The organism is Methanobrevibacter sp. (assembly GCF_017468685.1).
Lineage (GTDB): Archaea > Methanobacteriota > Methanobacteria > Methanobacteriales > Methanobacteriaceae > Methanocatella.
Window position 1 is genome coordinate 1 of record NZ_JAFUHT010000020.1, and the last position, 42,038, is coordinate 42,038.

33 protein-coding genes are annotated in these 42,038 nt (G+C 34.7%); 22 read left to right on the forward strand and 11 right to left on the reverse strand.

Annotated elements, in window-relative coordinates; all coding sequences use genetic code 11:
• The first annotated feature begins 328 nt into the window (after window positions 1-328).
• Complete coding sequence (locus tag IJ258_RS02775; RefSeq protein WP_292802552.1) at window positions 329-919, forward strand: hypothetical protein; 591 nt, start codon at window positions 329-331, stop codon at window positions 917-919.
• A 39-nt stretch (window positions 920-958) separates the two neighbouring features.
• The gene (locus tag IJ258_RS02780; protein ID WP_292802555.1) at window positions 959-1,084 is read left to right on the forward strand and encodes a hypothetical protein; all 126 of its coding nucleotides are present in this window, start codon (window positions 959-961) and stop codon (window positions 1,082-1,084) included.
• Window positions 1,085-1,163: 79 nt separating this feature from the next.
• Here IJ258_RS02780 and IJ258_RS02785 read toward each other — a convergent pair whose 3' ends face one another.
• From IJ258_RS02785 to IJ258_RS02795, 3 genes are read right to left on the reverse strand one after another with little or no spacing between them, the layout of a single operon-like run.
• Window positions 1,164-1,697, reverse strand: a complete 534-nt coding sequence (locus IJ258_RS02785; RefSeq protein ID WP_292802558.1) for a nitroreductase — start codon at window positions 1,695-1,697, stop codon at window positions 1,164-1,166.
• The gene (locus IJ258_RS02790; protein ID WP_292802561.1) at window positions 1,694-2,113 is read right to left on the reverse strand and encodes a MarR family winged helix-turn-helix transcriptional regulator; all 420 of its coding nucleotides are present in this window, start codon (window positions 2,111-2,113) and stop codon (window positions 1,694-1,696) included. The genes IJ258_RS02785 and IJ258_RS02790 overlap by 4 nt, the downstream gene beginning before the upstream one ends.
• Window positions 2,103-3,473 (reverse strand): MATE family efflux transporter, encoded by a 1,371-nt coding sequence (locus tag IJ258_RS02795; protein WP_292802564.1) that lies wholly within the window; start codon window positions 3,471-3,473, stop codon window positions 2,103-2,105. The genes IJ258_RS02790 and IJ258_RS02795 overlap by 11 nt, the downstream gene beginning before the upstream one ends.
• A gap of 113 nt (window positions 3,474-3,586) precedes the next feature.
• Here IJ258_RS02795 and purD point away from each other — a divergent pair, with 113 nt between their 5' ends.
• From purD to argF, 3 genes are all read left to right on the forward strand, one after another.
• Entirely contained in the window at window positions 3,587-4,897 is a 1,311-nt protein-coding gene (gene purD / locus IJ258_RS02800; protein WP_292802567.1) for a phosphoribosylamine--glycine ligase, read from the forward strand.
• A gap of 64 nt (window positions 4,898-4,961) precedes the next feature.
• Complete coding sequence (locus tag IJ258_RS02805; protein WP_292802570.1) at window positions 4,962-5,747, forward strand: TMEM175 family protein; 786 nt, start codon at window positions 4,962-4,964, stop codon at window positions 5,745-5,747.
• 63 nt (window positions 5,748-5,810) lie between these two features.
• Complete coding sequence (gene argF / locus IJ258_RS02810) at window positions 5,811-6,719, forward strand: ornithine carbamoyltransferase (RefSeq protein WP_292802573.1); 909 nt, start codon at window positions 5,811-5,813, stop codon at window positions 6,717-6,719.
• Here the strand turns inward: argF and IJ258_RS02815 are convergent.
• Window positions 6,716-6,973 carry a zinc-ribbon domain-containing protein gene (locus IJ258_RS02815; protein ID WP_292802576.1) on the reverse strand — a complete coding sequence of 86 codons (258 nt, stop codon included), beginning with the start codon at window positions 6,971-6,973 and terminating at the stop codon, window positions 6,716-6,718. The genes argF and IJ258_RS02815 overlap by 4 nt on opposite strands.
• Window positions 6,963-7,295: a DUF2085 domain-containing protein gene (locus tag IJ258_RS02820; RefSeq protein ID WP_292802579.1), complete on the reverse strand. Its 333-nt coding sequence runs from the start codon at window positions 7,293-7,295 to the stop codon at window positions 6,963-6,965. The genes IJ258_RS02815 and IJ258_RS02820 overlap by 11 nt, the downstream gene beginning before the upstream one ends.
• A gap of 100 nt (window positions 7,296-7,395) precedes the next feature.
• Here IJ258_RS02820 and IJ258_RS02825 point away from each other — a divergent pair, with 100 nt between their 5' ends.
• From IJ258_RS02825 to IJ258_RS02845, 5 genes are all read left to right on the forward strand, one after another.
• The gene (locus tag IJ258_RS02825; protein ID WP_292802582.1) at window positions 7,396-9,090 is read left to right on the forward strand and encodes an acetolactate synthase large subunit; all 1,695 of its coding nucleotides are present in this window, start codon (window positions 7,396-7,398) and stop codon (window positions 9,088-9,090) included.
• Window positions 9,091-9,576 (forward strand): acetolactate synthase small subunit, encoded by a 486-nt coding sequence (ilvN, locus tag IJ258_RS02830; RefSeq protein ID WP_292802585.1) that lies wholly within the window; start codon window positions 9,091-9,093, stop codon window positions 9,574-9,576.
• 1 nt (window position 9,577) lies between these two features.
• Window positions 9,578-10,105 (forward strand): carbonic anhydrase, encoded by a 528-nt coding sequence (locus IJ258_RS02835; protein WP_292802588.1) that lies wholly within the window; start codon window positions 9,578-9,580, stop codon window positions 10,103-10,105.
• Between the two features lie 114 nt (window positions 10,106-10,219).
• Window positions 10,220-11,212, forward strand: coding sequence for a ketol-acid reductoisomerase (ilvC, locus tag IJ258_RS02840; RefSeq protein ID WP_292802591.1), 993 nt, complete (start codon window positions 10,220-10,222; stop codon window positions 11,210-11,212).
• Window positions 11,213-11,292: 80 nt separating this feature from the next.
• The gene (locus tag IJ258_RS02845) at window positions 11,293-12,297 is read left to right on the forward strand and encodes a methanogenesis marker 12 protein (protein WP_292802595.1); all 1,005 of its coding nucleotides are present in this window, start codon (window positions 11,293-11,295) and stop codon (window positions 12,295-12,297) included.
• Here IJ258_RS02845 and IJ258_RS02850 read toward each other — a convergent pair.
• Window positions 12,294-12,491, reverse strand: coding sequence for an LSM domain-containing protein (locus tag IJ258_RS02850; protein WP_292802598.1), 198 nt, complete (start codon window positions 12,489-12,491; stop codon window positions 12,294-12,296). The genes IJ258_RS02845 and IJ258_RS02850 overlap by 4 nt on opposite strands.
• A 76-nt stretch (window positions 12,492-12,567) precedes the next feature.
• Between IJ258_RS02850 and IJ258_RS02855 the strand changes: the two genes are divergently transcribed.
• A complete protein-coding gene (locus tag IJ258_RS02855; RefSeq protein ID WP_292802601.1) occupies window positions 12,568-12,711 on the forward strand; it encodes a hypothetical protein in 144 nt (47 codons plus the stop codon).
• 5 nt (window positions 12,712-12,716) lie between these two features.
• Here the strand turns inward: IJ258_RS02855 and surE are convergent, their stop codons facing one another.
• Window positions 12,717-13,493 (reverse strand): 5'/3'-nucleotidase SurE, encoded by a 777-nt coding sequence (gene surE, locus IJ258_RS02860; protein WP_292802604.1) that lies wholly within the window; start codon window positions 13,491-13,493, stop codon window positions 12,717-12,719.
• A gap of 39 nt (window positions 13,494-13,532) precedes the next feature.
• The gene (locus tag IJ258_RS02865) at window positions 13,533-14,732 is read right to left on the reverse strand and encodes a P-loop NTPase fold protein (protein WP_292802607.1); all 1,200 of its coding nucleotides are present in this window, start codon (window positions 14,730-14,732) and stop codon (window positions 13,533-13,535) included.
• Window positions 14,733-14,986: 254 nt separating this feature from the next.
• Between IJ258_RS02865 and IJ258_RS02870 the strand changes: the two genes are divergently transcribed.
• The gene (locus IJ258_RS02870; protein WP_292802610.1) at window positions 14,987-15,901 is read left to right on the forward strand and encodes a restriction endonuclease; all 915 of its coding nucleotides are present in this window, start codon (window positions 14,987-14,989) and stop codon (window positions 15,899-15,901) included.
• 54 nt (window positions 15,902-15,955) lie between these two features.
• On the opposite strand, the gene IJ258_RS02875 is transcribed toward IJ258_RS02870, so the two are convergent.
• Together IJ258_RS02875 and cfbB are read right to left on the reverse strand one after the other, a co-directional pair.
• Window positions 15,956-16,996, reverse strand: a complete 1,041-nt coding sequence (locus IJ258_RS02875) for an oligosaccharide repeat unit polymerase family protein (RefSeq protein ID WP_292802613.1) — start codon at window positions 16,994-16,996, stop codon at window positions 15,956-15,958.
• 1 nt (window position 16,997) lies between these two features.
• On the reverse strand, window positions 16,998-18,347 hold the full coding sequence (cfbB, locus tag IJ258_RS02880) for a Ni-sirohydrochlorin a,c-diamide synthase (RefSeq protein ID WP_292802616.1): 1,350 nt from the start codon (window positions 18,345-18,347) through the stop codon (window positions 16,998-17,000).
• A 454-nt stretch (window positions 18,348-18,801) separates the two neighbouring features.
• Here cfbB and IJ258_RS02885 point away from each other — a divergent pair, with 454 nt between their 5' ends.
• The 5 genes from IJ258_RS02885 (at window position 18,802) to IJ258_RS02905 (ending at window position 33,014) form a co-directional block, all read left to right on the forward strand.
• Window positions 18,802-28,161 carry an S-layer family protein gene (locus IJ258_RS02885; RefSeq protein ID WP_292802619.1) on the forward strand — a complete coding sequence of 3,120 codons (9,360 nt, stop codon included), beginning with the start codon at window positions 18,802-18,804 and terminating at the stop codon, window positions 28,159-28,161.
• A 364-nt stretch (window positions 28,162-28,525) separates the two neighbouring features.
• A complete protein-coding gene (locus IJ258_RS02890) occupies window positions 28,526-29,389 on the forward strand; it encodes a hypothetical protein (RefSeq protein WP_292802622.1) in 864 nt (287 codons plus the stop codon).
• Between the two features lie 174 nt (window positions 29,390-29,563).
• On the forward strand, window positions 29,564-31,387 hold the full coding sequence (locus tag IJ258_RS02895) for a threonine--tRNA ligase (RefSeq protein ID WP_292802625.1): 1,824 nt from the start codon (window positions 29,564-29,566) through the stop codon (window positions 31,385-31,387).
• A 53-nt stretch (window positions 31,388-31,440) separates the two neighbouring features.
• Window positions 31,441-32,679: a bifunctional 5,6,7,8-tetrahydromethanopterin hydro-lyase/3-hexulose-6-phosphate synthase gene (locus tag IJ258_RS02900; RefSeq protein ID WP_292802647.1), complete on the forward strand. Its 1,239-nt coding sequence runs from the start codon at window positions 31,441-31,443 to the stop codon at window positions 32,677-32,679.
• A 53-nt stretch (window positions 32,680-32,732) separates the two neighbouring features.
• Entirely contained in the window at window positions 32,733-33,014 is a 282-nt protein-coding gene (locus tag IJ258_RS02905; RefSeq protein WP_292802628.1) for a zinc ribbon domain-containing protein, read from the forward strand.
• Here IJ258_RS02905 and IJ258_RS02910 read toward each other — a convergent pair.
• Window positions 33,011-33,862, reverse strand: coding sequence for a phosphoserine phosphatase (locus tag IJ258_RS02910; protein WP_292802631.1), 852 nt, complete (start codon window positions 33,860-33,862; stop codon window positions 33,011-33,013). The genes IJ258_RS02905 and IJ258_RS02910 overlap by 4 nt on opposite strands.
• A gap of 178 nt (window positions 33,863-34,040) precedes the next feature.
• Between IJ258_RS02910 and IJ258_RS02915 the strand changes: the two genes are divergently transcribed.
• The 5 genes from IJ258_RS02915 to IJ258_RS02935 form a co-directional block, all read left to right on the forward strand.
• Entirely contained in the window at window positions 34,041-39,176 is a 5,136-nt protein-coding gene (locus tag IJ258_RS02915; protein WP_292802634.1) for a cobaltochelatase subunit CobN, read from the forward strand.
• Window positions 39,177-39,185: 9 nt separating this feature from the next.
• On the forward strand, window positions 39,186-39,893 hold the full coding sequence (locus IJ258_RS02920; protein WP_292802637.1) for a DUF2162 domain-containing protein: 708 nt from the start codon (window positions 39,186-39,188) through the stop codon (window positions 39,891-39,893).
• 8 nt (window positions 39,894-39,901) lie between these two features.
• Window positions 39,902-40,546: a MotA/TolQ/ExbB proton channel family protein gene (locus IJ258_RS02925; RefSeq protein ID WP_292802640.1), complete on the forward strand. Its 645-nt coding sequence runs from the start codon at window positions 39,902-39,904 to the stop codon at window positions 40,544-40,546.
• Window positions 40,547-40,555: 9 nt separating this feature from the next.
• On the forward strand, window positions 40,556-40,888 hold the full coding sequence (locus IJ258_RS02930) for a DUF2149 domain-containing protein (RefSeq protein ID WP_292802643.1): 333 nt from the start codon (window positions 40,556-40,558) through the stop codon (window positions 40,886-40,888).
• A 213-nt stretch (window positions 40,889-41,101) separates the two neighbouring features.
• The coding region (locus IJ258_RS02935; RefSeq protein ID WP_292802645.1) for a DUF1565 domain-containing protein at window positions 41,102-42,038 on the forward strand (937 nt) is incomplete at its 3' end.

The window sequence follows — 42,038 nt, forward strand, 5'->3', positions numbered from 1 at the left end:
ACAATCTACAAAACAACTTATAATTCCACAAAAGAATTAATAAACTTGTTTGAAGAAAAATTCTATGACATTATCGAATCAAAATCATTTTATGAAAATTGGCTTGAACTAAATGGTATAAACTTTTAGAGAAAAACTATAAACAAGATTTAATATTTGATATTAACGAGAACGGATTTGAAAATGTTATTAATCAAAGGCAGCGAAAAAAATTTGTCCTTTCATTAAAAAATACTCCAAATATTCAAATGAATTTAATGATGTCCTACCAGAGAAAATTGATAAAAATTTATATAATGAAATATTATGGGAAATATTTTCATTTGAGTTGCAATTTGAAGTAACTGGGATTGTCATTGTTGGATATAATTATCAAAGTCATTATCCATCATTTTTTGAAATTGAACTTTACTATAATGAAAATGGTAAAATTATTCATGAAGTGATTGATTCTGTTATTGATTCAAAAGAACCAATTGTAAAAGTTTTTGCCATTAATGAAGAAGCATATGCTTTCATAACTGGTGTTAATGAAGATTTTAATGAGTTTATTTTGAGATATATTCTTGATGCAAACGAAGCAATAGTGAATAATTTAAAATTTGATTTAGAAAAAGAGAAGATTGAAAATATTGATAAAATTATTGAGTTTCTCAAAATTGAACAAGAAAATGAGTTTTCAAAAATTCCAAAATATATTGAAAACTTTAGATTAGATGCACTAGAAAATACTTCATACTCTATAGAAAATCTTCCTAAATGGCTACTTTGTCTTTTTGCAGATATTTTAATTAGGTTAACTGCAATTAAACAAAGAACAAGTTCTGAAATTGAGTCTGTTAGTGTAGATACTGATATTTTAGTCATGACAAAAATAAATGGACTTGAATGGTTAAAAAACTATGAAGAAATACTTTAAATATTATAAAAATCAAATTATTGATAGTAGGCGATTAATATGAATTTTGTACCAAAGGAAAAATCAAAAGCAACTATAAATAAACTTCTTGAAAAGCGTCGAATGGAACGTGAAGAGGAAATGGATAAAAAACGTAAAAATAGTAGTTTAATAAATGATGAATGATATTTCTCAAAATAGATGGTGAGGGTTTTTCTCAAGAATTAAAATTAAATAACATCACTTAGAAATAATGTAAAAAGATTTAATCCACATAGTGGATGTAATCTTCTTTTCTAGGAAGTGGCTTTGGCGCTTCCATATCAGGATATCCTAAAACAACATGTCCGATTCCATCATATCTTTCAGGAATTCCCCATTCTTTTAAAAGTTCCTTTCCTTTTTCGCTACTGAATTCATCATATGCCCGGTGAATCCAGCATGACCCGACACCAACTGCATGAGCTGCATTTACTAAAACTGCTAAAACGCTTGCACCATCTTCCTTCCATGTTGGCATTTCAGAATCGGCCAATACAATTAAAAGGGTTTTTGCACCATAGAACGGATCCATATCATCAGGTACAGGAACCGGGAAAAAGCTTCTGTTCCATGCGGAAAATTCCTTAATCTTTTCTGGATTTTGAATCACGACTATTTTTGGAGATTGTTTTCCCTGTCCGGTTGGCGCATATGTTCCTGCTTCCAGGATTGTTTTTAAATCCTCGTCTGCGATTTGTTTGTCTTTGAATTTTCTGATGCTTCTTCTTGTTTTAAGGTTTTTAATTGTTTCGTTCATAGTATAATCTCCTCTGATATTTTTCTAAGAGTTTTTAAATAATCATCATATTTATCTTTGCCGATTATCCCTTTTATCTTTTCATCCCATTCTTCATCATAATCCATCACTTTTTGTGCAGTTTCTGCACCTTTTCTGGTTACTTTAATGATTTTTGTCCTCTTATCAGGTATTCTTTCAATGAATCCCTTATCTTCAAGTTTTTTAAGGTTTCTTGTTATGGTGCTTTCGTTTAAATGAAAGCTTTGTGCCAGCTGCTCCTGTATGATTCCTTCATTGTTGTAGATTTTAATCAGCAATGGGTAAAGGCCGAAACTTAAGTTTTCAGCTTTTACCTTTTCGTTCAGGTATTTTGCATGCTCTCTGTAGATTATGGAGATGAATGGTACTGTTGGAAGGTTGCTATCAAGAGGCATTGTCCCGACTCCTTATGAGCTTGTTTATGTATAGTTCAATACATGCATAACATATAAGTGATCCAATTCCTCCTCCCAAAAGCATTCCGTAGTAGATTCCGGTTTCACCCATGTTGAATATGAATCCCAGCACATATGCAAATATCAGCACTAGGACGAATTCCCTGAAGGTTGTAAGAATAAAGGATATTGTTCCTTTTCCAACTCCCTGGAAAACATTACCTGCACTTGCTCCAAATGGTACATAAAGGATGAACAGACACATTATTTGAATAAAACTTGCAATTAATGGTTCAAGCTGTGCGCTGCTTTCAGAGTATGAAAATACGAATGCAATTTGGTTTGCAAATATATTTAAAATGATTGCAACAATTATGGAAGCTATCAGTGCTACTTTAACAGCATATCTTGCGGTCACTCTCAGGTTTTCATATTTTCTTGCACCATATGCCACTCCTGCAACGGATATTGATGCAGTTCCGACTCCTATTGCAGGCAACATTCCGATGTTTATTATTCTCCATCCTGCAGTATAAACCGCTACTGCCACTGGGCCTGAAACGAGTGTGAGCATGAAATTGACCACTATGGTTAATGCAGATAATATTAATTGCTCAAGACTTGCAGGAATTCCTACAACTAAAATGTCCTTATACATTGACAGGTTATTGTGGAAGTATTTTTTTCCGTATTTAAGGTATGTGTCTTTTTTGATTAGCATCCAATAAAGCATAGCTATTATTGAAAGTATATGTGCTAGAACGGTTGCCCATGCTGCACCGGCCACTCCAAGATTGAGGGTGTATATGAAAATAGGGTCTATGCACATGTTAATTACTGCTGTTATGGCTATTGGTATTGTTGCCCTTTTGACATCTCCTTCAGCTCTGAATGCTCCTCCGAATATTGGTGGAAGAAGCATTGCAAATGAAAATGAGAATATGATGATTCCATATTCCATTGCATAATTTAAAACACTGCTTGCACCCATTATGTTAAGTAATGGCTCTAAAAATACCAATAATATTATTGAAACTATTATTGATAGAATTATTCCCAAAATCAGGTTGTGTATTGCGGCATTGTTTGCGGAAGCCGTATCTTCAGCTCCAATGTAACGTGAAATCAGTGAGTTACCACCTGCTCCGATTCCGTTTCCGATTCCTACTAAAACCATGAATAGTGGGGTGATGTATCCCAGTGCTGCTAATGGTTCTGCTCCAAGTCCTGCAACCCATATACTGTCAATAATATTGTTTGCAAAGATTAAAAACATGCTGGCTATAATTGGTAGTGATAATTTGTTTATAGCTTTTTTTGGATCTCCTGTTATCATTTCTATATTTTCATTTTTTTCCATAATTTACCTCTCTTGCATATGCAACTATACTCTTGTATATGCAAGTGTTAGTATTTAAAGTTAATGTTAAATATTTTTAAAAATATACTTTAACTTAATAGGAGATTCATATCATGAAAGTTTTAGTTGTTGGGACTGGTGCCCGTGAACATGCAATCGCTGATGCCCTAAAGGATGATGTTGAATTATATGTTTACATGAGTAAGATTAACCCTGGAATGAGCAAAATTGCTGAATTCAAGCAAGGTGATGAAGGTGAAGTTGAAAAAGTAGCTGAATATGCAGTTGAAAATGACATTGACATTGCATTCATCGGCCCTGAAGCACCGCTCGGAAAAGGAATTGTTGATGAACTTCAGAAAAATGGAATTAAATGTGTTGGACCAACCCAAAGCGCAGCACGTATCGAAACCGATAAGTCATTTATGAGAAAGCTCTTTGAAGACTACAAAATCGAGGGGTCATTGATTTATAAAGTATTTGACAACTCTGAAGATGTATCAGCATTTTTGGATGAGTTTGAACCTCAGGTAGTAGTAAAACCTGTTGGATTGACAGGCGGTAAAGGTGTAAAGATTGTCGGTGACCATTTAAAAGACAATGAGGAAGCTAAAGAATATTCATGTGAAGTAATTGACAATGTAATGGGCGGATTTGCTCAGGTAATCATTGAAGAAAGATTAATTGGTGAAGAATTTACAATCCAGGCATTCTGTGATGGTGAACACTTGGCTCCAATGCCTGCAGCACAGGATCATCCTCATGCATTTGAAGGAGATGTCGGAGCAATCACTGGTGGGATGGGTTCATACTCTGATGTCGGAGGATTATTGCCATTCCTGACTCAGGATGATTATGATAAGGCAGTTAAAATCATGCAAGATACCATTAAAGCTATTGCTGAGGAAGCTGAACCATACAAAGGAATCTTATATGGTCAGTTCATGCTCACTGCTGACGGACCTAAATTAATCGAGTATAACGCAAGATTTGGTGATCCTGAAGCAATGAACGTATTGCCTTTACTTAAAACACCATTGGCTGAAGTTTGTCAGGCAATCGTTGACGGAACCTTGGATAAAGTGGAATTTGAAGACAAAGCAAGTGTGTGCAAATACATAGTACCTGACGGATATCCTGAAACAGAGTATGCCGGTGAATTGATTGAAGTTGACGAGGAAGCTATTGAGGAACTTGGCGCAAAAGTATTCTATGCAGCTGTAAGTCAGGAAGGTGATGGAATTCACTTGTCCGGTTCAAGAGCATTAGGTATAGTGGCTAGCGGTGAATCAATTGAAGAAGCTGAAAAGATAGCTGAAAAGGCATGTGAATTTGTTAAAGGTAACGTTTACCACAGAAGAGATGTCGGTACTGCTGACCTTGTAAACAAACGTGTCGAACACATGAAAGAAATTTTAAACTAAATTTCTTTTCTCTTTTTTTTAAGGTGATATTATCAAAAGGCAAGATTTTGAGATACCTCCAGATTTGAGAAATTACATCAATTCTGAACTTACAGACATGGCCGATGAGATGGATGATGAAGATATTCAAAAAATCAAAAATCTTACAAATGAGCTGAAGGAGAAATACTCAAAAAATCAGGCTGTAGAAGACAAAGTTGATAATATCAAAACCAGTTTTTATGAAAGATTCAAGCAATCTTTTGAAAGGGATGTTGATATAGATCCAGGAAGACTGTTGGGACTTACTGACGGAATTTTTGGAATGGTAATGACCCTTTTGGTTTTTGGAATGGCATTACCTGAAATACAGCTTTTGACATATGGTGATTTTATAGGTTTTATTTATTCAATTGCCCCTACCTTTGGTGTTACTCTGGTCAGTTTCATTCTTGTCAGTTCCTTTTGGGTATATCATCATGAATTTATCAAAATCAATAATTTAAATATTCCTTACTTATGGGCCAATATTTTGTATTTGGCATCCATTTCATTTATTCCATTTTCAACTTCAATAATTGGTAACTATTCTCATTTTTTCCTAGCTGAAGTGATTTTTGGGATAAATATATTGATTACAATAGTCTTATTTATACTCATGTTTGCCTATGCATATAATAGAGGATTTTTGGAAAAAATGCCTTCCAAAGAGGAGAGAAAATACATTTACAATACATTTTTCATCATTATGGGCTTGACTGTATGTGTAAATCTTTTGGATTTCAATATATCCAGTAATTTCATTTACCTGTTCCTATTGGTTCCTGTGATATCCACATTAAGGGATATCAATTTTAGAATGAAGTCATAGAAACATTTAATATATATTAACAAAAGATATTTATTTTTATTATATTTTAAAGGGGAATTTTAAATGGCCAGTTTATTATCTGTTAGTGATATTAAAGAAGATGTGAAATACATTCTTGATTTAGCTAGTAAAATCAAAGCAGGCGAAGTTGAGGAAAAGCCTCTTGAAGGCAAAACATTAGCAATGATTTTTCAGAAATCATCAACAAGAACAAGAGTTTCTTTTGATGTTGGAATGTATCAGTTAGGCGGAAGAGCAATCTTTTTATCTTCAAATGATTTGCAGATGGGTAGAGGAGAGCCAATTTTAGACACTGCAAAAGTTTTAAGCCGTTTCGTTGATGGAATAATGATTCGTGCAATTAAACATTCTGATGTTGAAGAGCTGGCTGAACATGCTGACGTGCCTGTTATTAACGGACTGACTGACCTTGAACATCCTTGCCAAGCACTCGCCGACATGTTGACAATAAAGGAACATTTAGGTGATTGGGAAGGTAAAAAAATCTGTTTTGTTGGTGATGGAAATAATGTATCCAATTCCCTTTTATTAATTGCTCCGTTACTAGGAATGGACATGTCTTTAGCTTGTCCTAAAGGTTATGAACCTGCCGAAGAAATTGTTAAAACTGCTCAGGAATACGCTGAAGAGAACAATACTGAAATCATTATCACTGACGATATTGGTGTTGCCCTTGAAAATGTTGATGCGGTATTCACTGACGTTTGGGTTAGTATGGGCGATGAAGCTGAAGCTAAACAAAGAGAAATTGATTTTGCACCATTCCAGGTTAATAACGATTTAATGAGTCTGGCAAATGATGGAGCTATATTCATGCACTGTTTGCCGGCAATCAGAGGTCAGGAAGTAACAAGTGATGTTATTGACGGTCCACAATCTGTTATTTATGATGAGGCTGAAAACAGAATGCATGCCCAAAAGGCTGTTTTATATTACTATTTAAAGGATTAGAATCCACTAAATAATGCGGATAGTATAAATACAACAAATAATCCTATACAGCAGCAGGCAATCCAGTTCATTGAATCATTTTTTGATGAGTTAGTACTGGTTGTAGTTTTTTGATAAGTATTACTATTTTGATTATTGCTTACAGGAGTGTCAATCACTTCTGCTTTTTTTACTTCTTCTTTTAGTTTAACACCACAATTTCTGCAGAAGACTGCATCATCAGGATTTTCTTCGCCACACTTTCTACAAAACATTCAAAATCCACCTTAAAATTATTTTTAAAAAGATTATTAAACCTATTCCACCTATAAATCCGGTTATAAATCTTAAAGTATTTGTACTTTCTCTTGGGCCAAAATACTGTGTAACACCATCAATTGCCACAGGAACCATCAGAATCATTGAAATAAGTAACATTTTAATGTCATATGTATGTTTAAAAAAGATATGCACTATTAAATAGGCTGCCAGTCCAGTATAAAAACCGGTGCATCTTGCACAGACTGGAAACTGATGACCTTTAATAAAAAAACTCCTTTCAGGGATTCGATGGCAGATATATTTGGTAATGTTCATTTTTTTTCAACACACTTTATCAACATTAATGTTAATTCAATAATTATATATATTTTTGTATTCATATTTTATCTTATAATATATAAAAAAGGTTATTACAATGAGAGGCGGAGAAGCGATAATAGAATCCCTCAAAAATATGGGGGTTAAAACAATATTTGGTTATCCTGGAGGACAGACCATACCGTTTTATGATATGTTATATGATGCAGACATTGATCATATACTGGTAAGACACGAACAGGCCGCAGCTCACGCAGCTGATGGATTTGCAAGAGCATCTGGTCGTGTGGGTGTGTGTTTGGCAACTTCTGGTCCTGGAGCAACCAATCTTGTAACTGGTATAGGAACAGCTTATATGGATTCTTCTCCTATTGTGGCAATTACTGGTCAAGTTCCTACTCATTTAATAGGAAATGATGCATTCCAAGAAGCAGATATCATTGGAATTACAATGCCTATCACTAAACATAGCTATCAGCCAAAAGACCCTGATTTAATCCCATCAATGATTAAAACAAGTTTCGAAATTGCTTCAACTGGAAGACCTGGGCCTGTTTTGATTGATGTTCCTAAGGAAGTTCAGGAAGGGGAATTATCCAAATTTGACGATTCCTTAATAGAAACTCCGGGTTACAATCCTACAGTTAAAGGAAACATTAGACAGATTAAAAAGGCAGCTAGTTTAATAAAAGAATCTAAAAAGCCAATGATATTGGCTGGTGCTGGAGTCATTATCTCAAATGCATGCTGTGAATTAAAAACATTGGCAAAAACAATTAATGCACCTGTCATGACTTCACTTTTAGGTAAAGGAGCATTTGATGAAACTGATGATTTGGCATTGGGTATGCTTGGTATGCATGGAAGAAAGGTTTCCAATGATTACATTAATGAATCTGATTTATTGATAGCTATTGGTGTAAGATTCTCAGACAGAACCACTGGCAGATTGGATAGTTTCCTGCCTGATACAAAAGTCATTCACATTGATATTGATCCGGCTGAAATCGGAAAAAATGTTGAAGTAGATTTACCGATTGTTGGAGATGCACGTAACATTTTATCATCTCTAAATGAAGTTTTAAAAGGATATACTGCATCTGATGAAGTTAATAAATGGGCAGATATGATTAAAGCTAAAAAACATGAGTTGCTTCCACGTGTAACTTATGATGATGTTCCTTTAAAACCTCAAACTGTCATAAAGGAAATCGCCGAAGCCCTAACACCTGAATCAATCATAACAACTGATGTAGGTCAAAACCAGATGTGGGCAGCACACTTCTTTGACACTCAAAAACCTCGCAAGTTCATCTCCTCAGGAGGACTTGGAACAATGGGATTCGGGTTCCCTGCTGCTATCGGTGCTAAGGTGGCATGTCCTGATGATCCTGTCGTATCGATCAACGGTGACGGAGGATTTTTAATGGTATGTCAGGAACTTGCAACCGTTCGAGAATATGATTTACCTGTTGTAGCAATTGTATTGGAAAACAGGACTTTAGGAATGGTATATCAATGGCAAAGTTTATTATATAATGAAAGACACTCACAGACATTGCTTGGAAACAGTCCGGACTTTGTAAAACTCGCAGAAAGTTTTGGTGTTGCAGGAGTTAGAATTGAAAAACCTGGTGAGACAAAAGAGGCTTTAAGCAAAGCCATTAAAGATAACGAACCTGTCTTATTGAATGTTGTAATCGACTCTGAAGAGGCATTACCAATGCTTCCGCCTGGAGCCGGAATCAATGAGATGATTGGTGAATATAAACTTGAAAAGGATGTGATTTAAATGACTTTACAGTATCACGTTATCTCAACACTCGTTGAAGACAAGCCGGGAGTTTTGCAGAAAGTGGCCGGAATGTTTAACAGAAGAGGATTCAACATTGACAGCATAACTGTTGGGAATTCAGAAGTGGAAGGTCTGTCCCGTATGGTAATTACAGTTCATGCTGATGAAAAAGATCTCGAACAAGTCACAAAGCAATTGAATAAATTAATTGATGTTATCAAGATTAAAGATATTACTAAAAATGCCGTAAAAAGGGAATTATGCCTTGTTAAGGTAAATGTTCCTAATGCAAAAGCAAGAGCAGAAATAATGCAATATTCAAATATTTTCAGAGCTCATATTTTGGATGTTACAGAAGAAGCATTGATGATTGAGCTTACCGGAGATAAGGAGAAGATTAATGCATTTATATCTTTAGTAGAAAACTTTGGTATTAAAAGAATAGCCCGTACAGGCCTTACAGCCATGTCAAGGGGGGTATAAAATGACTATATTAGAAAATGTATTAAAAGACAATAAGGAATTTGTGGAAAACTTTGAAGGCGAAGAAATGTCTCACCATGCAGCTAAAAAATTAGCTATTTTAACTTGTATGGACTGCAGATTAATTGATTTCTTTGAACCAGCACTCGGTCTTAAAAGAGGAGATGCAAAAATCGTTAGAAACGCTGGAAACTCTATTGTTGGTGAAGATGCAATCAGGTCCATCGGAGCAGCTTTATACAACCTTGGCGCTGAAGAAGTGATGGTTGTAGGTCACACTGAATGTGGTATGGCAGGGGCTGATGCAGAAGCATTAAAAGAAAAAATGCTTGCACGTGGCATTAAAGAGGAAGACATTGCTAAATATGATTTGGCTGAATGGATTGGCGGATTTGAATCAGAAGAAGAAAACGTTAAAGACGTTGTTGAAAAAATCAAAAACCACCCGTTAATCCCAGATGTACCAGTACACGGTCTTATAATTGACATTGTTACAGGTGAGTTGAAAGTTTTAGTAGATGGTTACTAATCCATCTATTTATTTAATTTTTTTTAAATATTAAAAGTTACTTTTATTAACATTGAAAATCATATTTATTATGTGATATTTTATTAGATATCTTAATTTTTACAAGTGATTATTATGAAAATGTATTATGACGACGATGTAAATACAGATGCTCTTGAAGGAAAAACCATAGCAGTTATCGGTTACGGTTCCCAAGGAAGAGCACAATCCAGAAACATGGCTGACAGTGGAGCTAACGTTATTGTTGGTGTAAGAGAAAACGGTAGTTCTTGGAACTTAGTTCAAGAAGATGGAATGACTGTAAAAACCATTGAAGATGCAGCAAAAGAAGCAGACATCATTCACATCTTACTTCCTGACGAAATCCAGGAAAAAGTATATGCAGAACAAATTGCACCTTACGTTGAAGCTGGAAACACCATTTCATTCTCTCACGGTTACAACATTCATTTCGGTTTAATCAAACCTGATGAAACCGTAAACATTGTAATGTTTGCACCTAAAGGACCGGGATCTATGGTAAGAAGAACTTACGAAGAAGGATTCGGTATTCCAGGTTTAGTAGCAGTCGAACAGGACGCAACCGGTGACGCTTTACAATTAGCATTAGGTATGGCAAAAGCATGTGGCCTAACCAAAGCTGGTGTATTGGAAACCACTTTCAAAGAAGAAACTGAAACCGACCTTTTCGGTGAACAAACAGTTTTATGTGGAGGAATCACTGAACTCATCAATGCAGGATTCACCACTTTAGTTGAAGCAGGTTATCAGCCTGAAATCGCTTACTTTGAAACCTGCCATGAAGTAAAATTAATCGTAGATTTAATCTATGAAAAAGGTTTCGCTGGAATGTGGACTGATGTAAGTAACACAGCTGAGTTTGGTGGATTGACCAGAGGTAATAAAATCATTACTGATGAAGCAAAAGAAGGTATGAAAGAAACCTTAAAACAAATCCAAGATGGTACATTCAAAAAAGAATGGGCTGATGAAAATGCGACTGACGGAGCTAACTTAAAAGAAATGAGAGCTGCTGAAAGTCAAAAAGAAATTGAAATTGTCGGTACCAGACTTAGAAAAGCTTGTGGATTACAAAAAGATGATTAAATTCATCTTTTAAACTTTTTTTTATTATTCTGTTTTTATCATTAATTATATTTTTAATTGTTTTTTATGGGGAGTTTTATATGGCTTTTATTGGAATGGATCATGGTACAACTGGAATATCTTTTTGCATCATGTCTGATGAAGGCGAAGTGATTGATGTTTTTAAAATTGGAAGAGAAGAAAGTAAAAAAGGACTTGTTAGTGCAACTGAAGAGTTGACCAAACGGGTTGATTTAAATGAAGTTAAACTGATGGCTGTCACATATGCTATGGGGGATGGAATAAACCAGATTTTACCTGTAAGTCAGGTAAAGGACCGTGGAATATTGTCAATAAACGGTGCAGGTAAGGTTACTGGTGGCGGAACAAGTGTCTTTGATGAACTCGAACAGTTAAACCTGCCTTTGATTATGATTCCGGGTCTTCACAAGGACTCTACTTCTTTGGACAGATTATTCAGAGCTGCATATTCACACCAGGCAAGTCCAGAAAAGGTAAGCATTTCATATAATGCGATTAAAGAAACCGGATGGAGCAATTTCATCGTTGCCGATATCTCATCAAACAGTGTGGATATCCTAATTGAAGACGGTAAAATAAAAGGTGCAATCGATGCATGTCTGGGTGCAATGGGAATAGTTCACGGACCGCTTGATTTGGAGATGCTTAGAGATATAGATGAAAATGGTGCATCAGCCAACGGATGCTTTTCACATGCTGGAGCTATTAAGATTGCAGATATTGACGGTAAGGTTGCAAACATGAAGGATGAGCTTTTGAAAAACTACCGTGAAGGGGATGAAAAGGCAAAGCTTGCAATCGATACATTAATCATGACTGTTGCAATGGAAATCGCCGGTTTGGATGTGGTATGTGGAAATCCGATTGAAGGAATAGTTTTAACTGGTTCTGTAGGCAGTGCAGCTGAACCGTTCAACTTTAAGGATGAAATTGATAAATACTTTAAGGGAAAATATGAGTTAAAAGTAATTTCAAAAGAATCTGGTGCAATCGGTGCGGCTCAAATAGCAATGGATGTTTATGGTGGTAGAAAAGAAATATTAGGTATTGAAGTTAATATCTAATCTTCTTTTAAACTAATAAAAATTATATTTCCGCCTTTGATGGTTTCAAGGCCATTATCATTTTCTAATACAAGATTTAAATAGTTATCAATAGCGATTACTTTACCTTCGGTCTGGTAATCTCCTCTTAAATCAACACTTACATATTTATTCTTAAATTGTGTAAAAAGTTTGTTTACATTATCTTCGCTCATTATTTCAAATCCTTGAGTTATCTATTTTTATTATGGAATTTCAACTTTAAATAGTTTGACATTTATAATATATACTATGGCAATTAATCAATTAGAAGAAAATTTAGAAGCAATTACAAGAACAATTGAACAGTTAAAAAGAGATGGATGTAAGGACGAAGAAGTTTTAAATGATCTTCGCCAACAAAGAGATAAAATACTTAAAGATTTAAACTTATAGGTAATCTATTCTAACCATTCACGTAATAGGTCAACATCACTTGTCTGATCAATTTTTATTGGTGTTACAGTGGTTTTGCCTAAATTACGTAAAGCATAACCGTCACTTCCAGGCTTATAATCAGTATATGGTTCGCCGCCTATCCAGTAGTATGGCTTTCCACGGGGATCAAGGCGTTTGTCCATTACAGGAAGATACATCCTTTCACTTAAGTGTGCAATTTCAAATTCATCATCTGAAGGGTTCGCAGGAATATTTACATTCAATATGTCAATTCCTTCAGGTAAACCTTTTTTTAAAACGATTTTAGCTATTTTATTAAGCATTTTACCTGCAAATGAGAAGTTCACCTGGTTTTCACCGTTTTCGAATTTGATGTCGTCACGTGTGACCTCCTGTGATATAGCAATGGTTGGAATTCCAAAGCTTGCAGCTTCAATTGCAGCACCTAAAGTTCCTGATGTTGTAAGCTCGGCTTTACCGATGTTGAAACCGGTATTTATTCCTGAAATCATGATGTCAGGTTTCACATCCATTATTTCAAATAAAGCTATTGTCACAGCATCTGTTGGTGTTCCGGTAACGCCGTAGCCTTTGCTTCCATCTTTTAAAGTGTGTTCATTGACTCTTAAAGGTTCATATAATGTTAATGCATGACCTATTCCGCTTTGTTGTGTTTCGGGAGCAACAACATAGGTTTCACATAAGTTTTCAACTGCCTTTTTACTTGCAAGTATTCCTGAAGCAGTTATTCCATCATCATTACTGATTAAAGCTTTCATATACATTATTCAGTATTTTGTTTTTAAATAATTTTAGGTTCAATTATCTTTCTCATTAATGGATCTGATAAGGAAATATGCAAAATATAATCTGTTAACAAAAGCATATTCTCCACTATTTTCCCTTCCAACAGATTCAATAATATTTAACTCTTTAACTCTTTGTAAAAATCTGTTTAATACTTTTTTTTCACTATCAATTAAAATATCATTAACTTCTGATTTTTGAAATTCCATTAGACCATATTTTCCTAGTTTAATGAGAATATCTTCGTAATGTTCGCTTCTGATTTTATTTAATTTTGCTTTAATCTGTTTGTTTCCTAATTCTATAGAAGCATCTAATATTCCTTCAATAGCAATTTTTTCATTAATTATTGCATCTTCTTCAATGTTCCATAATACTGATTCACCAATTTGCTGCATAATTAATGGCATGCCCCAACTGTAGTATATCATGGCTTCCAATGATTTGTCATCTTTAAATTCATATCCCATATTTTCAAAGGTATATTTAAAAAATTCCTCAATCTCTTCATCTTCCAACTTGTCAATTTCTATTAATCTGAATATTCTGGAAAATGATTCATTTATCAAACATAAATTTTCAAATTCTTTAGGATAGCTTATTAAGGTAAATACTACCGGGATATGATATTCATTAAATTGTATTGATTCAAACAGACTTTTATACCAATTTGTGAATTCAACATTGTCTGATAATCCATTAATATCGTCAATTATAAAAAATATTCCTTTATTTTCAAAATTTTCACATATTTCTATAAGTAATTGTGCAAAATTACTTTTAATGTCATATATTAATGATTCTTGTTTTTCTAAAGAAAATCCATTTCCGGCAATTTTAATATCATTAATCCTTTTTAAAAATCCTATAAAATTTTTTCCCCAGTATCCTTTGTCGAATTCATCGGATAATTTCTCGATAAGTTTTAAAATTAGTTCTTCAACACTTGAACCGTCATTATTATTGAAATGTATTGGAATCATTTGAAAATTATCTTCAGCTATTCTTGAAACATATTGAACAAATGAAGTTTTACCCATTCCACGTTTTCCTGTTATGAAAAAATGTTCCGGTGTGCCATTTTTAATAACTCCTGGAAGATAACGTATGATTTTGATACAATCATTTCTCCTGCCTTTAAAATTTGATGGGGATACTGGTCTTCCTGGTTCAAAGGGAGTATCTGGAAAATCATTTAATGTAAATTGCATAATGAACAGTCCTTTTATATGAATTATAATTTTAATTATTTATTTTGTTTTTAAATTATATATACTTTATCTATTATTTCTTTTTAAGAATTATTATCGTTAATTTTTTAAAATAATTACAATATTGTTTTAACTTTGTAAATAAGTTATTTTACATTAAATTAGATGAAAATTATTTTTATTATAAAAAACTTTAATAACAATTTAATCTATAAAATATAATATTATTGTAAAAAACACATGCGGGTGGAAACTTGGAAAAACCACAATTAATTAATTTTATAGCGAAAGTAATGGAGGATTCTGGTTTTAAGGTTTATAAGAATTTTAAAACCTCTCAAAAAGTCATTGACATATACGCAATTCTACCCACAACAATTGGGGACTTTGGTGTAGTTGTAGCGTGTAAAAATTATGAAAAAGAGTTCAGAATTGGTGTAGATGTCCTGAAGGAAATGGAAGATGTGCAGGCAAGCATTAAGGCTTCCAAGGTAACTATTGTCACTTCAGCGTATTTTTCCGAGCAGGCTAAAAACTATGCTCTTAGAAAAAACATCAAGCTCGTTGACCGTGACAACCTTTTGGAACTTGCCAAAAAGTATCAGGACAGAACCAACCAGACAACTCTTGACAATACTCCTTATGACGGTGGAGCGGCAGCATATATCGATGAGGAATATCCGGAATATGCATATGATGCCTCTGATATGGAGTATCTGATGCAGAGAAGGAACAACAATCCTTATGTTTATCAAAACACTTTATACAGGCAGATTGATGAACCGCAAACAGGAGGATTATCTTCAATTTTAAATAGGGTTAACCGACAGAGAAGCAGTGGTAGCTTGGATCCTTACGGTCAAACCAATCTGTATAACTATGATACAAGAGCATCTTCATTAGGTGTTGATTCAACAGTATTCAGGCTCATCAGCAATCCGATTGTTCTGGTGTTACTTGTTGTAATCTTTTCATACCTGATATCATTCATTGCAGGCAGCTTGCTTGGAATGGATTCAGGCATTACCGGTCTGATTGAAATGTTTGTTGCATTGGCACTATCTTATGGATTGTCATTGTACACTGATAGAAATGCTGATTTTATAGTGAAAGGAACATTTGTGTTCTTCATTTCATTAGTTATATTGATAATATTGATTTTCGTTTAAAACTGTAGTGTGGTTTTCGGCAGTATGACTTTTCATACTGCTTTTGTGTTTTTTTTAACTATTTTTTAGGCTGATGATTATATAGGCTATTCCGATTAGGTATAAAAACCAGATCATGATGTCTGTTGGACCGGTTTCAATCCAGATTATGGTATGTGTCAGTATTATGGAATAGATTCCGATTCCAATTCCTTTTTTTATCATGTGGATTAATCCTAAAAACAATCCCATAAACAACATCTGAATTGTAAGGCCAATGTATCCGAAATCAAGCATTACCGGTCCGAATAATGTAGATGTCAAACAGACAGTATACTTAAGCACATATTCACCGATGAATGTCCTTGGGCTTCCTGATGAAAATATCATGCCAAGAATATGGCCATGAGTTGTTCCGGCCAGCGGAATGATTTTTTCAAATACCTCAAGTGTAAATGCTGCACGGTAGAAAATAAGCTCCAGCGGATTGAGCGTCCAGTGCTGGCCTGCAATTGACTGTGAAGCGATGTATCCCACTGCCATAAGTCCTGCTATGATTATTGCAATGAAGAGAATTCCAAATTTTTTGGAAATCTTATCAAGATAATACAATGTTATAAATGAACTTCCTAAAATCCCCAGAACGGAAGTTCTGTATCCGTTAAGACCAAATATCAATGCTCCTAGAATTATTAAAATCAGGTATTTTCTCTCATAATATTTTGCAAGCAGGAAATTGAGGGCTATTAAAAACAGAGGATATGCAACTCTCCAGATGTTTGTTGTTGCATTGGCCTTAAGTGTGGAGTTGAATAATGGTATTCCTCCCAGTAATATTATATTAAGTGTCTGCAGTATTAATGCAATGATTGTCAAGCTTAACAATAAGTTCTTTGATAAAAAATCGTATTTTTCTGTATTTTCAATGTTTATCTTATGTTTTGAAATTATAAATCCTGCTGTAAATACTATGCATGCAAAAATAACAGTTAAAATAACTCCCATGTCTAGCGGGTCATCAAATCTGTAGTTGAATGATCCGACATATCCCATCGCCAGAAATGCAAGTATGCCTGCTACAACAATCAGTGGATTGAAAAAGTCATATTTTTTCATATTATTCTCCGAGTTCTCTGGCTGAAATTGTTAGATTGCCTGCAAAATTAGGCATTGCTGCAACATGTGTGTGAACATAGCTTGCAAGGGTGTTTTTTTCCATAAAACCATCCATATTGTTATATGATCCTTTTCCTCTTGTAACCTTAAATGCCAGAGGGTTTTTAAGCTCATCCACAATCACTTTGGAGTAATGGAATTCATGGCCGTGGAACACTTCGCCTTTTTTGGATATAATGTTGTCTTCCTTAACTTCAGCTATTGTGTATTTGAGTGCCTGTACACGGTCTGTCAGGACAGCCTTATACGGATAAATGTTGACTTGTTTGTCATCATGGATGGAGTTCATAAGATACATCAGCCCGCCGCATTCAGCAAAGATAGACCTTGAGTCTTCATGGAACTTTTTAATGTCACTTAACATTTTTGTGTTTTTGGCAAGTTCCTTTGAAAAGAGTTCGGGATATCCTCCGCCTATGTATAGTCCGTCCACATCAGGGAGGCCTTCATCATTCAGCGGTGAGAAATACTCGATTTTGGCATTGTTTGCTTCCAAAGCTTCAATGTTTTCCTTGTAGTAGAAATTGAACACCTCATCATATGCAACGCCAATTTTAACAGGTTGATTGTTTAACTTGTTCCATATCGGAATTCTTTCAGAGGTGATTTTCGGCGCTGATTTGGCTATTTCAACCAGTCTGTCCAGGTCAAGTGATTCGGTTATTGTTTTTGACCATATGTCGATGAACTTGATTGAGGTTTCCCTTTCACGTGCAGGAACAAGGCCCAGGTGTCTCTGTTCAATGGAGATATTATCGTCTCTTGTTATTCCGCCTATAACTTCAGTGTTTGTTATCTCTTCAATTGATCTTTTGGTTTTTTCATAGTGTGCTTTGTTTTTTACTTTATTGAGTATTACGCCTGCAATGTTTATTTCAGGGTCTAGAGCTTTAAATCCTAAAACCAGTGCTGCTGCACTTTTTACAAGGCTTCTTGAGTTGATGATTAAAATCACCGGTGCCTGTAGGGATTTTGCTACACTAGCAGTGCTTCCAATGTCATTGATTGAATCGATTCCCTCATATAATCCCCTTACTCCTTCGATGACTGCAATGTCTTTTCCTTCCATTCCTTTTAGGTAGGAATCTCTTACTTGACCTTCCTTCATGAAAAATGAGTCCAGGTTTCTTGAAGTGTTTCCAGTCGCTAAAGTGTGGTATGACGGGTCTATATAGTCCGGTCCGACCTTGAATGGCTGGACATTATATTTTTCACTTAGTGCCTTCATTATTCCGGTGGCAATTGTGGTTTTTCCAACGGCACTTCCGGTTCCTGCTAGTATAATTCTCATATATAATAATTATATATGATATTTTATTAACTTAATGGATGAACCTGTTAAATTTTTCAGAATCTTGTAGTTTATAAGTTGTGTATTATATTTTTTCAGAAATGTAAAAAATAGTTTACAATAGTTGAAATTCTGTTATATCGATTAAACATATTTATTTGTTAGTATTACTTAAAACGAATTCTTTTTTAACATAAAGCATTTTATTTACGCTTAATTTAATAAATAAACAGTTTTAAAAAATATTAGATTAAATTTATAATTTTTATAGAATTTTTTTAAAATTTATAGTTAATGTATAAAATAATTATAATATTTTTGAATATAAAAGAGTAATACTTTAAAATAATATGAAAAATATTTAGTATGGTTTATATATTATGTCTATCTTATATATTAAACGATTAATCTAAAATTTTTAGGTTAAATCGATAATAAAAATGAGGTTGCGTAAATGAAGAAATCGTATAAATCAATATTATTGCTATTCGTAGTAATGATATTGACAATGTCTGCTGTAAATGCAGCGGAAATAGATGATACTTCAGACTCAGTCGTACAGGCTGCTGATGTGGATGCTATTGATGAGGTAGCAACCGCTGACGTTGATGATGTTGTTGCAGCATCAGATGACGGTGCAGAAGTACTAACTGATGTTGGTGATAAGAATTTCACTGTGCTTCAAGACGAAATTAACTCTGCAAGTGGATTGTTAGAGATTAATTCCAATTATGTAAGATCTGAAGGAGAAAGCGATATTGAAATTACAAAAAATATCCTTTTACTTGGTGATGATACACATAAAATTGATGCACAAAGTTTAGGTGGAATTTTCAAGATTAATTCAGGAATTACTTTAACATTAAATAATGTGATTCTTGTAAATGGTAATAATGATAACGGTGGAGCTATATACAATGAAGGTACTGTAAATATTATCAGTTCTGAGCTAACTGACAACAGTGCTAAAATTGGAGGAGCAATATACAACAAAGGTATTGCTTCAATATCTGGTTCTACCTTAAATGGAAACATAGCTGCTACTAAAGGTGGAGCAGTATACTCCGAAGGAACTTTAGTTGTAAGTGATTCTAGTTTTGAAAATAATAAAATAACCACTGGTGATTCCTACACTGATTCTTTAGTTGATTGTAATGGTGGAGGAGCAATCTATGCTTCTAATGATGTAAGAGTTACCGGTTCTACTTTTACTAAAAACACCGCTCCTCATGATGAGGAAGTGTTCTCTGCTGGTGGAGCAATATATATAAAAGAAACAACTGCTATAATTGATGATTGTACTTTTAATGAGAACTCTGCTGTTTATGGTGGAGCTGTAATGTTTGAAAAATTCAATCAAGATTCTGTTGCAATTAAGGATTCTAGATTTAATGGTAATCAAGCATGGCAAGGTGGAGCTATAAATGGTAATGATCTTGTTGGTTCTTTAATTATTACTGGTTCTAATTTCACTGCTAATAAGGTTACTACTCCTAATGCGGGTAGTTCATCTCCTAAAGGTGGTGCTATTATGGTCGGTACTAAATCTTATACTGGCATTGCTTTGGATGTTGCTAGTTGTAACTTTGTTGAAAATGATGGTGGATACATGGGTGGTGCTATTGCTTCTTCCCCTGATAACACTATTAAGGTAGATGACTCTAACTTCACTGGTAATAAAGCTACTGATCTTGGTGGTGCTATTGTTACTGGAACTGGTACTGATTTAACTGTTTCTGGTTCTACTTTCACTGATAATAAAGTTAGTGCTACTGGTATGGGTGGTGCTATATTTGCTGAACCTAACAGTAAAAATGATATTAGTGGTTCTACTTTCACTAATAATGTTGACAGATACCCATCTGCTATTATGAGCTACCAAGGAACATTAGAATTAGCTGACAACACATTTGATGATTCTGGTGTATTTAACTATGGTGGAGCAATCACTTCAGAAATCAAAGCAATCGTATTAAACAATGAAACTCTTGAAACTGATGATGGTAATGTTGCTTTAAGGGCTAGGGTTACTGATGATAATGATAATGTTATAAGAGATAGTACTTTGCAATTTGTCATTAATGGTGAAAAAGTTGCTGCAGTTTATGATGTTGCAGATGGATACTACAAAGGAACTTATACTCTTCCAGCACCTGGATTTTTCACTGTTGGTATTACTTCTTCTAAAAATGAGGACATAACTGTTAAAACTGGTAAAGTTAAAAATATTAAAGGTTCTTTCAGTGATTTACAAGGAAAAATTAATGATGCTGGTGGAACCTTAGATTTAACTTATGACTTCATATACACTGAAGGTATTGATGATGGTTCTGTTGAAATTGAGGAGGATATTATTATTAATGGTAATGGTCACACTATCAGTGGTAGTGATTCAGTAAGAATTTTAAATATCCTATGGGCTGATGAAGTTACATTAAATAATATTACTTTCATTGAAGGTAGTGCAGGATATGCTGGTGCAATATATTCTTGCTATACTTTAACTATTAATGATTGTACTTTTGAAAACAACACTGCTACTGAACAAGGTGGTGCTATCTATAATGATGGTGGGGATCTTACCATAACCAACTCTGTATTTAATAACAATAAAGTGTCTACTGGAGATTCTTTTACAGATTCTCAAGCTGAATGTAATGGTGGTGGAGCTATCTACAATACTGGTGATTTATTTGTCACTGGATCTAACTTTACTAAAAACACAGCTCCTCATGATACTGAAATATTCTCTGCCGGTGGTGCAATTTATAATAAAGAAACAGATGATTGTATTGTTTTAATTGATGATTGTACATTTGAAGAGAACTCTGCTGTTTATGGTGGAGCTGTAATGTTTGAAAAATTCAATCAAGATTCTGTTGCTATTAAGGATTCTAGATTTAATGGTAATCAAGCATGGCAAGGTGGAGCTATTAATGGTAATGATCTTGTCGGTTCATTAATCATTGAAGGTTCTAATTTCACTGCTAATAAGGCTGTAACTCCTAATGCTGGTCAGTCTTCACCATGTGGTGGTGCTATTATGGTCGGTACCAAATCTCACACTGGTGTTGCTTTAGATGTTGCTGGATGTAAATTTGAAGATAACTCCGCTGTATATATGGGTGGTGCTATTGCTTCTTCCCCTGACAATACTCTCAAAGTAATTGACTCTAATTTCACTGGTAACGTTGCTTCTGCTCTTGGTGGTGCTATTGTTACTGGTACTGGTACTGAATTAACAGTTTCTGATTCTACTTTCACTGATAACAAAGTTGGTGATACTGGTATGGGTGGAGCTATCTTCTGTGAACCTGGTAGTACTAATGATATTAGTGGTTCTACTTTCACAAATAATGTTGACAGATACCCATCTGCTATTATGAGTTACCAAGGAACATTAGAATTAGCTGACAACACATTTGATGATAATGGTGTATTCAACTATGCTGGTACAATTACTTCAGAAATCAAAGCAGTTGTTTTAAACAATGAAACTGTCACTGCTTATGATGACACTGTAACATTAACTGCTAAAATCACTGATGATAATGATAATGTAATCAGAGATTCCACTTTCCAATTTGTCATTAATGGTGAACCGGTTACAGCAAGTTATAATACTGTTACTAAATTATATCAAGCAACTTATACTCTTCCTGCTTTAGGTGTTTACCCAGTTACTATAACATCTACTAAAAACAATGATTTAACTATTAAAACTGGTGCTATCAAGAATGTTAAAGGTACTTTCACCGCATTAAATGATTTAATCAAAGATGCTAATGAAGTTAATCTAACTGGCAACTTTACTTACGATGCAGAAACTGATGGTGTTGCATTTGTAAATGGAATTGTAATTGATCATGCTTTAACTATTAATGGTAATGGTTATACTATTAATGGTAATAATGTAGCTAGAATATTTAATGTTGTTGATGAAACTACTTTGAAAAATGTAACTTTAACTAAAGGTAGTTCTGTTGATAATGGTGGTGCAATTTATACTACTGCTCCTTTAACTATTATTGATTCTGTATTTGATGATAATAAGATTACTCAAGGTAGTACTTGGGCTCCAGGTGCTCCTGCTGCTGGTGGTGCTGCTATTTTTGCGGCTGCTGGTTCTAGTTTAAATGTTAAAGGCACTAATTTTACCAATAATGCTGCCGTAAAAGATACTTATAACAGATTCACCTGTGGTGCAGTTTATATAGTTAATGCAGATAATGTTTTAATTGATGATTGTTTATTTGAAAATAATGCTGCTGTTTTAGGTGGAGCTTTAACCGTTGAAAGATTCTCCCAAGATACTGTTGCTGTTAAAGACTCTGTATTTAATGATAATATTGCATGGCAAGGTGGAGCAATAAATATTAATGAATATGTTGGTAAATTTATAATCACTGGTTCTAATTTCACTACTAACCAAGCTAGTTCTCCTGACATTGGTGATTCCACACCTCAAGCTGGAGCAATCATGATTGGTCCTACTAAAGTTGCAAGTGAAATAAGTGTTGTAGACTGTGAGTTTACTGATAATACTGCTCCAAATGCAGGTACTGCTATTCTTGTATCTGATACTACTATAACTGCTAATATTGATGATTGTAACTTTGTATCAACTTCCGGCAGTAGTTCTGGTAGTACTATTTACACTGTTGGTACATTAAGTCTTGCTAACTCTACTATTGATGCTACTAATGGATGGGCAATTGTAAATCTTGGTAATTTAGCTTTGAAAAATAATAATATCAATAAAGGAAACGCACGTATTTTATCATTTAGTGCAGATTCTTATGTTGGAACAATCACTTCTGAAATAAAAGCTGTTGTATTAGGTAATCAAACTGTTAAAACAGCTGAAGATAAATATACTTTAAATGCCACTTTAACTGATGATAATGGTAACATTGTATATGATTTAAATCTCAGATTTGTTGTTAATGGCGTAACTGTTGCTACTCAACCTACTTTCAGCAATGGAGTATATGTACTTTCAGATTATCCAATCACAACTGATTATAGTACTTATCTTGTTACTGTAACAAGTTCAACTGATGAAATAATTGTTGAAACTGGAATTATTGAAAATCTTTTAGTTGGTACTTTCACTGACTTACAAGCAAGAATTAATGCTGCAGGTACTGATTTAATATTACCATATGACTTCACATACAATGAAGAAATTGATGGTGCTGCATTAAAAGAAGGTGTTGTAATTAGTCAAGAAATTACTATTGACGGTAATGGAACTACTGTAAGTGGTGCAGATCTTGCTAGAATCTTTAAAGTAAATGCTAAAACCACTTTGAAAAACATTACTTTAGCTAATGGTAGTGTTGCTGATAACGGTGCTGCTATTTATGCAACTGCTCCTTTAACAGTTGAAAATTCAGTATTTGATAACAATAAAGTGACTGACGGTACTTCTTGGAGACCGGGTTATCCTGCTGCTGGTGGTGCTGCTATTTATGCTGCTCCTGGTTCTAGTTTAAAAGTTACTGGTACTAATTTCACTAATAATGTAGCTCTTAAAGATGTTTATAACAGATTCACTGCTGGTGCAGTTTATATTTCAGGTGCTAGTGCTTTATTAATTGAAGATTGTTTATTTGAAAATAACGCTGCTGTTTTAGGTGGAGCTTTAACCGTTGAAAACTTTGCACAAGATTCAGTTGCTGTTAAAGATTCTGTATTTAATACAAACACTGCATGGCAAGGTGGAGCAATTAACCTTAATGAAAATGTAGATAAATTCATTATTGAAGGTTCTAATTTCACATCTAATAATGTAATCATTCCAAATATTGGTAGTTCTACCCCTTCTGGTGGTGCAATTGCTATTGGTACTATGGAATCTAAGGCTAATGCGGTTATTACTGGTTGTGTATTTACTGCTAATGAATCTCCAAATGGAGGATCTGCTGTAATTTCATATAATTCTAATGATGATGTTAAAATCAGCGAATCGGAATTTAAAGATAATGTTGGTTCTACAACAATTACTAATGTAGGTAATATGGAGTTAACTAATTCCAATATCACTGCTGCTGATGGTTGGGCTATTTATAATGTTGCAAACTTAAAATTAGCTGGCAATAATATAATTGCTAATAATGGTATTTATAATAATGCAAATATCATATCAACTATTAATGCAACCCTAATTGGTGGTCAGGATATTAATGCTGCATTAGGCGATGAAGTAGTTCCTACTGCTACTTTAACTGATGATAATGGTAATGTAATTTATGATCCTAACTTTAACATAACTATTAATGGTCAAGAACTTGAAACTTCCTATGCTAACGGTTTATACACTGCTACATACACAATTGAAACTGCTGGTGATAAAGTTGTAAGTACTAGTTATACTGGTGCTACTGTTACTGAAGGTAAATACATTGTTCCTAAAGCAAACGTAACAGAATTCAGTGTTGCTGTTGAAGACATCATTGATGGTGAAAATGCTACTGTTTTAGTAACATTAACTGGTGTTAATGACATTGGCTTAAATGACACTGTTACTGTAATTGTAAACAATAAAGAATACGCCATTACTGTAACTGACGGTAAAGGTAACAAGACCATTGAAGGTTTAGCACACGGTCAATATCCTGTTGTTGCAATGTTGGATGAAAGTGCTAACTACAACAATGCAATCGATTCAACCGTATTCTATGTAAAAGGAACATCTATTTTAACTATTGATGAAATCACTACTGCCGAATTCGGTCAGGAAATTAAAGTTAACATTGGTTTAACTGATGGTGAAGGCAATCTTTTAACTGGTATTGTGGTAATAGATGGAGTCAATGTTTTTGTTGAAGATGGAAATGGAATATTTGTAATTGATAATCAGCCTGATGTTGGCGAATATGACTTCACTGCAGTTTATGAAGGTGATGATGATTATTCACAATCTTCAGCTGAATTTAAGGTTAATGTAACTGCAAAAGTATTAACTGATGAAGATGTTTATATTTCAATTTACAGTGATGCCCCTGATAGTGAGGATGTAATTGCTTATATTGGAGGTCCTGCTGGAACTTATCATGTAACTGTTGACGGACAAACTGTTGATGTTGAAGTTAGTTACAATGAGGAAGAAAATAGTACTTATGGTACTGCTACTATTACTGGTGTAAGCAAAGGCCCTCAAGTTGCTGCTATATCCTTTGATTCTGAAAACTATGTATTGGATGAATCCATTTCAACATATGAATTCAACAATGTTGCTACTCCTGAATTTGAAGTAGAATTTGATGCTACTTATCCTGAAGTAAAAATCACTATTACTGGTACTCCTGGTAATTACACAGTCTACATGGATGAAGACCATTCTGTTACTATCGAAGTTACTGGCACTACTGCAACTGGAACAATTTCCGATGTGGCTCCTGGTACATATGAAGAAGTTGAAGTTGCATATGAAGGTAATGATTATTATTCATATCTTTACAAATATTATGATGTAACAGTTGATCCTGCAACCCCAGAATTCACTGTTGAAGTTGTAGCAACTCCGGTTGCATATCCTGGTGACGTGCAAATCAAAGTAAATGCTAGTGTTGCTGGTAAAGTAACTATTACTCTTGACAAAGATTATGTCTTTGATGTTGAAGCTGGTGTAACTGATTTAACCATTCCTGGTTTAGCTGTCGGTACATATTCAGGTAAGACAGTTCACTTTGAAGCAGATAACTATGCTTCTGTAGATAAAGATATCACTTTCGAAGTAACCAAAGGAACTCCAACAATCAATGTAGAAACTGTTGTCGGCAAAGACACATACCCTGGTACTGTAACTGTTATCGTAACTTCTGATGTTGACGGTACTTACAACATTACTGTTGGTACTCAAACCACTCCTGTACCTGTAACCAATGGTGTAGGATACACTACCTTCACTAATGTTGCTGCCAGTACTCAAAACGCTATCGTAACATTCATTGAAGATGCTAGCTACAAACAAACTTCAGCTGACAAAGAATTCACAATTGCTAAAGCAGCTCCTGAATTCACTGTTGAAATTGCAGAAACTACCTATCCTGAAGCAGTCAAAGTAACTATCAAAGGTACTGATGGTACTTACCACATTCAAGGTACTGAAATTAAAGTTACTGATGGTCAAGGATCAGGTGAAATCACCGGTTTAGCTGCTGGTACTTACACTGATGTTGCAGTAACCTATGATGCAAATGACAACTATGATGCTGCTTCCGCTACTGTCAACTTCACAGTAAAAGATGCTGAAAGAGAATTCACAGTAACTGTTGCTGTAATCAACGACACCTATCCTGGTAAAGTAAACATTACTATTACTGGTGCTGCTGGTACATATAACATTACAATCGGTGAAATCAAAGATCAAATAACTGTTGTCACAGATAATGCAAGTAAAGTAATCTCTGGTTTATCCGCTGGAGACAAAACATTAGTCACTGTTTTACCTGCTGATGGTAGTTATGCTGAAATCACTAAAGAAAACACATTCACTATCAACAAAGCTGCTATGAACCCAACTGTAATTGTACCTGAAAAAGCAGAAATCGGTGAAAACTTCACAGTAACTGCTACTGCTTTCGAAGGTGCTGCTAGTGTTGAAATCAACGGTAAAACTTACGCACTTAACGAAAACATTTCCTTACCTGAAGGTACATACGATGTTAAAGTAATCTTTGAAGGTAATGAAAACGTTGCTGGCACTACTGTTGAAAAAACAATTAACGTAACTAAAAAATCCGTTAAAGAAAATGCTTTAAACATTACTGTTCCTGAAAATTCAACTGCTCCAACCTTCAGCATCAACTTGACTGATGATGCTACCGGTTACTTATTGGTTGATATTGACGGCGAACAATACTATGCTCCTCTTGTAAACGGATCTGCAAGTATCACCACTGCTCCTTTAGCTGGCGGTAACCACACTGTAACTGTTACATACACTGGTGATGAAAACTATGCCGGATTCACCAACACTACTCAATTAAGTGTTGAATCCAATGTCACTGCTGACAGCGCTTTAGACATTCCGGCATCCAGTGAAACCAATTCACCTACATTCAGTGTGAACTTGCCTAGTGATGCTACCGGTTACTTGATTGTTGATGTTGACGGTAAGAAATATGCTGCTGTTGTTGAAAACGGTAAAGCTAGTGTTACTGTTCCTGGTTTAAGTGACGGTAATCATAATGTAACTGTTTCCTACTCTGGTGACAGCAAATACCCAGCATTATCCAAATCCACAACATTGAATGTCCATGTTCCAGTATATGCTGTAACTCAAAACAAAAACATTAACGTTCGCTACTCAGCTTCCGCATCTTACAGAGTTTTAATCACTAAAGACGGTAAAGCTGTTGGTGCTGGTGAAAGCGTAACCATCAAGTTCAACGGTAAAACATACACTGTTAAAACTGATGCTAACGGATACGCAACCTTGAAACTCAACACCAAAGTGAAAGTTAAAAAATACACTATAACAGCAACCTACAAAGGCATTACAGTCAAAAACACAGTAAAAGTTAAAAACATCATTAAAGCTAAAAACAAAAAAGTTAAAAAATCCAAGAAAGTTACTAAAGTAGCTATTACCTTATACAAAGTTAACGGAAAATACCTCAAAAAGGTTAAAGTTAAAATCAAATTCAGAGGTAAAACCTACAAAGTAAAAACCAACAAGAAAGGAAAAGCTGTCTGGAAAGTCAAAAAATCCATGCTTAAAAAACTTAAAGTTGGTAAAAAATACAAATACAGAGTAACTTATGGAAAAGATGTTGTAACTAAAAAATTAACCATTAAAAGATAAGGGTTTTTAATCCTTATCCTATTTTTTATTTTTTCATACATACCTACCAAAACCAAACACCGGATTATCTCACACCAATCATTTAAAACAAATAATCGACTGATTATTTATACATCATTAGATATTTTTCTTTGTTTAATCAATCATCATTATAATTAAAACATACTTATTTTCAATCCTGTTTTTCACCATATTCAAGCCAAACTAAATATTGATTTAAATGCGTAAAATTACTATCTAATGCTAATATTTACTTTAAATAAAACATAGACTTATATACTGTGCAATTTAACATAATACTGTCTGGACAAATTGAAATTTTCATGGCCAGGAAATATAAATCAATTAAAAGGTGTGTGTTTTAGTGACTAAAGATTTTGCGGGTCAGGATGATGCCTACAAATATATCATCAAAACCCTAAATGTCAGATTCTTTCAGAGGTTAGGCTATGATGCGCAAAAAGTCGTTTTTCTAAACGTTGAACAGATTCCAATAGGGCCTGATCAAAAGTTCATGGACATATTGGCAAGGATTGATGATGAATATAAGGCAAACATTGAACTTCAATCCACACCTGTATATGATCCAAAAATGCTTGACTTCTACAAATACAGGATATATTCTCAATCAGAAGAATTCAGCGGATTTAAAACAACTATATTGGCAACGTATCCTCCAACACAAGGTATAGTGCAAAAAGAAATGGATGATAACCTAAATTTCCATCCAAAATTCTTCTACACCAAAAATCTGAAAGCAACCGAAATCATTAATAAAGTCAAAACTAAAAATGATAATAACGAACCACTCAGTGATGCTGAAGCAATAGATTTAATAATTGCGCCAGATACAGACCATGAATACGATATAAAAGAACTGATGAAGATAACATCGAATCTATTGGCTAATGCAGTGATACCTGATGCAGAGTTTCATTTTAAATTAGTTAAATGTCAAAGGAAAATGCTTCAAAGATTTTTCAATAAAGATGAAAGAAAGGAGATTGAGAAAATGATAAATTTCAAAGCAGAAGATTATGGTATTGAGCCTAATGTTACTGGTATTGAAGAGGAGATTAATTTGGCTTATCTTGACGGTCAAAGAGAAGCTAAATTTGAAAATGCCAAAAAATTAATTGAATTGGGTGTTGATGAGGAAATCATTGCTAAAGGTATTGGTCTTGATTTGGAAGATGTAATGAAATTAAAAGAAGAATTAAATGATTAGTTTTTAATCATTTTTTCTATCTTTTTTTAGCTGCTTCATTTTAAGACCATATTATCGATTTAAGAAATTATAAAATTTAAATCTGAGATAAATTTCTAATCAAATTTTTTCAAATTAACTATTTTTATATAATATTAAAATCAAAAATTTAATCATTAATATATTGGTGATTAAATGAGAATACTTCTTATTCATTCTGATTATTTAAACTACAATGTGAAAAAGCAGACACCTGTAGCTGAAGAAATCGAAGAGGCAAAAAAAGCAGGCTCATTTGATGATTCTTTAGTAGTATTTACAGCTGTTGAAAAAGACGATGAAAATAATCCAGAAGGTATTGTTAAAAACTTAGTTAAAGAAGTTATCAAAACTAATGAACAGGTTAAAGCAGAAAATATAGTTTTATATCCATATGCTCACTTGTCTTCATCATTAAGTTCTCCAAAAGTTGCCGTTCAAATCTTAAAAGATGCTGAACAGGCATTAATTGATGAAAACTTAACTGTTCAAAGAGTACCTTTCGGATGGTATAAGGCATTTGAAATATCCTGTAAAGGACACCCTCTAAGTGAGCTTTCAAGAACAATCACAGCCGATGAGGAAGAGGAAAAAGTCGAAAGAAAACCTTCCACTTGGCATATTCTTGAAGGAGACAAGATTACTGAAATCGATGATTTCAAATTCGAAAACCATGCCTTCAAGCAACTTGTTGACTATGAATTAGGCCAAGGAGCATCTGATGAAGGCGAACCACCTCACGTTAAACTGATGAGGGAAAAGGAAATCTGTGACTATGAACCCGCTTCTGATGTAGGAAACCTCAGATGGTATCCTAAAGGTAAATTAATAAGAGATTTGCTTTCAGATTACGTTTATGACCTCACTGTTGATCGTGGAGCAATGCCTGTTGAAACCCCAATCTTTTATGATTTGGACAATCCTGCAATCTATGAGCATGCTTACAAGTTCGGTGAAAGGCAGTACAGAACCGACACCAAAAAGAATCTGATGCTTAGATTTGCAGCATGTTTCGGTGCATTCAGATTAATGAGCGATTCCTATTTAACCTGGAAAAACTTCCCGGCTAAAATCTTTGAGCTGACCAGATACAGTTTCCGTTATGAGAAAAAAGGAGAAGTTGTCGGACTTAAAAGATTAAGGGCATTTACAATGCCAGACTGCCACTCCTTCTGTACTGATGTTCGCTCATCACTTGAGGAATTCTCCCAGCAGACTGACATGTGTATGCAAACCGGTGAAGACTTGAATTTAGATTTCGAAGTGATTTTCAGAGCAACCCAGGACTTCTTTGAAGAAAACGAGCAGTGGATGTATGAAATCGCTCGTAAATTCGAAAAACCAATTTTATTAGAAATCTTACCTGAAAGACACCACTACTGGGTATGTAAAATCGACCTTGCAAATATTGACGCATTAGGCCGTCCGATTGAAAACCCTACTGTACAGATTGACGTTGAAAGCGGTAAAAGATTCGATATTACTTATTTAGGAGAGGACGGCAAACAGCACAATCCTACAATCCTTCACACTTCCCCAACTGGAAGTATCGAAAGGGTATTATGTGCAATGCTTGAAAAGACTGCCATTGAAATCAACGAGAAAGCTCCAATGCTTCCAACCTGGTTAAGTCCGATTCAGGCAAGAATTTTAACAATATCAGAAACCCACAAGGAATTTGCAGAGGAATTATACGAAAAAATCAATGCCTCAAACATCCGTGTGGACATCGATGACAGGGATGAAAGTGTAGGTAAAAAAATCCGTAATGCATCAAAAGAATGGATACCATACATTTTTGTTGTTGGAGATAAGGAAGCTGAAACCGGTAAGTTCCAAGTGACTGTCAGGGAAACAGGTGAAAAAGTTGACATGACAGTGGATGAACTCATCAGTGAAATTAACGCTAAATGTGAAGGAAAACCTTTCAGAAGATTACCTTTACCAAAGGATATCTCAAGAAGGATTAACTTCCAATAATTTAATTACAAATAAAATTTATAGTATAATATGGAGGAAATTTAATGGACCCAATGTATAGAATAGGAGAAGCTCTTATTGGAGACGGCCCTGAATTAGCACACGTTGACTTATTAATCGGTGATAAGTTCGGACCAGTCGGTCAAGCTTTCGCTAATGGTTTATCAAACCTTTCCGTAGGCCACACTCCACTAACAAGTGTAATTAGACCTAATTTAATGACCAAGCCAGCTACTTTAATTATTCCTAAAGTAACTGTCGGTGATTTAGATGACGCAAGTAAAATTTTCGGACCTGCACAAACAGCAGTTGCAAGAGCAGTTGCAGATGCAGTTGAAGATGGATACATCCCAAAAGATATTGTAGAAGACATTGTAATCAATGTAAGCGTATTCATCGACCCTTCAGCTGAAGATTACAGAAAAATTTATCAATACAACTATGGAGCAACCAAATTAGCTATCAGAAGAGCAATGGCAGGTTACCCAGACATTGAAAAAGTGCTTGCAGAAAAAGACCGTGGAACTCACCCAATCATGGGATTCAAAGTCAAAAAACTCTGGAGCCCACCATACTTGCAAGTTGCACTTGACCTTGACAATGAAGCTGCAATGGAAAGAATCATCAATGACTTACCGGACAACGACAGGATCTTGCTTGAAGCAGGTACTCCACTCGTTAAAAAATTCGGTGTTGGAATTATCGGAAAAATCAGAGCTTTACGCCCAGATGCATTCATCATTGCTGATTTGAAAACTTTAGACGTAGGTCGTGTAGAAGTTAAGATGGCAGCAGATGAAACAGCTGATGCAGTAGCTATTTCCGGTCTCGGTACCATTGAATCCATTGCAAAAGCAATTCACGAAACCCAAAAACAAGGTATCTATTCCATCCTTGATATGATGAATGTCAAAGGATTTGAAGAAAAACTGGCTCAACTTCCAGATGACTTGAAACCTGACATCGTATTGTTACACAGAAACGTTGATATGGAATCCTACAGAGCAGAACACGGTGAAGACACCAGTGACATGACCGAATGGGGTAACATTAAAGATATTAAAGCGACCCTCGGTGAAAAAGGACTCATTGCCGTTGCTGGAGGAATCAAACCTAACAATGTTGAAGAAGCAATCACTAAAGGTGCAAACATCATCATTGCAGGTAGATACATCATCGGTTCAAGAGATGTAAGAAGAGCTGCACAAGACTTCTTAGAACACTTTGACCCAGATCCAGACAACATGAGACTTGCAATGGATGAAGACGAAAACATTGATGTGAAAGAGTAAATTAGATTAATTTCTAATTTACAATCTATTTTTTTTTAAAAGGAGTATTTTTTATGGGATTTTGTAATTCATGCGGACAGCCAATTATAAAAGAAGACTATGGAACAAATAAGGATGGCAGTTTAAATCCTGACTATTGTAAAGACTGTTTTCAAGATGGGGAGTTCACCGAACCGGATATTACATTACAGGAGATGATTGTTCGCAAAACTAAAGAGATGATGGAGAAAAATCCTGACCTTGCAGAAACTCAAGCGACTGGAATCACTGCAATGTTCATTCCAGGATTAAAAAGATGGAATCCAGAGTTTCAAGATGATTATAAAACTCTTTAGGATCTGGATAACATAAATTCTTTAACTTTATTGGCTATGAACTCATCATGAGTTTGATTAGTTTTTATATTATATAATTCTTCTTGAAGGTCGTTGAATTTATCAACTAAATCATTATATTCGCCTAAAAGTGAATCATAATCTTTTTCTAGTCCTTCATTTAGCTCATAAATTTCAGCATAGCTGGTTTTGGTGTTGAGGTTTTCCTGTTTTAGATGGTCGTATTTAGTGGAAACGCTATTGTAGCTTTCTTTTAGGGAATGATGTTCCTCCTTGATGTTGGAACATTTTGTTTTGAGGTTTTTGTTTTCTTCCTTGATGCTTGAATATTTGGTTTTCAGGTTTTCGTTTTCGGTTTTGATGTTGACGAACTTGGTTTTGAGGTTTTCGTTTTCTATAATCAATTTGGAATGCTTGTCTTTTATTGTTTCATTTTCCTTTTTAAGAGAGTCAATGTTGTCTTGATGTAAATGTTCATATTTACTTTCCATTTCATTTAATGCTTTAGTTTTGCGTTCAATTTCAGCTTTAAGTTCATCAATTTCCTTTTCAAATTCCAAATTAGATGCCGCACTGGTGTTTTCAAGTTCTTCTTCCAATTTTTTCACTTCCTCAACATATAAATAATTAGCTACTTTTAAAGTTTCTAATTCTTCCTCTCTATTTTTAAATTCTTCGATTTCGGAGTTTGGGATAATTAAGACTTCTTCTTTATTTTCATAGATGTCTTCATTTTTCGGCACGGTAATTTGTATCTGTTCGGCGGTGTATTTTTTTCGCTCACCATTTTTCAGTGTTCTATTGTACTCTCTTGAATATTTCTTTACAATGCCATTCCCATATCTCATATTATTCCCCTATTTACTAATATTATAATTTTGGTTTTTAGATTTAATAAATATTATGTACTCATTAGATTTTTTTATTACGTTTTCCTATAAAATTCCCAGATTAGTAATACTTTAATTAACTTTATTAATATTAAATATTATAAATATTTATTATTATTAAAATTTAAGGGATAAAATGTTTACAAAAAAAAGATGGTTTTTAGTTATATTTTCAATTCTAATCATAATCATTTCTTGTCAGGTTGCTTTTGCTCTAGAAAATGATACTGGTTTAAGTATTGAAAGCAATCAAGCCATTGAAAGCAATGTGGATTTAATTGAGGAGGATATTGTTGAAGATTCTTCTGGAAGTGGAAATGATTTAAGTTCGGATAGTTTAAATTCACTTGATACTTCTGAATCTGAAGATTCTATTTCTTCACAGGATAACTATACTTTATTTTTTATTAGTGATAATCCCGGCACTAATATTCTAGACGCCGCCAGCCACGAACTTTTCAATGAACACGATTTTAAGAATGTCAATATAATTGTTAGAAGTGGTCAACAGATAAAGACAATGGAAGAATTGGAATTAGTGAATTTACTATACAGTTCTGATGCATTCATAGGGGAATGGATTAGTACTGATGTTGATGCCGTTTTGACAAGCACTATTGAAAAATATCCTGACGTTGTAGAAAAGCAGATATTTTTAATATTGGAACCCCCTTCAGGAAATATGAATTCAGGATCCTCATCAATTAATTTAATTAAACAGAACACAATTAATTATAATAGGATTTTATCATCATTTTCAACAGATGATATCATTACATATTTTTCAAATACTCAGAGGGGAACTGCTTACGAAGACATTGAAAGATATATAATGGGTGATGGTGCAGCATTCAATAAAGTGTTAAACGATTTGGTGTTGTATAAGGATATCAATGACAAGAACAGCATGAAAAACCAAATTCTATATATTTTGAATCACCTAGGATATGATGTTGATTATGATGAGCCAAATTTCACCGGTTCATACTTATATGGAATCTATAGGGAAAGGTGGTTTTCTTTAGATGAGTATATTGCAACTTATTTTGATTCTTCAAGAACTCGTACTGTAGGTATATTGGAAAGTACGATGTATGTTTCATCCCAGCAACTGCATCCAACATATGCAATAATAGAATCATTGGAATCTAAAGGATATAATGTCATTCCAGTATTTGCTGCTGGAGGTACAGCTGAACAGTTAAGGGTTATGGTCGAATCTTTCACAAGTGCTGGCAGTGACATTTCAGGATTTTTAGCGAACTCATCAAATTATGAAATGTATGTAGATGCCATAATATCAATGGTTGCATATGGGGTAGGCGGAGAAAATTTTACTAAAACAATAGACTTTTTTGAAGAGCTCGGAGTTCCAGTTTTCAGGGCTGTCCATTCTGATTATGTTTCAAATGAACAGTGGGAGCTTGGAAGTACAGGTTTGACCACAGAAAAAAGTGATAAATGGTGGCATGTTGCTATTGCAGAGGCACAAGGTATTATTGATGCTACATTCATTGGAGGTGTTTCATCATACATCTCAGATTTGACTGGTGCAAGAATCGTCACATATATTTCTCATGTAAGAAACATTGATTTGTTGACTGACAGGGTAGACTCATGGGTAGACTTGAAATATGCTGAAAATGGTGAAAAGGTACTCTCCATAATCTATTATAACTATCCTCCAGGAAAACAGAATATAGGATCAAGTTATTTGGATACAATTACCAGCATTTATAATATGCTATACACTTTAAAGGCCGCAGGATATAAGGTTGAAGATTTGCCTAACAATGTTTCAGAACTTGAAGACATGATTTTAAGGTGTGGAATCAATGTAGCTAATTGGGCTCCTGGTGAACTTGAAAAATTGGCTAATCAATCCGGTGTAACATTGTTTCCGGTAAGCGAATACACTGAATGGTTCAATTCATTAGATGACATTATTAAGTTGCAGGTTCGTGAAGGTCCAGTCGCATACATTGGAGAGTTGGCAAGAAGGGCGGTTGAGTTAAACTACACCGTGACTATTGGGGATACAATTGATGATTGGTTAAATCAGGTAACTTCATTGCTTCCTGATGATAAGGCGACTGATGCCGCAGTCGTTTTAAATAAGATTGTAGGTGCATTGAAAAACTATACCAAGACCCAGGATGTTAAATACTTCAATTTGTTCCAACAGTATTTTGTCGAATTCAAGCAGCTGAATGTTTCAGGATTAAACGGATGGGGTGACTCACCGGGTACAGTAATGGTTGTCAATAGGAATGGCATCGATTACTTTGTGATTCCTGGTTTGACATTTGGAAATATTTTCATTGCTCCAGAACCTCAGAGGGGTTGGGAGGCAGACATTTCAAATCTATACCATTGTACTGCCGTTGCTCCAACACACCAGTATTTGGCTGCATATTACTATATGCAAAAATATTATTCAAACGCAATGGTCTTTGTTGGAAGGCATGCAACTCATGAATGGTTGCCTGGAAAAGAAATACTATTGTCAGCAACCGATTACGGATCTGTTGTTGTTGGAGATGTGCCTCAATTGTATTTCTATATTTCTGATGGTTTGGGAGAAGCTATTCAAGCAAAAAGAAGAGGATTTGCAGTATTGATTTCACATTTGACTTCTCCAATGTCTTATACTCATTTATATGGAAATTTAACAATTTCGGTTAATCTAATTAATTATTATTACAATACAGAAAATGCAGAATTGAAAGCTGAATTTGCACAGCAAATACGCCAATTCATTATTGAACAGGATTATTCAATGAATTTGGGATTAAGTGTTGAGGAAGTGGCAAATTTAGCTGATGATATTCTTGTTGATAAGTTGGACACATTTTTAAAATCGCTTCAGGATGTTCTCTATCCTTTAGGTCTTCATGCTTTAGGACAATATTGGACAGAACAAGACCTTGCAAGCACGGTTTCGGTAATGCTGTCATTCGATTTTGAAAGCGAACAAGGTGAAACCAACCTATTCGATGAACTTTCATACATATATTACTCTAAGGATTATGACAGTTTATCATCTTTTGAAAGAGAATTTATCCTCAACAAATCATATGATATCTGCAAAGCCCTGATTTATTGGGATGTGGATGATATTTACAGAACATTGGTTGCAGGAAATAATTTATATGATAATGCAAAAGTTCTTGCCTGTTTGCAATTGGCTAAAAAATACATAGGTTTGATTAATGAAAGTGTAACCAATGAAATGAATTCAATGCTCAATGGGTTAAACGGCAGATATATCCCTATTAGTGCTGGGGGAGAAGTAATATTAAACCCAATTGTTCTTCCAACAGGAAGGAATATGTATCAGGACCAATCCCAGGAACTACCAACTCAGGATGCATGGAATTATGCAAAGACATTGGCGCTCTTGACCCTATCCGGCTTGAATGATACAACTGAAAAAGTCATAATGGGAATTTGGTGTGTTGAAACTGCAAGGGATGACGGGGCTTTGGTTGCATCCGTTTTATATCTTCTTGGAATGAAGCCAGTATGGTCAGATTCACCAAGTGCAGGATATTTCATAGATGATGAGGATGATCCTGACCATGACCATGGGGAAATCGGTCAAAAAACCAAATCAATGCCTGAATATATTCTTTTGGAAGACTTAACTCGTCCTGAAGGTTGGGATAAGAAAAGAATTGATGTCACAGTAATTACAAGCGGACTCTTTAGGGATTTATATTCCTCTCAATCCATTTTATTGGATAATGCATTTAGAGTTGCACTTGCAAGATCTTACAATACCATTGTTCGAAACAGTACTCTTATGAGAAGTCAATACGGTAAGCAAATAAAAGAGGCCATTAATTTTGTCATGGAAGGCATAGGATATTATGGTATTAGTTCAGAATCACTTGAGGATAATTACGTTGCAAAGCACTGGGTTGAAGATTGCATATACTATTTAAGTCAAGGTTATAATGCCACTTATGCAGGTGAATGTGCCATTACACGCATTTTTGCACCACCAAATGGAGATTATGGTGCAGGAATATCAAAATTGGTATCAATGTCTTGGACATGGAATGATACAAGCGAGCTAGCCGATTTTTACCTTGGAAGAATGGGAAACATGTATTCCAAAAATTATTGGGGAGATACAAATCCATTGGTATTCCTTAGGGCATTATCCAATTCAGATACAATCGTAACTAGCCGTAACACTAATCAATATGGTGTTCTCGACAACGATGACTTCTTTGATTATTGGGGTGGATTGTCCATGACAGTCGAGAAGATATCTGGAAAAACCCCTAACATGAACGTATTGATGTACGCCAATAAGGATAAGGCATATATTGCATCCTTGGAGGAAGTGATGTATCAGGAAATCGCTTCAAGATATGATAATCCTGAATGGATTAAGGGAATGATGGCTGAAGGGTACAGCGGCGCTAGATACATGTCAAATAAATTTGTAACTAACTTATACGGTTGGCAAGTTACCCGACCTTCTGCTGTCAGTGATGCTTTATGGAACAGGGTTTATAACACTTACTATAATGATAAATACAATATTGGAGTTACTGATTGGTTGAAATCCGGAAATAATGCATATTCTCTTATTTCAATGAGTGGAACAATGCTGACTGCCATTCAGGAAGGATATTGGAATGCAAATGACGCTACAATAAGAAACATTGCAAACACATGGGCCCAAGCAACAGTTCAAAATGGTGTGGCTTGTTGTGACTGCAGCTGTGGAAATATTGCAATGATGCAATGGGCAGTTCAATATGTAAATCCTGATATTTTGGCACAATTGCTCCCTAAATTATATGAGGCAACAAGAAATCCGGTATTCACCAACACTACACAATCAACTGTTCCTCCAGAAACTCAGGACAAGGTCCAAAATCAGAATGAGGCGTCAACAAACAATCCAGTTGAGGGTTCAACTTCATCAGCCACTATTGCAACAAATTCAAGTTCAACAACAAATCAAGCTACCGCACAAAACGGTGAAAATGCACAGGGTGAAGCATTTTCAAATGTCGGTGCAGGCAGTGAGTCAGTACAGGCGGGAAGTTCTTCTGTTGAAGGTGCTGATGTTAAAAAATCAGTTGAAATCAATCCAATCACTTCACAGTCAGCAAGTGAAGTTGGATTGTCTCTTATAGCGGTTATAGCTATATTGTGTTTGATTATGGTTATAGCATTCGGATACTTTAGAGACAGTGATGATAAGGATAAAAAACATGATTTGGATAAGCTTTTCAGAGAAAAATTTTAGGTGATTAAAATGGATGCGATTAATATTTTATGGCAAGTGGGTATTTTATCCGCTGTTTTGATTTTTGGAATTAAATTGGGTCTGGCAACAGGTCTGGCCAATATGTCAAAGAAATATTTGGCATTGGTTTCCATTGGATATGGTGGAGGTGTGTTGATATTGACAGAAATCTCTTCCCATTTCACACAGCAGATTACAGACTTGATTTATACTTATAATTTTGAATTTTTCCTGATAATGGCAATAATCATGATTTTGGCAGGATTGTTCACAATAAGGGAATATAAGGTGTTTGAAAAGAACACAACCGCCGCCACTTGCATGGCTGTTGTGGCACCTTGTCCGTGCTGTTTTGGATCTATTATAGTGAGCATCATGCTTGTTGCACCTACAGTTGGTTTGGGATTGATGGATTTGAGTCTTGTTGTTGCAGGTGCATTGGTTCTGACAATTGTTCTAACCTATTTTGCATCCAACCATCTTGTTAGGTTTATTGATAAGCCATATCCGATCGTCTTAGGAAATTTCATGTTCTTTTTGGGAATATATTTCCTCCTTTCAGCGCTATTTTTGCCAAACATTACAGCAATGATTCAAAATCCGATGGATGCAATATCAATATCTTCTCCTTATTCATTGATTGGAGCATTGATACTGATATTGGTGATTATTGGAATAGGCGGAATAATTTCAAGGAGAAACAGCAATTTTAATTAGGTGATTTTATGGTAGCAACAATTCCCGGCAGCGAAATATTGACTTCAACATTAAACATGATTTCTCAAAGTCTGCAGATTCCCGTAATTATCTTTTTAGTGATATTTGCGGTTTTCGCAGTCTTGGCTATTGGAGGGCTGGTTTCTGAGTACACTTCAAGAAAAAAAGTCACTCCCGATTTGATTGAGCAGTTAATATATTCAATTTCCAATGCCGGATCATTGGATGAAATAAAGGACATAATTAAGAACGCAAAAATCTATGAATCCCAGAAGGTTGTTTTAATAAAAATTTTAAGGTCCAGTTCACTTACAGTCGATTCAAGGCATGCCCTTGCAAAGAAACTGATAGAGTTTGAGGAAAACAAATTCACAAAGACAATAGAGAAAACTGATGTTGTAACCCGTATAGGACCGACTTTAGGTTTAATGGGTACATTAATCCCAATGGGTCCAGGTCTTGCCGCATTGGGTGCTGGTGATGTAAATACTCTTGCCAACGCGATTATTGTAGCATTTGATACCACTGTTGTTGGTATTGGTGCAGGTGCTGTGGCCTACTTCGTATCAAAAGTAAGACGCAGATGGTATGAGGAATACCTGTCCAACTTGGATGCGCTTGCCGATGCGCTTCTGGATAAATTAAATCAATGAGGTTTTCACATGGTTCGAGACAAGTCTAAAAAGAGATTTTCAGAAGGTGAAGAGGATCCGATGGCAGGAACCTCAAATCTTGTTGATGCAATGCTTGTTATTGCAGTTGGATTGCTGATATTTGTTGTAATAAGTTGGAATATGCAGAGTGTTGTATTTCAGGATTCGCAAGACCAACAAAAGGCCATTGAGGAATCATCACCTGATGTGACTGAAGTGGCTGAAGGACAGGTTTTAAATGAGACTCCGGACACTTCCGACAGCTCCGGTCAGGGATACATGGAAATGGGTAAGGTCTATAAGGATCCTTCAACGGGAAAATTGATCATGGTTGAAGGTTAATTTAAAATTATGTATACCTTTTCTTACTTTTTTTCTTTATATTGAATTAAATATCCTTTTTATGTATTACTTTTTTTATTATTTTTTAATTTTAGTAATAAATTGGTTAGTTTTAAATATATTATTTCATATAGTAATAATTAAGGTTATAATTTTATTATTGCCTTTAATAAATTTTTAAAAATTTGTATTAAAAAAATGGGGGAAATTATTTTGCAAAAGAATGTTAAAACTTCTTTATTATTATTAACATTGTTTTTTGTCTTAGTTTTATCAATATCTTCAGCTTTTGCACATGATATTAATAATTCAACAGATGATTTGGCTGTTTATAATGATAATGAAATTATTTCTATTGATAATCAAGACGATGGATATGATGATTTGTCTGTTGTCGATGATGCAGACGAAAACAGTCGGGCTGCTGATGGTGTATCTGTCGGGAGTGATGATGAAAAATTAGGTTATACTGAACCTAACCCTAGTGCATATTTTAAATTTGACAAGGAGGATTTCACTATAACCGAAGGTGAAACTATAACTGTTAAAGCTCATGTAGTAGATGGTAGTGGAGAATTCCTACCCGGACCTGATTTCCTGGTATATATCCAGGTTAATGGGGGCTCTGGTAATGTTGTAGAGCTAAGTGGTCATGAAATAGTATATACATTTCCGAATTCTTTATTTGTAGCAAGTGAAACTCCTTATAATGTGACATTTACTCCTGAAGATGGTCCAATGTATTGGGGTGACTGGGTTTCTGATTTTGGCGGTCCTGAAGTATCAACATCATGGTTTTTGGTCACTGTCAATTCAAATAATCCTCAACCTACTAGTTTAACTGAAGCATATGTTGATTATGATAATGGATTAGATACAAATGGGGGCACCGCTTCAGCTCCTTTTAAAACTATTGGGCATGCTTTAAGTGTTGTTGAGGATAATGGTGTTGTTTATCTTGCTGATGGTGTCCATTATTTGGATGGTGTTGATGTAGATGGTTTGAATATTCTTAAGAATGTTTCAATCATTGGTATGACTGATGATGTTGTTATTGATGCTAGAAATAGTGGAAGAATATTAAAAATTCAAGGAAACAATGTATTATTGTCTAATATAATTTTCAAAAATGGTAATGTTTCATCTGCTA

Coding starts and splice junctions, on each gene's coding strand:
- IJ258_RS02780 (WP_292802555.1), top strand. CDS start 959: ATGAATTTTGTACCAAAGGAAAAATCAAAAGCAACTATAAATAAACTT.
- IJ258_RS02785 (WP_292802558.1), bottom strand. CDS start 1,697: ATGAACGAAACAATTAAAAACCTTAAAACAAGAAGAAGCATCAGAAAA.
- IJ258_RS02790 (WP_292802561.1), bottom strand. CDS start 2,113: ATGCCTCTTGATAGCAACCTTCCAACAGTACCATTCATCTCCATAATC.
- IJ258_RS02795 (WP_292802564.1), bottom strand. CDS start 3,473: ATGGAAAAAAATGAAAATATAGAAATGATAACAGGAGATCCAAAAAAA.
- purD (WP_292802567.1), top strand. CDS start 3,587: ATGAAAGTTTTAGTTGTTGGGACTGGTGCCCGTGAACATGCAATCGCT.
- argF (WP_292802573.1), top strand. CDS start 5,811: ATGGCCAGTTTATTATCTGTTAGTGATATTAAAGAAGATGTGAAATAC.
- IJ258_RS02815 (WP_292802576.1), bottom strand. CDS start 6,973: ATGTTTTGTAGAAAGTGTGGCGAAGAAAATCCTGATGATGCAGTCTTC.
- IJ258_RS02820 (WP_292802579.1), bottom strand. CDS start 7,295: ATGAACATTACCAAATATATCTGCCATCGAATCCCTGAAAGGAGTTTT.
- IJ258_RS02825 (WP_292802582.1), top strand. CDS start 7,396: ATGAGAGGCGGAGAAGCGATAATAGAATCCCTCAAAAATATGGGGGTT.
- ilvN (WP_292802585.1), top strand. CDS start 9,091: ATGACTTTACAGTATCACGTTATCTCAACACTCGTTGAAGACAAGCCG.
- IJ258_RS02835 (WP_292802588.1), top strand. CDS start 9,578: ATGACTATATTAGAAAATGTATTAAAAGACAATAAGGAATTTGTGGAA.
- ilvC (WP_292802591.1), top strand. CDS start 10,220: ATGAAAATGTATTATGACGACGATGTAAATACAGATGCTCTTGAAGGA.
- IJ258_RS02845 (WP_292802595.1), top strand. CDS start 11,293: ATGGCTTTTATTGGAATGGATCATGGTACAACTGGAATATCTTTTTGC.
- IJ258_RS02850 (WP_292802598.1), bottom strand. CDS start 12,491: ATGAGCGAAGATAATGTAAACAAACTTTTTACACAATTTAAGAATAAA.
- IJ258_RS02855 (WP_292802601.1), top strand. CDS start 12,568: ATGGCAATTAATCAATTAGAAGAAAATTTAGAAGCAATTACAAGAACA.
- surE (WP_292802604.1), bottom strand. CDS start 13,493: ATGAAAGCTTTAATCAGTAATGATGATGGAATAACTGCTTCAGGAATA.
- IJ258_RS02865 (WP_292802607.1), bottom strand. CDS start 14,732: ATGCAATTTACATTAAATGATTTTCCAGATACTCCCTTTGAACCAGGA.
- IJ258_RS02875 (WP_292802613.1), bottom strand. CDS start 16,996: ATGAAAAAATATGACTTTTTCAATCCACTGATTGTTGTAGCAGGCATA.
- cfbB (WP_292802616.1), bottom strand. CDS start 18,347: ATGAGAATTATACTAGCAGGAACCGGAAGTGCCGTTGGAAAAACCACA.
- IJ258_RS02885 (WP_292802619.1), top strand. CDS start 18,802: ATGAAGAAATCGTATAAATCAATATTATTGCTATTCGTAGTAATGATA.
- IJ258_RS02895 (WP_292802625.1), top strand. CDS start 29,564: ATGAGAATACTTCTTATTCATTCTGATTATTTAAACTACAATGTGAAA.
- IJ258_RS02900 (WP_292802647.1), top strand. CDS start 31,441: ATGTATAGAATAGGAGAAGCTCTTATTGGAGACGGCCCTGAATTAGCA.
- IJ258_RS02905 (WP_292802628.1), top strand. CDS start 32,733: ATGGGATTTTGTAATTCATGCGGACAGCCAATTATAAAAGAAGACTAT.
- IJ258_RS02910 (WP_292802631.1), bottom strand. CDS start 33,862: ATGAGATATGGGAATGGCATTGTAAAGAAATATTCAAGAGAGTACAAT.
- IJ258_RS02915 (WP_292802634.1), top strand. CDS start 34,041: ATGTTTACAAAAAAAAGATGGTTTTTAGTTATATTTTCAATTCTAATC.
- IJ258_RS02920 (WP_292802637.1), top strand. CDS start 39,186: ATGGATGCGATTAATATTTTATGGCAAGTGGGTATTTTATCCGCTGTT.
- IJ258_RS02925 (WP_292802640.1), top strand. CDS start 39,902: ATGGTAGCAACAATTCCCGGCAGCGAAATATTGACTTCAACATTAAAC.
- IJ258_RS02930 (WP_292802643.1), top strand. CDS start 40,556: ATGGTTCGAGACAAGTCTAAAAAGAGATTTTCAGAAGGTGAAGAGGAT.